Here is a 57,671-nt window from a genome sequence, read left to right as displayed (position 1 = left end):
CCCAGGTCCCCGGCCTGATGCACGTCGACTTCGGCGGCTACCACGTCCGGGACGTGACCTTCGTGGCCGCGTTCGACGTGGACGCGAAGAAGGTCGGGCACGACCTCGCCGACGCCATCGCGGCCAGCGAGAACAACACCGTGAAGATCGCCGACGTGCCGCCGCAGGGCGTCACCGTGCAGCGCGGGCCGACCCTCGACGGGCTGGGCCGCTTCTACCGCGAGACGATCACCGAGGCCGACGACGAGCCGGTCGACGTCGTGCAGGCGCTGAAGGACGCGCGCGCGGACGTCCTCGTGTCCTACCTGCCGGTGGGCAGCGAGGACGCCGACCGGTTCTACGCGCAGGCCGCGATCGACGCCGGCGTCGCCTTCGTCAACGCGTTGCCGGTGTTCATCGCCTCGGACCCGGAGTGGGCGGAGAAGTTCCGCGCCGCCGGGCTGCCGATCGTCGGCGACGACATCAAGTCCCAGGTCGGGGCCACCATCACGCACCGGGTGCTGGCGAAGCTGTTCGAGGACCGTGGCGTGCAGCTGGACCGCACGATGCAGCTCAACGTGGGCGGGAACATGGACTTCCTGAACATGAAGGAGCTGGAGCGGCTGGAGTCCAAGAAGGTCTCCAAGACCCAGGCCGTCACCTCGCAGGTGGACCGGGACATGGGCCGGGGCAACGTGCACATCGGCCCGTCGGACTACGTGGCCTGGCTCGACGACCGCAAGTGGGCCTACGTCCGCCTGGAGGGCCGCGCGTTCGGCGACGTCCCGCTGAACCTGGAGTACAAGCTCGAGGTCTGGGACTCCCCGAACTCCGCAGGGATCATCATCGACGCCGTGCGTGCGGCGAAGATCGCCAAGGACCGCGGGATCGGCGGCCCGATCCTCTCCGCGTCGAGCTACTTCATGAAGTCGCCGCCGGAGCAGTACCGCGACTCCGAGGCCCGGGACAAGGTCGAGGCGTTCATCCGCGGCGAGATCGACGAGTGAAGCGGCGTCGCCGAATACGGTGACGTTCCGTGCGGATATCCGCCCGGCCGGTGATCGATGCAGGTCAGCGGCCGGGCGGAGCCGTTTCCGAACCAGGACGTTCCCAGTGTGGAACAATCCCGAATATCGTCGTGAGCGCAGTCATGCACTGATTGTGCGCCACGTCATTCATTTCTTCGATACCTGTTCGTAATCTCCCCGGCGGCCTTGCGCGATCGACGCCCATCCGGGGTGCCGGGCGCAGGGTCTCCGCCGGGCGGCGACGCGGGCGGGTTGCACGGCCGGCGTGACGTCGTCCCCCACGACGCGCGCACTCCCCCCTTCACGGTCGTGCCGCCCCCTTCGACGGTCCCCCGGCGGTGCAACCCCGAGGGACTCTCCCCGTGCCCCAGCGACCCACCGCTCCGGCGCTCCGCGTCGCCGTCGTGGCCTCCACGGCCGCGGCCGCCGCAGCACTGTCCGTGCTCCCCGCCGCCACCGCGGCCCCCGCGCCGGACGCCACCGCAGCTCCCGCGGCCACCCCCGCCGTCGCGACCGCCGCCACCGTGGCCCGCGACGTCGCCCCGGCCGCCACCGTCCTCCCGCTCACCACCGGCGGGCCGGCCGTGCAGAACGTCGCCGCCGCGGCGCGCGCCGCCGATCCCGCGGCCCGCGCCGCCGGGAAGCGTTCGAGCGCGCTGTCCACCGCGATGGACCAGATCGGCAAGCCCTACCGGTGGGGCGCCACCGGCCCGAGCGCGTTCGACTGCTCCGGGCTGATCAGCTACGCCTACGCCCAGGCGGGCTCGGACGTGCCGCGCACCAGCCGGGCCCAGGCCGGCACCGGGCAGAAGGTCTCGAAGTCGGCGCTGAAGCCCGGCGACCTGGTCTTCTTCTACAGCCCGGTCAGCCACGTCGGCATCTACATCGGCGACGGCCAGATCGTGCACGCCTCCACCAGCGGCGAGCCGGTGAAGGTCTCGGACATGGACCGGATGCCGTTCAACTCGGCCCGCCGGATCTGACCCTCCTCCTCCTTCCACACCCCGCCCCCCTTTCTCCACTCATGGAGCTTCAGCCTCGCCAGGCCGGGCCGAAGCTCCATGAGTGCGACATCCCGGGCAGGTACTCATGGAGCTTCAGCCTCGTCACACGAGGCCGAAGCTCCATGAGTGGCACCGGGGGAGGGGCCGTAGGTTCGGGGCATGACCGTTGCTCCCCGCCGTCCCGTCGCGCTCGTCACCGGAGCCTCGCAGGGGATCGGTGCCGCCGTCGCGACGCTGCTCGCCCCGCGCTACGACCTCATCCTCGGCGGGCGGGACGAAGAGCGGCTGGCCGCCGTGGCCGACGGTCTCACCGAGGCCGGTCCGGTCACCGTGACCCCGCTGCCGGTCGACCTCACCGACGACGACGCGCTGGCCGCGGCCCTGTCCGGCATCGACCGGCTGGACGCGCTGGTGCACTCCGCGGGCACCGGCGAGCTGGGGACGGTCGAGCAGACCCCGGCCCGGGCCTGGCGCCGGCAGCTCGACGTCAACGTCGTCGCGGTCGCCGAGACGACCCGGCTGCTGCTGCCCGCGCTGCGGGCCGCGGGGGCCGACGGCGGCGCCGACGTCGTGCTGGTCAACTCCGGTGCGGGGTTCGCCGCCCGCCCCGGCTGGACCTCCTACGCGGCGAGCAAGTTCGCGCTGCGGGCCTTCGGCGACGCGCTGCGGGCGGAGGAGTCCGGCAACGGCATCCGGGTGACCTCGGTGCACCCCGGCCGGGTGGACACCGCGATGCAGCGCGCCGTCGTCGCGCACGAGGGCGGCGAGTACGACGGGTCGCGGTTCCTCCGCCCCGAGTCGGTCGCCGCCGCGGTCCTCGCCGCGCTGACCGCGACGCCGGACGCGCACCTCACCGAGATCGTGGTGCGGCCACAGGGCTAGCGACCGCCCGCAGCTCCTCGAGCGCGGCGCGGACCGGCGGGGTGTGGGCGACGGCGTCGCGCACCACGGCCAGGATCGACCGCACCGGCACCGGCCGGACCACCGGCACCGCGCACGTCCCGGCCGGGCGCCGGGCGGCACCGAGCTCGGGCAGCACGGTGATCCCGATCCCGGCCGCGACGAACGCCATCGCGGTCGAGTAGTCGTGCGCCTCCACGTGGAACGGCGGCCGGAACCCGGCGGCCGTGCACGCCTCGACGAGGTTGCGCCGGCACCAGCCGCGGGCGAAGTCGTTGTCCACCCACCGCTCGGCCGACAGCTCGGCCAGCTCGACCTCGTCCCGGCCGGCCAGCGGATGCCCCTGCGGCAGGACGACGACGTACGGGTCGTCCAGCAGGTGGTGCACGGTGAACCCCGGCCACGCCGCGAAGTCCGGCCGTTCGACGGCGATCTGCACGTCCGACCGGTCGGCCGGATCGTCGGGCAGCCACTCCCGCAACGCCAGGTCCAGCCGGACGCCCGGGAAGTCCGCGCCGATCCGGCGCACCACCCCGGGCAGCCAGGCCGCGCCGACCGAGGCGAAGTAGGACAGCGACAGCGCGCCCGTCCGCCCGGCGCGCAGGTCCGCGACCACCACCTCGGCCTCGCCGAGCCGGGAGAGGATGGCGTCGGTCTGCTCGGCGAGCACCAGCCCGGCCGCGGTGGCGCGCAGCCCCCGGCCGGCGCGCTCGAACAGCGCCAGCCCGGTCTCCCGCTGCAACGCGGTGACGTGCTGGCTCACCGCGGACGGGGTGTAGCCGAGGTTGGAGGCCGCGCCCTGGACCGAGCCACTGGCGACGACGGAGCGGAAGACGCGGAGCCGGTGGGTATCGAGCACCCGCCCAACGATACAGCCGTGCTGAATCCAGGAGAAGGAACAGTCGCTGGTACTGAATGGTCAGGTGCCGCAGGCTGGGGTCATGTCCTCCTCCCGGTCACTGCTCCCCGTCGCCGCCGCGGCGACCACCGTCGTGCTCTGGGCCTCGGCGTTCGTGGGTATCCGCGCCGTCGGCCACGACCTCTCGCCGGGAGCCCTGGCTCTCGGGCGGATGCTGGCCGGCTCGCTCACCCTCACCGTGATCGTGCTGGCGGTGCGGCTGCGCCGGGCCGGGCTGCGGTCGGTGGGTGCCGGGCTGCCGCGGGGCCGGTTGCTGGGCGCGGTCGTGCTGTGGGGCGCCGGATGGTTCGGGGTCTACAACGTCGCGCTGAACGCGGCCGAGCGGCACCTCGACGCGGGCACGACGTCATTGCTGGTCAACGTCGCGCCGGTGGTCGTCGCGGTACTGGCCGGGTTGCTGCTCGGCGAGGGCTTCCCCCGACGGCTGCTGGCCGGGATGGCGGTCGCGTTCGGCGGCGTCGTCCTCATCGCCGTCACCTCGTCGGCGGGCGGGACCGAGACCTCGGGGATCGTGCTGGGGCTGCTCGCCGCGCTCACCTACGCCGGGGCCGCCGTCGCCCAGAAGCGGCTGCTCGCCCGGATCGACGCGCTGACCCTCACCTGGCTGGGCGCGCTCGCCGGGACCGTCGGCCTCCTCCCGTTCTTCCCGGCCCTGCTCGGCGAGCTGGCCGTCGCCCCGGCCGCCGCGGTCGCCGGGACCGTCTACCTCGGCGTCTTCCCGACCGCGATCGCGTTCCTGACCTGGGGATACGCCCTGTCCCGGACGACCGCCGGGCGGCTCGCCGCGGCCACCTACGCGGTGCCGCCGATCGTCGTCGGACTCTCCTGGGTGCTGCTGGGCGAGGTCCCGGCGCTGCTCGCGCTGGCCGGCGGTGCGCTGTGCCTGGCCGGCGTCGCCGTCGCGACCCGGAACCGGCCGCGGGCGGCCGCACCGGTCCCGGCGGACACCGGATCGGTCGAACGACGGATCCCCACCCCCTGAACCGCCGATAGACTCGCCGCATGGGGGAGCAGCAGGCCGACGGGACCGACGGCGCAGCTCTGGTCCGGGTGTCCGACGCCGAGCGCGCCGAGACCGCCGAGCGGCTGAAGCTGGCGCACGACGAGGGCAGGCTCTCCCTCACCGAGTACGACGAGCGGCTGCAGCAGGCCTACGCCGCGACCGTCCGCGCCGACCTGGACCGGGTCGTCGCGGACCTCCCGGTCGTCGCCCGGACCGACCTGCCCGCGGTGCGCGCCGAGCGGGCCGAGACCGAGAAGGCTCAGGAGACGCGGGCCTACCTCGCGGAGTGGCGGTCCTGGGGCGGCGTCGCCGTGCTGCTCACCGGGATCTGGGGGATCCAGGCCCTGAGCTCCGACGGCCTCCCGTTCTACTGGCCGATCTGGCCGCTCGGCATCTGGGGCGTCATCCTGCTGGCCGGCCTGTTCTGGAGCGGCGACGACGACGGTGACAAGGGCTGACCGGGCACTAGGCTCGGGCCATGCTCGATCCCGGTCGCGTCGATCTGGCCGCACTGGCCGAGGCGCTCGACGACCGGACGCCGGGCACCGGCCGGTTCCTCGACCCGGCGACGGGTGAGGTGGTCGTCCACGCCCCCGGCGACGGGCCGGTGGCCGCGGGCCTGGTGGAGATCGAGTCGGTCACCAGCCGGGAGTCCTACCGGGACATGTCCGAGTTCACCTCCGCCGTCCAGCACCGGAGGGCGGCGGCCCTGCTCGACCAGGCGATCGAGGGCCGCGGCGCGTTCCGCAGGTTCAAGAACACGTTGTTCGAGTTCCCCGAGGTCCGCGACCAGTGGTACCGCTTCCGCGACGCCCGCTCCCGGCGCCGGGCGATCGACTGGCTGCTCGACGCGGGCCTGGTCTCGGCCGCGGACGCGGAACGGCTCCGCGCCCGCCATCCCGATCCCGACCCGTCCAACGACGACGTGCCGGCCGCCGTCGCCGACGACCTCGTGGCGCTCTACGGCCCGCGGCTGCGGCAGGTGCTGCTGTTCGGGTCCTGGGCCAGCGGCGGGGGATCGGTCGAGTCCGCGGTGGACCTGCTCGTCGTCCTCGACGACGCCGCCACCGCGGTCCTGCCGTGGGAGGAGCTGCGCACGATGGACGACGTGCTCTGGCAGCACACCGAGCGCAGCGGGCTGACGATCAGCGTCCTGCCGGTGGGGCAGCGGGAGCTCGTCTCCTCCGGCGATCCCACGGTGCTCCGGGCCCGCGCCGAGGCGGTGCGGGTGCGATGAGACCACCGCCCCGGTCCGGGATCGCCCGGGCCCGCGCCGAGCTGGCCGGGGCCCGGGTGCTCGCCGAGCACGGGTTCGCCGACGCCGCGGTGTCCCGCGCGTTCCACGCCGCCTTCCGCGCCGCCGAGGCCGCGCTGCTGGTGCTCGGGGAGACCCGGGCCGGGCACTCCGACGTCGTCAGCGCGTTCGTCCGGCGGGCGGTCCGGGAGCGGTCGCTGGATCCGCTGGCGGGACGGCTGCTCCGCTCGTTGTTCAACCGTCGCGCCCTCGCCGACCACTCCGACGCCCCGGCCCCGGACCGCGAGGCACTCGCCGCGCTCGACGACGCCGGCCGGGTGGTCGACGCCGTCGAGAACTGGCTGGCGGAGCCGGCACTGAGCGAACCACCGGACCCGACCGGCCGGGCGACCCGCCGGCCCGCCCGGCCGCCCCGCCGGCACCAGCGGGGCTGACCGGGATCAGCGCACGATGTTGACCAGGCGCCCCGGGACCACGATGACCTTCTTCGGCTCCGCGCCCGCCAGTGCCGCGACGACCTTCTCGTCGGCCAGCGCGACCGCTCGGATCTCGTCCTGCCCGGCGTCGGCCGCGACGGTCACCCGGGACCGGACCTTGCCGTTGACCTGGATCGGGTACTCGACGCTCTCGTCCACCAGGTACCGCTCGTCGGCCTGCGGGAACGGGGTGTGCGCCAGCGAGCCGTCGTGACCCAGCTTCTGCCACAGCTCCTCGGCGATGTGCGGGGCCAGCGGGGCCAGCATCAGCACCAGCGGCTCCGCGACGTCCCGCTCGACCGCGGTGCCGCGCTTGGTCAGCACGTTGTTCAGCTCGATCAGCTTCGCCGCGGCCGTGTTGTAGTGCAGCGCGGGCAGGTCCTCGCGGACACCCGCGATGGTCCGGTGCAGCGCCCGCAGCACGTCCTCGGACGGCTCGGTCCCGACGACGGTGCTCGCACCGGTGCCCTCGTCGACCAGGTTGCGCCACACCCGCTGCAGGAACCGCTGCGGCCCGACGACGTCGCGGGTCGACCAGGGCCGGCTCGCCTCCATCGGCCCGGTGTACATCTCGTACAGCCGGAACGTGTCCGCGCCGTAGCGGTCGCACATCTCGTCCGGCGTCACGACGTTCTTCAGCGACTTGCCCATCTTCCCGTACTCACGGGTGACGGGCTCCCCGTTCCACGTGAAACGGGGGGTGCCGTCCGGACCGGCGTCCTCGACGACCTCTTCGGCGGGCACGTACATGCCCCGGGAGTCGGTGTAGGCCCAGGCCTGGATGTAGCCCTGGTTGAACAGCTTGCGGAACGGCTCCTCGCTGCTCACGTGGCCCAGGTCGAACAGCACCTTGTGCCAGAAGCGCGAGTACAGCAGGTGCAGCACGGCGTGCTCGACACCGCCGACGTACAGGTCGACGCCGCCCGGGTCGTCGGCCGCGCGCTCCGGGTCCTTGCCCAGCCAGTAGCGCTCCGCCTCCGGCGACACGAAGCGCTCGGAGTTCTCCGGGTCCAGGTAGCGCAGGTAGTACCAGCACGAACCGGCCCACTGCGGCATCGTGTTCGTCTCGCGGCGGTAGGCCTTCGGCCCGTCGCCCAGGTCCAGCTCGACGTTCACCCACTCGCTCGCGCGCGACAGCGGCGGCTCCGGCTCGCTGTCGGCGTCGCCGGCGTCGTAGGTCTTCGGCGCGTAGTCGTCGACGTCGGGCAGCTCGACCGGCAACCGGTCCGCGGGCAGCGAGACCGGGCCGTGCTCGTCCCAGACGATCGGGAACGGCTCGCCCCAGTACCGCTGCCGGGAGAACAGCCAGTCCCGCAGCTTGTACTGGACGACGTCCTCGCCGGTGCCCTGGGCGACCAGCCAGTCGATGATCGTCCGCTTGGCGTCGACGACGCCCAGGCCGTTCAGGCTGACGTCGGCGTTGGCCGAGTTGATCGCCGGGCCCTCACCGGTGAACGCCTCGCCCGCCCAGTCCGCGCCCGGGTCGACGGTGCGCACGATCGGCAGCCCGAACGCGGTCGCGAAGTCCCAGTCGCGCTGGTCCTGGGCCGGGACGGCCATGATCGCGCCGGTGCCGTAGCCCATCAGCACGTAGTCGGCCACGAACACCGGGACGGACTCGCCGTTCACCGGGTTCACCGCGTACGCGCCGGTGAAGACGCCGGTCTTGTCCTTGTTCTCCTGGCGGTCCAGCTCGGACTTGCGCCCGGCCTCGGCCCGGTAGGACGACACGGCGTCGGCCGGGGTGGCCGCGCCGCCGGTCCAGCGGGGTTCGACCGCCGACGGCCAGGCCGCCGGGACGATCTTCTCCACCAGCGGGTGCTCCGGTGCCAGCACCATGTACGTGGCACCGAACAGCGTGTCCGGACGGGTGGTGAAGACCTCGATCGCGTCGGACCCGCCCGGCACCGCGAACCGCACCCTGGCGCCGGAGGACCGGCCGATCCAGTTCCGCTGCATCGCCTTGACCGACTCCGGCCAGTCGACCCGGTCCAGGTCGTCGGCCAGCCGGTCGGCGTAGGCGGTGATCCGCATCATCCACTGCTTCAGGTTGCGGCGGAAGACCGGGAAGTTGCCGCGCTCGGAACGCCCGTCGGCGGTGACCTCCTCGTTCGCCAGCACCGTGCCCAGCCCGGGGCACCAGTTGACCGGCGCCTCGGAGATGTAGGCCAGCCGGTGCCCGTCGACCAGCGCCCGGCGCTCACCCTCGGTCAGGTCGCCGTACGGGCGCCCGTCCGGCGTCGCCCGCTCGCCCGACTCGAACTCCGCCCGCAGCTCGGCGATCGGGCGGGCCCGGCCGATCGCGGCGTCGTACCAGGACTCGAAGATCTCCCGGAAGATCCACTGGGTCCAGCGGTAGAACGGGATGTCGGTGGTGGACAGCGAGCGGCGCGGGTCGTGGCCCAGGCCCAGCCGGCGCAGCTGCTCGCGGTAGCGGGCGATGTTCGCCTCGGTCGTCGTCCGCGGGTGCGTCCCGGTCTGCACGGCGTACTGCTCGGCGGGCAGCCCGAACGCGTCGAAGCCCATCGGGTGCAGCACGTTGTGCCCGGTCATCCGCAGGTAGCGGCCCAGGACGTCGGTGCCGATGAAGCCCAGCGGGTGCCCGACGTGCAGGCCCGCCCCGGACGGGTACGGGAACATGTCCATCAGGTAGTACTTCGGCTTCTCCGAGCCCGGTTCCCCGGGGTTCGGCGCCCGGAAGGTCTGCTCCGCCTCCCAGACGTCCTGCCACTTGCGCTCGATCCGCGCGGCCATCTCCGCGTCGTAGCGGTACGCGGGCCGGTCGGCGGAGCGCTCCGCGGGAGCCGTGCTGATCTCGGTGCTCATGTCCGTCTCACCTCGGGGGAACCTGTTGCGTCGGCCCGGTCCGGGCCGGAGAACACGCTGCGACCGCCCGTGCCGCGCGGGCACGAGGGATCCTCGCCGCGCCGATCGGTCCGCCCGGAGCGGAACGTGCTTACGACGCGGCGCCGGGAAGTCGGCGAGCCGTGCACATGTGACCAGGGTAGCCGGGGCGGGCGTCCGGGCTCAGCCGGGTTCTACCCTGGTCACGTGCCCACCACAGTGCGCCTGATCGTCGCCGCCCTGCTCCTGCTGGCCGGGGTGGTGCTCGTCGTGCTCGCCGCCCTCGGCGCGACCGGCCGGTTGCCGCGCAACCGGTTCGTCGGCGTCCGGACGCCGGCCAGCCTCCGCACCGCGGACGCGTTCCTGCTGGCCAACCGGATCGCGGCGGGTCCGCTCGGGGCCGCCGGGGTGATCGGGCTGGCCGGGGGAGCCGCGCTGCTGTTCGCCCCGGAGGGGGCGACGTCGTGGGTCCTCGGCGGGATCTCCGCGGTCGGCCTGGTGGTGCTCGCCGGGATCGGCGGGGCGCTCGGCGGGCGGGTCGCCGAGGCGGCGGTCGCCGCGCAGGCGCCGGCCCCGGTGTGCGGCGGCGTGTGCGGCGGCTGCGACCTGGTCGCCGGGTGCCGGGACGCGATCGAGTCGGGCTCCGCACCCGCCTCCACGGACGCTCCCACCAACTGACCGGGCCCCACCCGCGGCACGGCCTGCGCGCCGAGGTGCACGTCGGCGGGCCCGAGACGTCCACCGGGACCCGCCGAGCCACGTCTCGGCGCGCTGAGCGGCGGGGCTCGGTGGCCGCACCCCGCCGAGCGGCGCTCGCGCACCTGCCCGGCTCCGGACGGGGTGATCGCGACGCCGGTGGCGTCAGTTGTGCGCCGGGTCCAGCGGGAACGTCGCGAGCAGCGCGAGCGGGATGCCCTGGCGGCGCAGCACCCGCTCCCACAGCCGGTCGTGCGCCACCGTCAGCAGGTCGTCCGGCAGCCCCGGGACGACGAACCAGTCACCGCGGGCGATCTCGCCACCGAGCTGGCCGGCGTCCCATCCGGAGTAACCGGCGAAGATGCGCAGCCCCCGCAGCCGCGGTGCGAGCGAGGCCGGGTCCGAGTCGAGATCGACCAGCTGCACCGGCGGCCGGACCGGCATCAGCCCGGCGAGCCCGCGCCCGGTCTCCCCGGTGCGCAGCGTGGCGAGGCAGAGCGCGGTCTGCGCCTCGACCGGGCCGCCGACGAACATCGAACCGGGATCGCTGGTGAGGCCGGCCCAGCGGGGCAGTACCTCCCGCACCGCGGCCGGCCCGGGCCGGTTCAGCACGACGCCGAGGCTGCCGTGCGGCCGGTGCTCGATCATGTAGACGACGGTCCGCGCGAAGTTCGGGTCACCCAGTCCGGGGGCGGCGACGAGCAGACTGCCCGGTGTGACCGGGGGAAGGGCGGCGCCTCTCGTGGCGCGGTGTTCCCGCACGGACCCATGTTCGCACTGTCGGCCCCCGTGGAGTGCCGGCACCCGTACGGATCACGTCACCCGACCGAATGACGGCATCGCCCGCGCACCGCTCGCGGCTACCGGGCGTGACACGGGATCCACAGCGGGTCGACGACGACGCCATACGTCCGTCCTGGACGAACGTATGACCCGCCTCGGACACGCGCGCCCTGACTGCCGAACAGACATCCGTGTAATACAGATGTGTAGTACGGACGTGTGAACGATCAGAGGTTCTCGGCCGCCCAGGCGCGCAGCTCCGCCTCGGCCCGCTCCGGGTCCAGCGGCCCGTGCTCCATCCGCAGCGCGAGCAGGTGCTGGTAGGCCTTCCCGACCGCGGGGCCCGGCGGGATCCCGAGGAGCTCCATGATCCGGTTGCCGTCGAGGTCCGGCCGGATCGCGTCCAGCTCCTCCTGGTCACGCAACGCGGCGATCCGGTCCTCGAGCCCGTCGTAGTTGCGCTGCAGCCCGGCGGCCCGGCGGCGGTTACGGGTCGTGCAGTCCGACCGGACCAGCCGGTGCAGCCGCTCCAGCAGCGGCCCCGCGTCGGTCACGTACCGGCGGACCGCGGAGTCGGTCCACTCGCCCTTGCCGTAACCGTGGAAGCGCAGGTGCAGGTAGACGAGCTGGCAGACGTCGTCGATCAGCGCCTTGGGGTACTTGAGCGCACGCAGCCGCTTGCGGGTCATCTTCGCGCCGACCACCTCGTGGTGGTGGAACGAGACCCGGCCGTCGGGCTCCTTGCGCCGGGTGGCCGGCTTGCCGATGTCGTGCAGCAGCGCCGCCAGCCGCAGCGTGAGGTCCGGGCCGTCGGTCTCGCGGTCGATCGCCTGCTCCATGACGACCAGCGAGTGCGTGTAGACGTCCTTGTGCTGCATGTGCTCGTCGGTCTCCAGCTGCATCGCCGGGACCTCCGGGACGACGTGCCGGGCGAGGCCGGTGTCGCAGAGCAGCTCGATCCCGCGGCGCGGGTGGGCCCCGAGGAGCAGCTTGGAGAACTCGGCCTGGACCCGTTCCGCGGTGATCCGGGACAGCTCCCCGGCCATGCCGGTCATCGCCTCGGTCACCCGGCCGGCCGGGGTGAAACCGAGCTGGGAGACGAACCGGGCCGCGCGCAGCATCCGCAGCGGGTCGTCGGCGAACGACCGCTCCGGCAGGTCGGGGGTGTCGAGCAGGCCCTGGGCCAGCGCCGCGAACCCGCCGTGCGGGTCGACGAACCGCCGCTGCGGGCCGGTGAGCTCGACCGCCATGGCGTTCACCGTGAAGTCCCGGCGGACGAGATCGCCCTCCACGGTGTCGCCGAAGCGGACCTCGGGATTGCGGGACGCCCCGTCGTAGGTGTCGGCGCGGAACGTGGTGATCTCGCAGATCTCGTCGCCGCGACGCAGTCCCACGGTCCCGAACGCGATCCCGGTGTCCCAGACCGCGTCGGCCCAGCCGTGGGCGATCTCCAGGATCTGCTCCGGGCGGGCGTCGGTGGTGAAGTCCAGGTCCCCGGAGTCCCGGTCGGCGACACCGGTGCCGCGCAGCAACGCGTCCCGGACGCTGCCCCCGACCAGGTAGAGCAGGTGGCCGCGCTCGGCGAACCGGCTCGCTAGCCGATCGGCGACGGCGGGCACGTCGAGCATCTGGACCACGGCATTCTCCTGGGAGCGCTGCAGCTCGTCCGGGTCCGCCCCGCCGCCGGGCGGCCGGCTCGCGGTTCGGGTCGGTCGTGAGGTCGCGGAGGGCGAGGACACGACGGGCCAGTGTAGGCAACGCGCCCGGACGTCTCCCGGGGGATCCGGCCCCCGGACGTGCCGCGGACGCAGATCACGGCACCGCGGCCGGGTGACACACGCCGTCGAGTGCTCGTCCGGACCCCCGGGCGGCCACCTCCTCGTTACCATCGCCACATGTCCACCTCCCGCGGCCGCTCCGGGGGGCGCCGCGCGGGGCGTTCCGCAGACCGGCGCCGCCTGCGCACCGTGGACGAGACCTCCGCGGGTGGTCTCGTCGTGGATCCCGAGACCGGGGCGGCGGCGCTGATCGGGCGGCTCGACCGGCGGGGCCGGCTGCTGTGGTCGCTGCCCAAGGGGCACATCGAGACCGGTGAGACGGCCGAGCAGGCGGCGGTGCGCGAGGTCCAGGAGGAGACCGGCATCATCGGAGAGGTGCTGGCACCCCTGGGCACCATCGACTTCTGGTTCGTCGCCGAGGACCGGCGCGTGCACAAGACCGTGCACCACTACCTCATGCGCGCGCTCGGCGGCGAGCTCTCCGACGAGGACGTCGAGGTGTCCGAGGTCGCCTGGGTGCCACTGGGCGAGTTGGAGGGACGGCTCGCCTACGCCGACGAGCGCCGGCTGATCCGGCACGCGTCCGACCTGCTGGAGGAGACGGCGTGAACCGGATCGCGGCCCTGGTCGCGATCGTGCTCGTCGCACTGGCCGCCGTGGTGCTCCCGAGCGCGCCGGCGTGGGCCCAGGAGCCGGCGGCACCGGTCCGGCTGGACGTCGACGCGATGTCGCCACGGGTCGTCACCGCGACCGGGCCGCCCGAGCTCGTCGTGACGGGATCGATCACCAACACCGGGACCGGGCCCGTCGACGAGCTGTCGGTACGGGTCCAGCGCGGGGCCGCGGCGGCCGACGAGGCGGGCGTGCGCGCGACGTTCGCCGGGGAGCCCGCGGTCGACGACGCCGTGCCGCCGTTCACCACGATCGGCACGCTCGCACCGGGCGCGACGATCCCGTTCCGGTACGCGGTGCCGCTGACCGGTGCACCCGGCACCACGCTCGCCCTGCCCGAACCGGGCGCCTACCCGTTGCTGGTGAACCTCAACGGCACCGTCGACGGGCTCGCGTCCCGGCTCGCCGAGGTCCGGACGGTGCTCCCGGTCTCGTCGCTGCCGGGGGACCCGCAGCCCGGCGGGACCCCGCGCCCGCCGGCACGGCCGGTCACCATGCTCTACCCGATCACCGACGCGCCGCGCCGGCTGCCGCCGGTGCCCGGCCAGGTCCCGCTGCTCACCGACGACGACCTCGCGGTGTCGTTCGCCCCCGGCGGCCGGTTGTACGGGCTCGTCGAGGCGGTGTCCGGCGCCGCCCCGGCCGGATCCCCCGCCCGCGCGGCCCTGTGCCTCGCGGTGGACCCGGAGCTGGTGGCGACGGCCACGGCGATGCAGGGCGGCTACGAGGTCGTGACCGGTCCGGACGGCGCGACCGCACCCGGCCGGGGGGCCGAGGCCGCCGGGCGGTGGCTCGCCATGGTGCAGTCCGCGGCCCGGGGGACCTGCGTGGTCGCGCTGCCGCCCGCCGACGCCGATCTCGTCGGTCTCGTCCGCGGCGGCCGGGCCGATCTCGCCCGGACCGCGCTCGCCCGGGGCCGCGAGAACCTGACCGGGGCGCTGGACACGCCGGTCGTCGAGAACCTGGTCTGGCCCACCGACGGGGTGCTGGACGAACCGACCCTGGACGCGCTGGGCGGCGTCGCCCTCGTCCTCTCCACCGACGGGGTGAGCAGCCCGGACCGGTCCGGTGTCGTGCGGCTCGGCGACCCGGCGGCCCCGGCTACGGCCACGCTGTCCGACCCGCTGCTCACCGAGGCCGCGGCCGAGCCACCCGGCGTCGCGCTGCAGGTCGGTGACGGCGGCGGGCTCGCCGGCCAGGACCTCGCCGGAGCGCTCACCTTCCGCGTCGCGGACGACGACCCCGGGCCCGGCCCGGTCCTCGTCGCGCCGCCGCACCGCTGGGACGCCGACGGCGCGACGGCCATCGGGGCGCTCACCGCGCTGGCCACGCTGATCGACGACGGCCGGCTCGTCCCCGCCGGTGCGGGCGGCATCGCGACCGGTCCGGGCACCGCCGGTACCGACGCCCGGTTGTTCTACCCGCCGCAGGTCGGCGCGACCGAGATCCCCGGCCCGGTGATCGAGACGGTCGGCGAGCAGATCCGGACGATCGAGAGCCTGCGCAGCGCCGCCGAGCCGCGGACCGGTGTCGGCGCCACGATCACCGAGGTGTTCGACCCGCTGGTGCTCGGGACGCTGCGGGCCGCGTCGTCCTGGTGGCGCGGTGATCCGGACCGGGCCGAGCGGGAGGGCCGGGTGGTCGCCGAGCGGATCGAGCAGATCCGGGCCTCGGTGCGGGTGGTCCAGCCGCCCAGCCCCTACTCGCTGGGGACCAGTGACGCCCCGCTGCTGGTCACCGTCGCGAACGGGCTGCCGGTCACGATGAACGTCCGGGTGGTGCTGTCGAGCACCGCGGGGCTGCGGGTGAACCCGGTCCCGGTGCAGCCGGTCCCGCCGTCCGGACGGGTGCAGGTCCGGATCAGCGCGCAGGTCACGCGGTCCGGCCAGTTCAGCGTCGACGCCGGCCTGCGCACCCCGGACGGTGCCGTGCTCGGCCCGGACACCCGGCTCCGGGTGCGCTCCACGGTCTACGGGACGGTCACCGGCTGGCTCACCGCCGCGGCGGGCGCGGTGCTGGTCGTCCTGGTGGTACGGCGGGTGGTCCGGCGCATCCGGTCCGCGGGGCGCTCCGGCCGGCCGGGCGGTCCTCCCGGGCCCGGGGGGAACGGGGCCCCGGAGGCGCCCGGCGGGCCGGCCGGGCCGGTGCCCTCCGGCGGCGACGCGGCGCCGGTGCCCGAGCACCCGGACCCGTCCGGCGCCCCCGGCCCGGCCCGCCCGGGGACCGGCGACCGGACCGGGAACACCACCCGGCCGTGACACACGGCGACGCGTGTCGACCGCTCGTCGCACGATCCGGCTCGTCGGGCGCAATCAGTCGCCTACCGGGCAAACCCCCGGCGGTCGGGGACCGAAGTCACGGCATACGGGTCATGAGCACGGTCCGCACCTCGTCCGGACCCGACGGGGTGCCGTAAGCTGAGCGCCGGAACGAGAGCAGGCGCCGAGGGAGGGCGAAGCCGTTGAACGGGCAGACCGACCAGCGAGCTGCCCGAACCGACGCCCCGTCCGAATCCGGCCCCACCACGTCGTCCGATCCCGGTGCCGAGGGCACCGAGAGCGTCGGCACGACCGGCCGGAACCCGTCGCCCGAGCCCACCGCGGCCGTACCGGCCGTGCCCGCGGCTCCGGAGCCGGCCGCACCGGAGGGCTCCGGCACCGCCGAACCCCCGGCGGCCGAGCCGGATGCCCGGCCCCCGCTCGACCCGCCCACCGCCAGGGTCCCGGCGCAGGCCGGGCCCACCGAGCAGCTCACCGTGACCCACGCACCGGTCACGGCGGCCGGATCGAACCTCACCGACCGGTACGTCCTGCGGCAGCGGATCGGGTCCGATCCCGCGGCCGGGGCCGAGTTCTGGCGCGCCGAGGACACCGTGCTGCGCCGCTCGGTCGGCGTCACCCTGCTCCGCCGGATGCCCGCCGACGACCGCTCCGACGATCCGGAGGGCACCGCCCGGGCCGGGGAGATGATCGTGCGGGCGCTGCGGTCCGGCTGCTTCGAGCACCGCGGCACCGCGCGCCTGCTCGACGTGCTGGCCCCGGGGACGCACGGGCTCCCGCACGACGTGCTCGGCGCCGCCGTCGCCGAATGGGTCCCGGGCCGCTCGCTCGCCGAGACGGTGGCCGAGGGACCGGTCCGGGCCCAGCGCGCCGCCGCCGCCACCGAGGGCTTCGCCGCCGCGGCCACCGAGGCCCACCAGCAGGGCCTGGTGCTCGGCTGCGACCACCCGCAGCGGATCCGGATCACGCCGGACGGGCGGGCCATGCTCGCGTTCCTGCTCCCACGGCCGTCGGTGTCCGCGGCGGACGACGTCCGCGGCCTCGGCGGGCTGCTCTACTGCCTGCTGACCCGGCGCTGGCCGCTCTCGGTCGCCGACGCGGCCCGGGCCGGCCTGGTCGCCGCGGAGCGGTCCTCGGCCGGTCGGCTGCAGGCCCCCTCGGCGCTGCGCCCCGGTGTCCCGCTGGAGCTGGACACCGTCTGCATGGGCGCCCTCGGCCAGGCCGGGGACGGGCTCGGCCGGGTGCACACCGCGGCGGCGATGCAGCGGATGCTGGCCGACGTCGTCGCGGAGGACGCGGACCAGGCGTTCTTCCCCCCGGCGCACGACGGCGCCCCCTCCGACCCGGACGACGTCTGGCAGGACTCCGACCGGCTCCCGGACACCCGGCACGACCCGCAGCGCCGGCGCAACCTGCGGATCGGTCTCGCCGTGCTCGGTGTGGGCGTGCTGGTCGTCCTCGGCTACCTGTCGGTCCAGCTCGGTGCGCTCTTCGGGGGCTCGGGCGGCCCGCCCGTCGTCCTGCCACCCGCGGCGGAACAGCAGCAGGAGCAGGGCGTCGCCCCCGGTCCCGGCGGTGCGACGAGCGCCGTGGCGAACGTGTCGGTGCAGGTCTTCGACCCGGTCGGGGACGCCGACAACGCCGCGACGGTCGACCGGGTGGTCGACGGCGATCCCACGACGACCTGGACGACGAGCCGCTACTTCCAGCCGTTCCCCGCGCTCAAGCCGGGCATCGGGATCATGGCGTCGTTCGACGCGCCGGAGCCGGTCACCCGGCTCACGATCGACTCGGACAGCCCCGGCACGGTGGTCGAGGTGCGCACCGCGCCCTCGCCCGGCGCCGACCTCGACAGCACCCGGGTCGTGGCGACGGCCACCCTGCAGCAGGGGGAGACCGAGGTGCCGCTCGACGGCGCGATGCCGACCGAGAACGTGCTGCTGTGGATCACCACGCTCGGTCCCGGCAACCAGACCGAGATCGGCGAGTTCTCCTTCGAGCGCGCCGTCCAGTAGCCGCGTTCGCGAACGCGACCCGGCTCGCCGGAACGCCGGTGGTGATCCACCCGGGATCCCTACGGTGCCCCGGTGACCTCCGTCGACCGCGGCTCCCCGACGGCGGCGCCGCCGGACCTGGACGAGGTGTTCCGGCGGTACGCCGACCGGCTGTGGTCGGTGGCCCTGCGGATGCTCGGGGACCCCACGGAGGCGGAGGACGCGGTCCAGGAGGCGTTCCTCGCGGCGCTGCGCTCGCCCGGCTTCCGGGGTGACGCGTCGGCGGGTACCTGGCTGCACCGGATCCTGGTCAACGGGTGCATCGACCGGATGCGCGCGGCCCGGCGCCGGCGCCGGGCCGGGTTCACCGGGACGCCGGTGTCCGCCGACCCGTCCGGGCGTCTGCTGATCCGGCTGACCGTGGACGAGGCGCTGGCCCGGCTGCCCCTCGACCAGCGGGTCGCCGTGGTCCTCGTCGAGGCGCTCGGGTACCCGGTGGCGGAGGTGGCCGAGATCCTCGGGGTGCCGGTGGGGACCGTGAAGAGTCGCTGTGCGCGTGGCCGGGCCCGGCTGACCGGGATCCTCGCCCGGACCCGTGAGGAGGAGCGTTGAGCACATATCGTGACAACGACAAGAACTATCGCCCAGATTCTCATGGGATCGACGATTACCAGTCTTCAGCTGCCGCTCAGTATTACTGTCAGAAAGACGATGATCGGTCCGACCCGCTCCGGGACGTGCTCGTGGTCGCCGCCGGTCCGGTCCCGATGCCGAGCGACGTCGCGGCCCGGATCCGCACCCGGCTCGCCGCCGGGGCGGCACCGGGGCGCCCGGCGATCCCGCGTCGGACCCGCCGGACGACGGTGCTCCTCGCCGCGGCCGCCGTCGTCGGGCTCGTCGCGATCCCGGTTCTGAACGGTCCCGGCACCGGACCGGAACCGGTCACGGGGGCCGTGGACGGGGACCGCGCGGCGGCGGGAACCGGCCGGATCCGGGCCTGCCTCGCGTCCGCGGGGATCGACGATCCGGGAGCACCGGTGCTCGACACCCGGCCGCATCCCGGCCCGGACGGGCCGGATCTGCTCGTCGTCCTCGGCACCTCCGCTCCCGGCCGGGAGCGGACCGTCGTCGTGCCGCCGGGCTGCCGTCCGGGATCGGCCCGGGTACTCGGCGGGACCGGCACGGGCTGAGCCCCGGCGACCGGGGACCGCGCCGGGTTCGGCGCCGCCCGGACCGGGAATGCCCCTGACTAGGATCGCGTTCGAGCCATACGGCAGCAACGAGGCCGGATCCGACCGGACGGCCGGATCCACGGGCCCCGCCATCGCGCCCGGGGTCAACGGGCGCGCGGAGGAGGTATCGGTACCGGTGACCACCGACGACACGGTGCACGACCTGATCATCATCGGGTCCGGGCCGGCGGGCTACACCGCCGCGGTGTACGCCGCCCGCGCCCAGCTCGCGCCGGTCGTGTTCGAGGGCAGCCAGTTCGGCGGCGCCCTGATGACCACGACCGAGGTCGAGAACTACCCCGGCTTCACCGACGGGATCATGGGCCCCGAGCTCATGGAGCAGATGCGCGGGCAGGCGAAGCGCTTCGGCGCCGACCTGCGCCCGCAGGACGTCGACGCGGTGAAGCTCGACGGGGACGTCAAGGAGGTCCGGGTCGGGCAGGACACGTTCCGCGCCCGGGCCGTCATCCTCGCCATGGGTGCCGCGCCGCGCTACCTGCACGTCCCCGGTGAGCAGGAGCTGCTCGGCCGTGGCGTGAGCTCGTGCGCCACCTGCGACGGCTTCTTCTTCCGCGACCAGAACATCGCGGTGATCGGCGGCGGCGACTCGGCGATGGAGGAGGCCACGTTCCTCACCCGGTTCGCCGAGACCGTCACGGTGATCCACCGGCGCGACGAGTTCCGGGCGTCGCGGATCATGCTGGAACGGGCCCAGAACGACCCGAAGATGCGCTGGCGGACCAACTCCGAGGTCACCGAGGTGACCGGTGAGGGGTCGGTCAAGCAGCTGCAGCTGCGCGACACGACGACGGGGGAGACCGACGCCCTCGACGTGACCGGCATGTTCGTCGCGATCGGCCACGACCCCCGCAGCGCGCTGGTCGCCGGCCAGGTCGAGACCGACGACGAGGGCTACGTGAAGGTGGACGAACGTTCCACCTACACGAACGTCCCGGGCGTCTTCGCCTGCGGCGATCTCGTCGACCACACCTACCGGCAGGCCATCACCGCCGCCGGCAGCGGCTGCTCGGCCGCCATCGACGCCGAGCGCTGGCTCGCCGGGCACCCCGTCAGCCCCGAACTCGCCGGTGGCGGGTACGGCGCCGACAGCCCGGCGGTCGCCGAAGCCGTGCACTGACAGCTCCCCGACCAGGTCCGAACCGAAGGAGAAACCATGGCCAACACCGTCGACGTCACCAGCAGTTCGTTCGACCAGGACGTGCTGAAGAGCGAGAAGCCCGTCCTGGTCGACTTCTGGGCCACCTGGTGCGGCCCGTGCAAGATGGTCGCCCCGGTGCTCGACGAGATCGCCGGCGAGAACACCGAGAAGCTCACCGTCGCCAAGCTCGACATCGACGCGAACCCCGAGGTCGCCCGCGACTACCAGGTCATGTCGGTCCCCACCATGATCCTCTTCAGCGGCGGCAAGCCGGTGAAGCAGATCGTCGGGGCGAAGCCGAAGGCGGCCCTGCTGGCCGATCTCGCCGACCACATCTGATGCACCGCCCCGACCTCGGGGCCGCGCGCGTACTAGCGCAACGAGGTCACGCTGCGTGTCCCGGTTGATCACAACCGGGACACGCGCGTATGCGCCCCGCTGCACTCCTCGGTCGGTCCGGCAGGGCACAATGGTCCGCGGCCGACCGCCCGGGATCACCGAGCGGGGCCGACCGACCACAGGCAGCACGTGTGCCTGACGACAACGAGCGAGGGGTGCATGCAGCTGCTCCGGCGCGGGGACTCAGGTCCTGCCGTACGCGAGATCCGAGCGACGCTGCGGCAGCTCGGCCTGCTGCCCGATCTGCCCGCGGAGTCGCCCGAATCGACGGCGTTCGACCACGAGATCGACCACGCCGTCCGTGTCTTCCAGCAACGGCGCGGGCTCATCACCGACGGCGTCGTCGGCCCGGACACCGCGCGCGCCCTGCGCGAGGCCGGCTGGTCGCTCGGCGACCGGATGCTGTCGTTCACCCTCTCCACCCCCACCACGGGTGACGACGTCGCCATGCTCCAGGAACGCCTGCTGGAGCTGGGGTACGACCCGGGCCGCCCGAGCGGAGCGTTCGACCAGCGCACCGAGCAGGCGCTCATGCGCTTCCAGCGCGACTACGGCATGGTCCCGGACGGGATGTGCGGCCCGGAGACCCTGCGCGCGCTGCGCCAGCTGGGGCGCAAGGTCACCGGTGGCCGCCCGCACCTGCTGCGCGAGCAGGAGCTGCTGCGCCGGGCCGGGCCCCGGATGCGCGGCAAGCGGATCGTCATCGACCCCGGGCACGGCGGACCCGACCGCGGGGTCGAGGTCGGCGGGGTCACCGAGGCCGACCTGATGTGGGACCTCGCCCGGCGGCTGGTGGGGCGGATGTCCGCGACCGGCATGGAGGCGCTGCTGACCCGGCCGGAGACCGGCAACCCGCCGGAGGCCGAGCGGGCCCAGTTCGCGAACGACGTCGGCGCCGATCTCGTCGTGTCGCTGCACACCGACGCCAGTTTCAGCCCGCACGCCCAGGGCCTCGCGACCTACTTCTTCGGCAACGGATCGGGCACGACGTCCAACGTCGGTGGGGCGCTCGCCGGTCTGATCCAGCGCGAGCTGCTGACCCGCACGTCGATGGTCGACTGCCGCAGCCAGCCGTGCACCTGGGAGATGGTGCGCCGGACCCGGATGCCGACCGTGCGCATCGAGACCGGGTACCTCACGCACCTCGGAGACCGCCGCAAGCTGCTCGACCCCGGCTTCCGGGACGTGGTGGCCGAGGGCATCCTCGTCGCGGTGAAGCGGCTGTACCTGCTCGGGCAGGACGACCAGCCCACCGGGACCTTCACGTTCAACGACGTGCTCGCCCGCGAGCAGATCCGGGCTGTGTAGCCCGCTGCGGGCTGTTCCACCTTCGGCGTCCCGGTGACCCACCGGGGCGCCGAACGTCGTTCAGCGGCCCGTTCCGCAGGCCCTGAGATCGCCTCTGCCGTCTCGCTCGTCCCCTGCGGAGCCGTCGTCCGCGGAGGGCAGGAACGAGGTCTGGCACCGACCGGCCCGGGCCGGGGTGCGGGTCGGGGCGAGCGCCGGCGCCTGCATCGGGATCGTGACCGTGTTGAACAGCTGTTCGAGCGCGGCCTCGACGTCGGACTTCCACTCGATACCCGCGCGCAGCTCCATCCGCAGCCGCGGCCAGCGATGGTGCGGGCGGACCGTCTTGAAGCCCACCGAGCGCAGGAAGTCCGCCGGGACGACGCAGTCGGCCTCGGTGCCGGGCCGGGCGTCACCGAACGCCTCAACGGCCTTCACACCGCGCCGGACGAGCTCCTTCACCACGGCCTGGGCCAGTGCCCGGCCGAGCCCCTCGCCGGCGAACTCCGGGACGACCTGCATCGTGGTCAGCAGGACGGCGTCCGCGCTGACCGGCCCGGTCGGCATCGCGGTCGCCCGCGGGACCGAGGCCGGGGGAGCGAAGAGCACGTAGCCCGCCGGCGCGCCGCCGACGTACACGACCCGGCCGCACGATCCCCATTCCAGGAACAGTTCCGACAGCCAGGCTTCCTTCTCCAGGTCCGTGGTGCCGTAGCCGTCGGCCTGCTCGGCGAGCGACGGCGACAGCTCCCAGTAGACGCAGTTCCGGCAACGCTTGGGCAGATCACCCAGATTGTCCAGATTGAGCGCGGCCACATGCCAGGACAAGGAAGAACCTCCGGCCGTCGTAGTCGCGCGGGAACCGCGCCGTGTGCGGGGCCCGAGCCGTTCCCCGGTCCGGCACCGTGGCTCCGCCCGAACCCAGTACCCCGACGTCATCGAGCGTAAGCGGACTTCCGCCGCCGCGTCACCCCGGAGCGGTTCACCGGTACGTACGTCACGACGAAGGGCGGGGCGCTCACCCGTCGCGGTTACACTCGCTCCACCACTCGTTCCGTCGAAGGGGAGCACTCCGATGACCTCGCCCGACCGCCCGCAGCAGCCCGACGCCCGCCGCACCGCGGCCGAGGCGGCGGCCGCAGCGGCAGCGGCAGCGGAGGGTGGCACGGTCGAGCCCGCCCCGCGATCGTCGTCGGCGCTGCAGCCGCCGACCGAGCGTTTCGCCACCCGCACGGCGGGGATGACGGCGTCGGAGATCCGGGCGCTGTTCGCAGTCGCGAGCCGGCCGGAGGTCGTGTCGCTGGCCGGTGGGATGCCGAACCTGGCGGCGCTGCCCCTGCAGTCACTCGCGACCGAGGTCGCGGACCTCGTCGAGACCGACGGCATGTCCGCGCTGCAGTACGGCTCGGCGCAGGGCGTCCCGCAGCTGCGTGAGCAGATCTGCGAGGTCATGCGGGAGGAGGGCATCGAGGGGGACCCGAACGACGTCGTCGTGACAGTGGGCTCGCAGATGGCCCTCGACCTGATCACCCGGATCTTCGTCGACCCCGGTGACGTCGTGCTGGCCGAGGGCCCGTCCTACGTCGGGGCGCTGGGCAGCTTCGCCGCGTACCAGGCGCGCGTCGTGCACGTGGCGCTGGACGAGCACGGGCTGGTCCCGGAGCTGCTGCAGGAGGCACTGGAGTCGCTGGCCCGGCAGGGGATCACACCGAAGTTCCTCTACACGATCCCGAACTTCCACAACCCGGCCGGCGTGACGCTCACCCACGAGCGGCGCCCGCGGATCCTCGACCTCTGCCGCAGGTACGGCGTGATGGTCGTCGAGGACAACCCGTACGGCCTGCTCGGGTTCACCGGGGAGCACCACCCGGCGCTGCGGTCCTACGACGCCGACGTCATCTACCTCGGCTCGTTCTCCAAGACGTTCGCGTCGGGGCTGCGGGTCGGCTGGGCGCTGGTGCCGCCGCTGGTGCGGGACCGGCTGGTGCTCGCGGCCGAGTCGGCCACGCTCTGCCCGCCGTCGTTCACGCAGATGCTGGTCTCGCGCTACCTCTCGCACCACGACTGGCGCAGCCAGGTGAAGACGTTCAGCGAGAACTACCGGGAGCGCCGGGACGCGATGCTCGCGGCGCTGGACGCCTACCTCCCGGAGGGGTGCAGCTGGAACTCGCCGGACGGCGGGTTCTTCGTCTGGGTCACCGTGCCGGAGGGCATCGACACCAAGGCGATGCTCCCGCGGGCGGTGACGGCCCGGGTCGCGTACGCGTCGGGAACGGGCTTCTACGCCGACGGGTTCGGTAGCCGCCAGCTGCGGCTCTCGTTCTGCTACCCGACGCCCGAGCGGATCACCGAGGGCGTGCGGCGGCTGGCGGCCGTACTGGAGGCCGAGCTCGACGTGGTCCGGACGTTCGGGACGCCCACGCGACCGGAGCTGCGGCGGGGGCCGCAGAGTCCGTCCCCGGACACCAACTGAGCATGTTTCACGTGGAACGCCCCGGACCGATCGGTCCGGGGCGTTCTGCGTCGGGGCCATGGCGCAGAATGCCGGGGTGAGTGATCGAACGGTGGCCGTGCTGGCCGGAGGTCTGTCCCACGAGCGCGAGGTCTCGCTGCGATCCGGTCGCCGGCTCGCCGGGTCCCTGCGGGCGAACGGCGTCGACGTGCGGGAGTGGGACGTCGACGGCTCGCTGCTCGAACGCCTGCGCTCGGACCGTCCGGACGTGGTCGCCGTCGCGCTGCACGGGGGCGAGGGGGAGAACGGCGCGGTCCAGCAGGTGCTGGAACTGCTGCATCTCCCGTTCGTCGGGACGCCGTCCGGTGCGTGCCGCCGGGCGTGGGACAAGCCGAGCGTCAAGGCGGAACTGGTCCGTGCCGGGCTCAGCACCCCGGACTGGGTCGCGCTGCCGCACTCGACGTTCCGCGAGCTCGGCGCACAGGGCGTCCTGGAGGCGATCGTCGACCGGCTCGGGCTGCCCCTGGTCCTGAAGCCGGACCAGGGCGGCTCCGCTCTCGGTGTGCAGGTCGTCCAGAGCGCGGCGGACCTCCCGGCCGCCATGGTGAGCAGCTTCGCCTACGCCGACACCGTGCTGGTCGAACGATTCGTCGCGGGCACCGAGGTCGCCGTCTCCGTCGTGCACGACGGCGCCGACGCCCGCGCGCTGCCCCCGGTGGAGGTGGAGGTGTCGTCCGGCTTCTACGACTACACCTCCCGCTACACGCCGGGCGCCGCCACCTTCCACTGCCCGGCGCGGCTCCCGGAAACGGTGCTGGACCTCCTGGCCGAGACGGCACTCGCCGCACATCGGCTGCTCGGGCTGCGCGACGTCTCCCGGATGGACGCCATCGTCGACGGGGACGGGCGCGTCCAGATCCTGGAGTTGAACGTGTCCCCGGGCCTGACCGACACGTCGCTGCTGCCGACCGCCGTCGACGCCGACGGCTCGGATCTGGCGACCGTCTACCAGGCACTGGTGGAGCGGGCGGCGACGCGCTCGGAGTGAGCGTTTCACGTGAAACACCGGCGGACCCGGGCGCACGATCGCGGCACAGCCGGGCTCGATGACCGGCCCACCCGCTGTCCGGACCGGCGCTGATCGGTGCTCCTGCCGATTCGTGCCGACCGCGCCGCTTCATGGCGGCTCGATGACCGGTGACGTGGCACGGCCCCGTCCACGCACGCCGACGGGCGGCACCGAGACCGGCCGAGCGGACGCGGGTATCAGGTCCCACCGCCGCCGCGGTGTCGCTCCCAGCGGAGAGAAGCCGGACTCCCGCTCGCTCCTGCGTCGAGCCGGTTCCGGACCACGCTTCCCTGCCCCCTGAGCCAGGCGAACCTCCCGCGCCGGCGACCGGCAGGGGAGCGGGCCGCCGAGCACAGGACTCCGGCGCGCACGTTCCACGTGAAACACGGCGCCCCAGAACGACACCCGTCCGCTCGGCATGATCCCGGGGGAGCATCGACTCGGCCGACCAGCGATCGACCGTGCCGGATGGCGGCGTCGGTCGGTCGAGCGCCCAGGCCGCTCGAGGCACCCAGGCCGCTCGAGGCACCCAGGTCGCTCGAAGCGCCCGAGTGGTTCGAAGTGCCCGGGTGCCTCGAGCTGCCCCGGGACGTCCCAGGTGCTCCGGAGCAGACCAACGACACCACCGTTCCAGCATCAGCCGGTGCCCGGCACCGCGACACCGGCCGGCGCCATGACGCGGAAGAAGCAGCTCTCCACCCCACCTGTGGGCCCTCACCGCGTGCCGCAGCAGCTGGCCTACGCGGCCGGGACCGGTCCCGACTCCCGGTCCGGCAGCGGCACGCAGACACCGGATCCGGGTTGGGTCACCACGCATCCCGACACGACATCCGGAACCTCGCCCGGCCACGACCAGCTCCACCGGTCATCGGCGCGGACGGGCGCGGGGCGACCGGTGCTACGCGTGCACGTCGCGGCTCGATCGCCGGCGGCAGACCGGCCCGCCGCGCGGTCGGGACATCGCCGGAGAGGGCAGCGACCACTCAACGCGGGTCACGCGCTGCCCCAGGAGTCGCGCGCCGGACACCCCGGCGCTCCGCGCCCTTCGCGCCGGTCGGATACCGCCCGGAGCGCCGACGCTCCAGCCGCCGTCCCGCCGGAGAACAGCTCCCTGGACGAGGCCGAGCCGGAAGCACTCGGCCGGACAGCACGATCCTCCGGTGGCACGCTCCTCCGGACGCGTTCTGACACACGTCCGTACGTCGATCCGGTCCATCGGCCGACCGGTGCCTGCGCACCACGGCACTGAATCGGTACACCACCGAGTTCCGGCCCTGAGATCCACGTCCGAACGACGGATCGCGCTCGACGGCTTCCTCACCCACGGACACCACGGACAGGCCGTAGAGACGATCTCAGGGCGCCCTGAGATCTCGTCTGTCGACCGTCCCGATCGGCCCACCGACGACAACGGCCGCCGTCCGGATCGGACAGCGGCCGTCGGGTACCGGCGATGGAGCTACTCGCGGATGCCCATCATCCCGGTGATCCGGTCGAGGTCCTCGACCGAACCGAACTCGACGACGATGCGACCCTTCCGCTGGCCCATCTCGACCTTCACCCGGGTGTCGAACATGTCCGACAACCGGTCGGCCCGTTCGGTGAACTCCGGGCGCTGGTCGCCACGCCTGCGGGCCCGGCGTTCCCGGGGCGGCCCGTCCTGCCGCGCGAGGACCACGGCCTCCTCGGTCGCCCGTACGGACAGACCCTCCGCCACGATCTTCGTCGCGAGGTCCTCCTGCTGGCCCGCGTCCTCCAGCCCGAGCAGCGCCCGCGCGTGCCCGGCGGACAGCACACCCGCGGCGACCCGCCGCTGCACCGTCACCGGCAGCCGTAGCAATCGGATCATGTTCGTGACGACCGGACGGCTGCGGCCCAGCCGGTCGGCCAGCTCCGAGTGCGTCACCCCGAACTCCGCCAGCAGCTGCTCGTAGGCAGCGGCCTCCTCCAGCGGGTTGAGCTGCACGCGGTGGATGTTCTCCAGCAACGCGTCGCGGAGCATCACGTCGTCGGCGGTGTGCCGGACGATCGCGGGCAACACCTCCAGGCCGGCGCGCTGGGCCGCCCGCCAGCGCCGCTCGCCCATGATGAGCTCGTAGTCGCGCCCGGCCCGCCGGACGACGATCGGCTGCAGCAGCCCGAACTCACGGATCGAGTGCTCGAGCTCCGCGAGCTGCTCGTCGTCGAACTGCGTCCGCGGCTGCTTGGGGTTCGGGACGATCCGCTTGAGCGGGATCTCGCGGTACTCCGCGCCCCCGTCCACGACCGGGGTCTCCGAGCCGGCGTCCTCGTGCTGCACGGCCGGAGCCGGACGGTGCAACGGCGCACCGGCTCCGCCCCCGGACGGGCCGCCCGTCTCCGGGGGTGCGGTGGGGATCAGCGCCGCCAGCCCGCGCCCGAGACCACCCTTGCGTTCGGCCATGTCAGCGCCCGCCCGGACGGTAGGCACCGCTGGCCCCGTGCTCGGCGATCTCGCGGGCCGCGTCGACGTAACTCGTCGCGCCGCGCGATCCCGGGTCGTAGGCGAGCACCGTCTGGCTGTACCCGGGAGCCTCGGAGACCTTCACGCTGCGCGGGATCACGGTGCGCAGGACGGTCGGTCCGAAGTGCTGGCGGACCTCGGAGGTCACCTGGTCGGCGAGCTTGGTACGGCCGTCGTACATGGTCAGCAGGATCGTCGACACGTGCAGCGACGTGTTCAGGTGCGACCGGACCAGATCGATGTTGGAGAGCAGCTGCCCGAGCCCCTCCAGCGCGTAGTACTCGCACTGGATCGGGATCAGCACCTCGGAGGCCGCGACGAGCGCGTTGACGGTCAGCAGCCCGAGCGAGGGCGGGCAGTCGATGAGGACGTAGTCGACGTCCAGCTGCGCGAGCGCGTCGTCGTTGATCGCCTGGGACAGCCGGGACTCCCGGGCCACCATGCTGACCAGCTCGATCTCGGCGCCGGCGAGGTCGATCGTGGCGGGCACGCAGAGCAGGTTCGGCGACGCCGAACTCTCCACGGCGGCCTCGGCGAGCGAGATCTCGCCGAGCATGACCTCGTAGACCGACGGCGTCCCGGTGCGGTGCTCGACCCCCAGCGCCGTGCTGGCGTTGCCCTGCGGGTCGAGATCGATCACCAGGACGCGCAGCCCGTGCATCGCCAGCGCGGCGGCCACGTTCACCGTGCTCGTGGTCTTCCCGACGCCGCCCTTCTGGTTTGCGACCGACAGGACCCGGCGGCCCTCCGGCCGCGGCATCGCATGGCTGTCGGGATGCAGGACACGGGCCGCCCGCTCGGCCTCGTCAGCGATGGGCGTCCATCCGAGACTCACGCGCGGCCCCTTCTCGGTCGGTTCCCCGGCCGGTGTTTCACGTGGAACAGCCGAGGACGGTGTCCTGCTCCTCATCATCGCCGTTCCTTCCTCCGAGTGGGTCGGGGCGCGCCGATACGGGGGATCTCGACCACCCTGGTCAGCGGTTCCACGACGCCGGCACCGACCTCGTGGATCGTCGGGGTACCGCCGCCCAGGGCACGCACCGCCGCGGCGTCGCGGACGATCTCCTCCGGGGCCGAGGCCCCCTTCAGTACGAGCATCACGCCACCGGGACGCAGGAGCGGCAGCGACAGGCCCGCGAGCCGGGCCAGCGGCCCGACGGCACGTGCGGTGACCACGTCGGCGCCCTCCCATCGTCGCAGAACGGACGGCTCCTCGGCACGCCCGCGCTCGACGGCGAGGTCGAGCCCCAGGTCCGCGAGCACCTCGTCGAGCCAGTCGACCCGCCGGGCCAGCGGTTCGACGAGGACGATCTGCAGATCCGGCCGAGCGAGTGCCAACGGTATCCCGGGAAGACCGGCACCCGAGCCGACATCGACGACCTTCGCGTCGGGCGGTACCACCTCGGCGAGCACCGCGCAGTTCAGCACGTGCCGGTCCCACAGACGGTCACGTTCCCGCGGCCCGATCAGACCCCGTTCGATCCCCGAGGTGGCGAGGTGCCCGACGTAGCGGGCGGCCGCGGCCGCCCGTTCCCCGAAGACCTTCTCGACGGTCTCCGGGGTGGGGATCGGAAGCTGGTCGCTCACTTCTTGTGCACGACGACCTGGCGACGCGGCTCCTCGCCCTCGCTCTCGCTGACGACGCCCTTCACACCGGCGACGGCGTCGTGGACGACCTTGCGCTCGAACGGCGTCATCGGCCGGAGCCGGACCGACTCACCGGACTCCTTGACCTCCCGGGCCGTGTCCAGACCCAGCTCGGTCAGCTCGTCCCGGCGGCGCTTGCGCCAGCCGGCGACGTCGAGCATCAGGCGGCTGCGGCTGCCGAGCTGCTGCTGCACGGCGAGCCGGGCCAGCTCCTGCAGGCTCTCGAGCACCGATCCCTTGTCCCCGACCAGCTTGCGGAGCTCGTCGTCGTCATCGGCGCCCTCGATGCTGACGATCGCGCGGCCGCCGTCGACGTCGAGGTCGATGTCGCCGTCGTAGTCCAGGATGTCCAGCAGGCGTTCCAGGTAGTCACCCGCGACGTCGCCCTCCTGGATCAGCAGGCCTTGCCCGGAGGGCTTGTCCTTGTCCTGCACGTCCGATCCCTCGGCGTGGTCCTTCGCGGTGTCGGGCACGGGTTCTCCTCTTGTCGGAACGCGGGTTCGCGATGCCGGGCCCGCACGGCGGTGGGGGACCGCCGGGGCCGTGCGACTCGCGGGTCTGGTGGTGGGTGGCGCGGGATCAGCGGCGCTTGCCGCGGCGGGACTTCGCACCCGAACGACGCTGCACCGGCTTGGCCCCGGGCTTCTTCGTGCCGTTCCCGTTCCCGTTCGTGCCGTTGCCGTTCGCCGGACGGGCGCCCGCGGAACCGTTGGATCCCTGGCCGGTCACACCGCCGGTGCCGGCCGAGGCCCCGTCGGAGCCCTTCGGCGCCGCGGCCTCCTCCTCGGCCGTGATCGGCTCGTCGGCGATCTCGCGGATCTCCTTCGCCGTGCCCTTGTCGTTCTTGCGGACCGGCTTCTGACCCGGACGGGGAGCGAGCGTCTTGGCCGACTCGACGGCCTTCTCCCGCTTCTCCTCCTCCTCGGAGTCGATCCGCTTGTAGACGTGGTGCTGCTGCCACAGCGTCCACAGGTTGTTGGAGACCCAGTAGAAGAGGACCGCGAGCGGCAGGAACGGCGCACCGACGACGACGCCGATCGGGAACACGTAGAGCATCAGCTTCTGCATGATCTCGGCCTGCGGGTTCGCGGCGGCGGTGCCGGCCGCGATCTGGGCCTGCTGGCGGGCCACCGAGTGGCGCGCGGTGATGTGGGTGAAGATGCCGGCCGCGATCATCAGCGGGACCATCACGACCCACTGCGCGACGTAGTTGCCGCCGAGGTCGGTGACCGACGCGGTGTTCTGCAGCGGGAAGATCGCCGAACCGAGCTTCGACCCGAAGAGGTCGGAGTCGACGAACGAGGCGTTCTCCTGGGCGTTGAAGAAGTAGTTCTCGGTCTTGCCCGGCTTGAACTCGCGCAGCACGTGGAACAGACCGATGAACACCGGGATCTGCACCAGCATCGGCAGGCAGCCCATGATCGGGTTGGCGCCGTTCTGCTGCTGGAGCTTCTGCATCTCCGTGGCGAGCTTCTGCCGGTCGTTGGCGTACTTCTTCCGGAGCTTCTGCATCTCCGGGGCCATCTCCTGCATCTTGCGCATGGAGCGGACCTGGCTGACGAACGGCTTGTAGAGGATCAGCCGCAGGGTGAAGACCAGGAAGACCACCGACAGTGCCCAGGCGAAGCCACTGTCATCGCCCAGCACGAAGCCGAACACCTTGTGCCAGACCCACATGATGAAGCTGACGGGGTAGTAGATGAAGTCCAGCACGGGTCGATTGCTCCTCGGGGTCTCGGGCCGGCACCGCCGGTCAGCGGTCCGTACCGCCTGTGAGGCCTTCGGTTCGGGACGGGTCGGTGGACGTCGGGTCCGGCTGTGTGCCGCCGGCCGGCCGTCCTGGCCGCATGGGTGGCCTCGGTGGTGGTACGGGGTCCCACCCGCCAGGGTGCCACGGTCCGCAGCGCAACAGGCGCCATGCGGTGAGCGCGAGCCCCCGGACCAGACCGTGGACGCTCAGCGCCTCCACGGCGTAGGCACTGCAGCTCGGGTGGAAGCGGCAGCTCGGCAGCAGGTTCGGGGAGATCCACACCTGGTACCAGCGCACGGCCCCGACCGCGGCCCTGGCACCGAGCGAACGGGGACGGGCCGGATCACCGGCGCCCTCCGGCGCAGTGCCCTCCGGCGCAGTGCCCTCCGGCACGGTGCCGCCCTCCGGCACGTCGTCCGCCCCGGCCCGGTCGGTCATCGCGCACCGTCCGGCTGCTTGGGCCGGCGCGGGCGGCGGGCCGCCCGCAGTGCCGAGTCCAGGTCCGCACCGAGTTCCGCCGAGGACGCCGCCGCCGACGGTGGCAACGCCCGCACGACGAGTGCGGCACCGGGCGGCAGTGTGTCCAGCCGCTCGGCGACCAGGTGCCGGAGCCGCCGGCTGACCCGGTGCCGTACCACCGAGTTGCCGACGGCCTTGCTCACGACGAAACCCGCCCTCGGCGGGACGTGCCCATCGGGCACGCCGCCGGGGCGGGTCAGGTCGAGGTGCACCACCAGCCGGGACCGGCCGGCTCGCCGTCCACGACGGATCGTCGAGGCGAACTCGGGCCGGCGGGTCAGCCGGACAGGTGCCGGCAGCACGGCGCGGGCCGGTGGGTGCGCCGGCCGGTCAGGCCGAGACGGCGTTGCGCCCCTTGCGGCGGCGCGCGGCGAGAATCGCGCGGCCGGCGCGGGTGCGCATGCGCAGCCGGAAGCCGTGCGTCTTGGCCCGGCGGCGGTTGTTCGGCTGGAAAGTACGCTTGCTCACGGTCGGCTCTCCTGGTCGGCGGGTCACAGCACGTCACAGCACGCTGCGCCGCCGGTGATCTCATCGGTCGCTGGCTCGGTTCGAGGGTCACCGGCCGTCGATCCGGCCGCCACAGAAGAGTGGTGACCGTGCGGACGGGCGCGACACGCCCCTCCCGACCAGTGTCCGGTTCTCAAGGGTACGCAGCGCGTTTCGGACGGGTCAAACCACCCCCGGCCCGTTCCGGGCGCCTGCCCGCGGACACGGCCGCCGCCGGCTGCTACGGTCGCCGACCCGCCCGGGTGCGACCGGGCCGGATCCACCGTTCCCACCCGGACCAACCACACACGCGACGCGCCGACCGGCCGCCCCGCTGCGGGCCGGGCACGACGCGCTGCGTACCTTTACGCACAAGTGTGGACAACTCTGGGGATACATCACCTCAGGGTGAGCAGCGGATGCATCCGGACGGGGACCATCGCCGTACCACCGGGGGACGGGAGCGTTCCCCGGGCAGCGGGGGCGAACAGCGCGAGCAGGAGGGGGAACCGCGGATGACCGACCAGCCGGGCGATCTCGGCGCGGTCTGGAACCGGGTCATCGCCGACCTGTCGGGTTCGTCCGCGGAGTCGGGCGCCCCCTCGCTCTCCCCCCAGCAACGCGCGTTCCTCCGTCTCACCCGTCCGCTCGGCCTGCTGGACGGCACCGCGCTGCTGGCCGCGCCGAGCGAGTTCGCCAAGGACGCCATCGAGCGCATCCTCCGCAAGCCGATCAGCGACGCGCTCGGCCGGCACCTGGGTGTCTCGGTCAACCTCGCCGTCGTCGTCGACGCCTCCGCCGCCTCCGGCGGTACCGAGGTCCCCGACCCGCCCGGGTTCGGGATGGCCCGCGGCATCTCCGCCGGGGACAGCGCCCGGGACACCGGGACCACCGAGATCCCGGTCGTCGCCGCACCCCCGGTCCCGGCGCCGGGCGCCGGGGGCAGCACCGGTCGCGGTGAGAGCGACGCCCGCGCGAACGGCGACGAGGTTCCGGACACCGCTCCGGACCCCTCCGCCGGGCCGGAGCGCGGATACCCGGCCGAGCCGGTCCCGTCGGCAGGGGGGTGGGCCCCGATCCCGCCCGCCGAGCCCGCCCCGGCACGCGATCCCGGTGGCACCGCCTGGCCCGCCTACACCGCCCCGCAGGCCGGCGACCCGGTCGCACCGCGGTCGCAGACCCGGCTCAACGAGCGCTACACCTTCGACACCTTCGTCATCGGGGCGTCGAACCGGTTCAGCCACGCGGCGGCCGTCGCGGTCTCCGAGGCGCCGGCGCGGGCGTACAACCCGCTGTTCATCTGGGGCGAGTCCGGGCTGGGCAAGACCCACCTCCTGCACGCCGTGGGGCACTACGCGCAGCGGCTCTTCCCCGGGATGCGGGTGCGGTACGTCAGTACCGAGGAGTTCACGAACGACTTCATCAACTCCCTGCGCGACGACCGCAAGGTCGCCTTCCAGCGGCGCTACCGCGACGTCGACGTCCTGCTGGTCGACGACATCCAGTTCCTGGAGGGGAAGGAGGGGACCCAGGAGGAGTTCTTCCACACCTTCAACACCCTCCACAACGCGAACAAGCAGATCGTCGTCTCCTCCGACCGGCCGCCGAAGCGCCTGGAGACCCTCGAGGACCGGATGCGCACCCGGTTCGAGTGGGGACTGATCACCGACATCCAGCCGCCCGAGCTGGAGACCCGGATCGCGATCCTCCGGAAGAAGGCCGCCCAGGACCGGCTCGCGGTCCCCGGTGAGGTCCTGGAGTTCATCGCGGAACGGATCGAGCGCAACATCCGCGAGCTCGAGGGCGCGCTGATCCGGGTGACGGCGTTCGCCTCGCTGAACCGGCAGGCCGTCGACACCCAGCTCGCCGAGATCGTGCTGCGCGACCTCATCCCCGACTCGGCGGCCTCGGAGATCACCGCGCCGACGATCATGGCGGTCACCGCGGAGTTCTTCTCCGTGACGCTGGACGACCTGTCCGGCCCGGGGAAGACGAAGGCGCTCGCGCAGGCCCGGCAGATCGCGATGTACCTGTGCCGCGAGCTGACCGACCTCTCGCTGCCGCGGATCGGCCAGACGTTCGGCGGTCGTGACCATACGACCGTCATGCACGCCGACAAGAAGATCCGCAACGAGATCTCGCTCCGGCGCAAGACCTTCGAGCAGGTCCAGGAGCTCACCGCGCGGATCAAGCTGCGCGCCCGGCACTGACCCGGTCCCGCGCCCCGCTCCCTTCTCACGCACCCCCTCCCCGCTGCACTCATGGAGCTTCGGCCTCGTGACACCGGGCCGGAGCTCCATGAGTGGAGCCGGGCCGGGGGGTGAGGAGTACGGCCGGGGCGGGGCGGGTACGTGCTGGTCGGCGGCGGTACGGGGTGGTTCCGGGCGGACACGGCTCGTACCCGAACCGATCCCGACGCACCCACACGTACAACGGCGCTCAGATCGTCTCTGCGGGGCCGGCGGGATCCGCCCGGGGTGATCGGGTCCCCGGCGGCCGGGTGTCCACGGGCCCCGCGGTCGTCGGAGCCGGTCGCGATCCGGTCTCGATCCGGTCCGGCGTGGCGCCCACCGCGTGTCGCTCCCGGGGATCCCGTTCGTCGTCGGGTAGTGGGCACTCGGCGCTTCGTCACGCCGACAGATGATCGACATCGAGTACCCGGACGTCACTCTGCGTCGAACAGAGCGTGACGGATGAGGCGTGAGTGGGTTCCGTACGCAACGCCGCTTGCATCCCGGCGTGCCGGACCCATCACCCTGGGTCCACGATCCACCACACTTCCACCCACATCTGGGGACAAGTCTGTGGATAGCCGCCGCGCAGCCCGTGGACGGATGGCCCCGGATCCGTGGACAACTCTGTGGTGAACCCGGGATGAACCGGGGACGGATGGGGGGAACCCGCCCCGGTCCACCGCCGGCCGAAGCTGTCAACCGATGCCCCCACGGCCAGATCCCCAGTCGACGCGGCCTGCTGACCAGCACCGATGGCGTCCATCCACACCATGCACAGGACTTACTACTACGACGGGTTTTCTCTCTCTTAGTTCTTCCCCAAGAACAAGCGTGTGGAGGGGACACGAGGGGGCCCACGATCCGGGTACACGGCGTCGTGACCGGAGATCGGAGACCGCACCGGGCGAGCGCCGGGGCGGCGTGGAAACTGTCGGGGCGAGGCTCTACCGTGAGCCTCCCGGCGAATCGAGATCCCGACCCAGCACCGGCCGAACGGCCACCGCCTCAGGCGGACGGGTGGGGCCACGGCTCGCCGCAGCACCACCACCGCACCGCCGTCCCGTCGACGGCTGCGACCCACCGGTCGCGGTCCTGGCGCCACCGGGGAAGGTCCTTGATGAAGTTCCGGGTCGAACGCGACGTCCTCGCGGACGCAGCAGCCTGGGTGGCTCGCAGCCTCCCGGCCCGTCCTCCCGTGCCCGTGCTCGGCGGGGTCCTCATCCAGTCCGACGGCGAGTCTGGCGAGAAGCTGACCGTCTCCGGGTTCGACTACGAGACCTCGGCCCGGGTCGAGCTCGACGCGACGGTCGGGGAGCCGGGGCGGATGCTCGTCTCCGGCCGGCTGCTCGCCGACATCACCCGGGCCCTGCCCTCGAAGCCGGTCGATCTCGTCGTCGACGGTGCGCGCGCCACGATCAACTGCGGCAACAGCCGGTTCAGCCTCCCGACGATGCCGGTCGAGGACTACCCGCAGCTGCCGGAGATGCCGCAGAAGGCGGGTTCGGTCGCGGCCGACGCGCTGGCCGCCGCGGTCGCCCAGGTCGCCGTCGCCTCCGGGCGGGACGACACGCTGCCGATGCTCACCGGCATCCGGCTGGAGATCGAGGGCTCCCAGCTCACCCTCGCCGCGACCGACCGGTTCCGGCTGGCCGTGCGCGAGCTCGAGTGGGTGCCGGAGGACTCCTCGATCTCGACCGCGGTCCTCATCCCGGCCCGCACCCTCGCCGAGGTCGCGAAGACGCTGGCCGGCTCGGGCACCGTCGAGATCGCGCTGTCCGCAGGGGACGGCATGCTCGGCCTGACCGGCGGTGGCCGTCGCTCCACGAGCCGGCTGCTCGACGCGGAGTTCCCGCGGTTCCGCCAGCTCATCCCGGCCGAGCACACCACGGCGGTCGAGCTCGACGTCGCGACGCTCGTCGAGGCGATCAAGCGCGTGTCCCTGGTCGCGGACCGGGTGGCCCAGATCCGGATGGAGTTCGGCGAGGACGGCCTGCGCCTGGCCGCCGGCGGCGACGACGTCGGGTCCGCGGAGGAGGAGCTCCCCTGCGCACTCGACGGCAACCCGCTGACCATCGCGTTCAACCCCGGGTACCTGCTCGACGGTCTCGGCGCCCTGCACACCGACCGGGCCCAGCTGACGTTCACCACGCCGAACCGGCCGGCCCTGGTCCGCCCGGTGCCCAAGCCCGCCACCGACGACACCGGTGAGGCGCCGTCCCCGGAGAAGTCCGGCTACCTGCACCTGCTGATGCCGGTCCGGCTCCCGGGCTGATCCGCTCCGGCGGGGCCGCGGTGGCGTGGCCACGGCGGGACCGGAAGACTCGATCCCCGGCGTGATCGACGAGGATCGCCGTGCCCCGCAACGCGGTGCGCGGCGCGTGAGGACAGAGGGGGCATCGCAGTGCAGATCGGTCTGATCGGCCTGGGCCGTATGGGCGGCAACATGCGGGAGCGGCTGCGGGCCGCCGAGCACGAGGTCGTCGGCTACGACCCGCGGCCGGAGGTCAGTGACGTCGGCTCCCTGCAGGAGCTGGCCGGCGCGCTGTCCGCGCCGCGCGTCGTGTGGGTCATGGTCCCCTCGGGGGAGCCGACCCGGAACACCGTCGCGACGCTCGCCACCGTGCTGGAACCCGGCGACCTGGTCATCGACGGCGGCAACTCGCGCTACACCGACGACAAGCCGAACGCCGAGCTGCTCTCCGCGCACGGGATCGGCTACGTCGACTGCGGCGTCTCCGGCGGGATCTGGGGCAAGGACAACGGCTACGGCCTGATGGCCGGTGGCGAGCCGGAGCACATCGAGCTCGCCATGCCGATCTTCGACGCGCTCCGGCCGGAGGGGCTGCGCGCGGAGGGCTTCGCCCACGCCGGTCCGGTCGGCGCGGGCCACTTCGCCAAGATGGTCCACAACGGCATCGAGTACGGCCTGATGCAGGCCTACGCCGAGGGCTTCGAGCTGATGCAGGCCAGCGAGCTCGTGACCGACGTGCCTGGTGTGATCCAGGCGTGGTCGCGCGGCACGGTGGTCCGCTCCTGGCTGCTCGACCTGCTGGTCGACGCGCTGAAGGACGACCCGGAGCTGGCCGAGCTGGAGGGCTGGGTCGACGACTCCGGTGAGGGCCGCTGGACGATCGAGGAGGCCATCGCGCACGCCGTCCCGCTGCCGGTGATCTCCGCGGCGCTGTTCGCCCGGTTCTCCTCCCGGCAGGACGAGTCCCCGGCGATGAAGGCGGTCGCCGCGCTGCGCCAGCAGTTCGGCGGGCACGCGGTCAAGAAGGTCGGCCCGGCCGGCGCTCCCGGCGAGAAGGCCGGCCCGGCGCAGGGAGGCTGACCGGTCGGTGTACCTCAGGCGGTTCTCGGTCACCGACTTCCGGTCGTGGCCGGAGGCGGAGCTCGAGCTCGATCCCGGCGTCACGGTCCTGGTCGGATCGAACGGCGCCGGCAAGACGAACCTCGTCGAGGGGATCGGTTACCTCGCCAGCCTCGGCTCGCACCGGGTCTCCTCGGACGTGCCGCTGATCCGCCGGGGTACCGAGCAGGCCGTGCTGCGCGGCGAGGTGCACCACCACGGCCGCAGGCTCGGCGTGGAGCTGGAGATCAACGCGCAGCGGCAGAACCGGGCCCGGGTGAACCGGTCACCGGTGTCGCGGCCGCGGGACGTCCTGGGGATCCTCCGCAGCGTGCTGTTCGCACCGGAGGACCTCGCGCTGGTCCGCGGCGACCCGACGGAGCGCCGCCGCTTCCTCGACGAGCTGCTGGTCGCCCGGTTCCCGCGCTACGCGGGGGTCCGCTCGGACTACGACAAGGTGCTCCGGCAACGGTCGGCCCTGCTGAAGTCCGCGAAGCCCGCGCTGCGGGGGTCGCGGGGGCGGCAGCGCCCGGCCCCGCCGGCGGCGGGTGACGAGCTCCCCGAGGACGCCTCGGCGCTCACCACCCTGGAGGTGTGGGACGGCCACCTGGCCCGCACCGGCGCCGCGCTGCTCGCCGGTCGTCGCGAGCTGGTCGTGTCGCTGGCCCCGTACGCCCGGGACGCGTTCGCCGAGATCGCGCCGTCGTCGGACCCGATCGGGCTGGACTACCGGTCCAGCCTGGGGACCCCGGGCGTCGCGGAGCTCCCGGAGTCGACCGGTGACCTGGAGGAGCTGCTCCTGCGCCGGCTGGCGGAGGTGCGGGCCCAGGAGATCGAGCGGGGCGTGTGCCTCGTCGGCCCGCACCGCGACGAGCTGGAGCTCGCGCTCGGCGAGGGGCCGGCGAAGGGGTACGCCAGCCACGGCGAGTCGTGGGCGTTCGCGCTCGCGCTGCGCCTGGCGTCCTACCGGCTGCTGCAGGCCGACGACGTCGAGCCGGTCCTGGTGCTCGACGACGTCTTCGCCGAGCTCGACGCCACCCGCCGGCGCGCGCTGGCCGGTCTCGTCGCCGGGGCCGAGCAGGTCCTGGTGACGGCCGCCGTCGGTGAGGACGTGCCGGCGGAGCTGGACGGGGCCCGGTTCGAGGTCCGTGACCGGACGGTGGCCCGCCGGGAACCGGCAGGAGAACCGGCGGCGGAGCCGCGGTGACCGGCCCGGTGACACGGCGCGGATCAGGTCTCGACCGCATCACGGCGATCTGGGGACAAGCCTGTGGATAATGTGGATAACTCCCGCGGAGCCGGGGACGGACGCCGTCGTGGATCGGGGAACCGCCGGACAGACGGTCGCGGCGCGGGCCGTCCCGGTCGGCGGCCTGGGGATGGAGCCGCGGAGGCCCCCGGTCACGGGCCGGTCACGGGCGGCGGTGCGCCGGGGGAGCAGGGCGACCTGCTCGGCGGGGAGCGGGCCGGGCTGCGCGGCGCGGATCTCGCCCGGGACGCGCTGCGGGCCGCCCGCGAGGCGTCCGCCCGCAAGGTCGAGGAGCGGGCCGAGCAGGCACTGCCGAAACTGCGGGTGGTGTCCGGGAAGGGCCGGCGGCGCCGGTGGTCGGGTTCCGGCCCGGACGACCGGGACCCGCAGCCGTTCGGCCGGATCGCCTCCCGGGTGTCGATGGACCGTGGCTGGTCGTCCCGGCTGACCGACGCGACGGTGCTGGGCCGCTGGCCCCAGCTCGTCGGGCCGGACGTCGCGGACCACTGCATCCCGGTGTCGCTGCGCGACGGCGAGCTGACCCTGCAGGCCGAGTCGACCGCGTGGGCCACCCAGCTGCGCACGCTGCAGCGGCAGCTGCTGACCCGGCTGGCGGCCGCGGTCGGACCGGACATCGTGCGCCGGATCCGGGTGGTCGGCCCGAGCGGACCGAGCTGGCGGCACGGCCCCCGGCACGTCCGCGGCCGCGGCCCCCGTGACACCTACGGGTGACGACGACCGGCCCTCGGCGACCCGGAGGTGTCCGGACGGGCGACGGGAACGTTGCGAGCGCGTCACGGCGCCGTACCCGTCCGGAATGCCCGACCCGGGTGGGGAGCCGGGTTCGGGACGGCGCCGGCCGTACGTCGGCGGTGAGCGCGAGATGACACGGCCATCGGACCGCCCGTCCCCGTCCGGGCACATTTGATCCCGCACCGGACGCCGTTCGCCCGTCTGTGGCGGTTCTGGGCGGGTCCTGAGCGCCTTTCCGTCGGTCCCTGCGGGTAGACTGTGACGGTGTTCCCGGGCGCCTCCCCCTGACATGACCTGAGCGCCCGGTAGGTGGAACCGTTCCACGGTCGCCCGCGTCGAGAGACGCGGTGCCCGCGTGGCCGGTTCACGTGGCGAGGAGAACCAGCTACTCGTGGCTCAGGACAAGGCAGCGAAGAACGCCTACGGCGCGTCGTCCATCACGGTCCTCAAGGGGCTGGAGGCGGTCCGCAAGCGGCCCGGCATGTACATCGGCTCCACCGGTGAGCGGGGCCTGCACCACCTCATCTGGGAGGTGGTGGACAACTCGGTCGACGAGGCGATGGCCGGCCACGCCACCAAGGTCGTCGTGACCCTGCAGGCCGACGGCGGCGTCCGGGTGGAGGACGACGGGCGTGGCATCCCGGTCGAGATGCACCCGACGGAGAAGAAGCCGACCCTCGAGGTCGTCCTCACCAGCCTGCACGCCGGCGGCAAGTTCGACGACAAGTCCTACGCCGTCTCCGGCGGTCTGCACGGCGTCGGTGTGTCGGTCGTGAACGCGCTGTCCACCGCGCTCGAGGTCGAGGTCCGCAAGGACGGCGTGATCTGGAAGCAGCGCTACGACCACGCCAAGCCCGGCGAGCTCATCGAGGCCGGCACCACGAAGAAGTCCGACAGCGGCACCACGATCACCTACTGGGCCGACCCGACGATCTTCGAGACGACCGCCTACACGCTGGAGACGATCCGCCGCCGGCTGCAGGAGCAGACGTTCCTCAACAAGGGCCTCACCATGGTCCTGCGCGACGAGCGGCGCCCCGAGCCGGCCGCCGGTGTCCCGTCGTCGGACGCGGTCGACGCCGACGGGAACCCGATCGAGGCGGCCCCGGTGGTCGACGCCGACACGGAGCCGGACGCCGAGGGCTACGTCGCGAAGCCGAAGGAGTACGTCTTCCACTACCCGAACGGGCTGGAGGACTTCGTCGCGCACCTGAACAAGTCCAAGGACCCGATCCACCGCAAGATCGTCGCCTACACCGGCGAGGGCCCCGGCCACCAGGTCGAGGTCGCGATGCAGTGGAACTCGGGTTACTCCGAGTCGGTCTACACGTTCGCGAACACGATCAACACGCACGAGGGCGGCACCCACGAGGAGGGCTTCCGGCACGCGCTGACCGCGACCGTGAACCGGTACGCCCGCGACAAGAAGCTGATCAAGGAGAAGGATCCGGCGCTGTCCGGGGACGACATCCGCGAGGGGCTCGCCGCGATCGTCTCGGTGAAGATCTCCGAGCCGCAGTTCGAGGGCCAGACGAAGACCAAGCTCGGCAACACCGAGGTCAAGTCGTTCGTCCAGCGGGTGTCGAACGAGTGGCTCGCCGACTGGTTCGAGCGCAACCCCACCGAGGCCAAGACGATCGTCAACAAGGCGGTCTCCTCGGCCCAGGCGCGGCTCGCCGCGCGCCGGGCCCGCGAGCTGGTGCGCCGCAAGAGCGCCGGTGACATCGGCGGCCTGCCCGGCAAGCTGTCGGACTGCCGGTCCCGGGACCCGGAGAGCTGCGAGCTCTACATCGTGGAGGGCGACTCCGCCGGCGGCTCGGCGAAGGCCGGCCGCGACTCGATGCACCAGGCGATCCTGCCGATCCGCGGCAAGATCATCAACGTCGAGAAGGCCCGGATCGACCGCGTCCTCAAGAACACCGAGGTCCAGTCGATCATCACCGCGATGGGCACCGGCATCCACGACGACTTCGACCTCGCCAAGCTGCGGTACCACAAGCTGGTGCTGATGGCCGACGCCGACGTCGACGGCCAGCACATCCGCACGCTGCTGCTCACGTTGCTGTTCCGGTTCATGCGCCCGCTGATCGAGAACGGGCACGTGTTCCTGGCCCAGCCGCCGCTGTACAAGCTGAAGTGGGGCGGCCGCGGCGCCGAGCCGGAGTACGCCTACTCCGACCGCGAGCGCGACGGGCTGATCGAGGCCGGCCGTGCGGCCGGCAAGAAGCTCCCCAAGGACCAGGGCGTGCAGCGCTACAAGGGTCTCGGCGAGATGGACGCCAAGGAGCTGTGGGAGACCACGATGGACCCGACGAACCGGCTGCTGCTGCAGGTGAGCCTGGACGACGCGGCGACCGCGGACGAGCTGTTCTCGGTGCTCATGGGCGAGGACGTCGAGTCCCGCCGGTCGTTCATCACCCGCAACGCCAAGGACGTGCGCTTCCTGGACGTCTGATCCACACACCTGATCCAGACGAACGTACGAACTCGCACGAGGAGACTTCGTGACGGACACGATCGACCCCGCCGCCCCCGCGGCAGGCGGCGGAGAGGGTGGCGGCCGGGTCGAACCGGTCGACATCCAGCAGGAGATGCAGCGGTCCTACATCGACTACGCGATGAGCGTGATCGTCGGGCGCGCGCTGCCACTGGTGGAGGACGGACTCAAGCCGGTGCACCGCCGCGTCCTCTACTCGATGGGGGAGAACGGCTTCCGGCCGGACCGCGCACCGGTCAAGTGCGCCCGCGTCGTCGGTGACGTGATGGGTAACTACCACCCGCACGGTGACTCGGCGATCTACGACGCCCTGGTGCGGCTGGCCCAGTCGTGGTCGATGCGCTACCCGCTCATCCAGGGGCAGGGCAACTTCGGTTCCCGCGGCAACGACCCGGCGGCCGCCATGCGGTACACCGAGTGCCGGCTGTCCCCGCTCGCCATGGCGATGCTGCAGGACATCGAGGAAGAGACCGTCGACTTCCTCGACAACTACGACGGCAAGACCCAGGAACCCACCGTCCTGCCGTCCCGGGTGCCGAACCTGCTGATCAACGGCAGCTCCGGCATCGCGGTCGGGATGGCGACCAACATCCCGCCGCACAACCTGCGTGAGGTCGGCGCCGGGGTCACCTGGTGCCTGGAGAACCCGGACGCGACCGACGAGGAGCTCCTCGATGCGCTCATGGAGCGCATCAAGGGCCCGGACTTCCCGACCCACGGCCTGATCGTCGGCCGGGACGGGATCGAGTCGGCGTACCGGACCGGCCGCGGCTCGATCCGGATGCGTGCGGTCGTCGAGGTCGAGGAGGACGCCAAGGGCCGGACGACGCTGGTCGTCACCGAGCTGCCCTACATGGTGAACCCGGACAACCTCATCGAGTCGATCGCGACGATGGTGCGCGACGGCAAGATCGCCGGGATCGCCGAGATCGTCGACGAGTCCAGCGACCGCATCGGCATGCGGATCGTGATCACGCTGAAGCGCGACGCCGTCGCCAAGGTCGTGCTGAACAACCTGTACAAGCACACCCAGCTGCAGCACAGCTTCGGCGCGAACATGCTGTCGATCGTCGACGGCGTGCCGCGCACGCTGCGCCTGGACCAGATCGTGCGGCACTACGTGCGGCACCAGATCGAGGTCATCGTCCGGCGGACCCGCTACCGGCTGCGCAAGGCCGAGGAGCGGGCCCACATCCTGCGCGGTCTGGTCAAGGCGCTCGACGCGCTCGACGAGGTCATCGCACTGATCCGGGCGTCGGCCACGGTCGACGTCGCCAGGGCCGGCCTGATCGACCTGCTGACGGTCGACGAGATCCAGGCCCAGGCGATCCTGGACATGCAGCTGCGCCGGCTCGCCGCGCTGGAGCGCCAGAAGATCGTCGACGAGCTCGCCGAGATCGAGCGCGAGATCGCCGACTACGAGGACATCCTGGCCCGCCCCGAGCGGCAGCGGGAGATCGTCCGCGACGAGCTCGCCGAGATCGTCGAGCAGCACGGCGACGACCGGCGCACCCGGATCGTCGGCTACGACGGCGACGTGACCGACGAGGACCTCATCGCGGTCGAGGACGTCGTCGTCACGATCACCCGCACCGGCTACGCGAAGCGCACGAAGACCGACCTGTACCGGGCGCAGAAGCGCGGCGGGAAGGGTGTGCAGGGCGCGCAGCTGAAGCAGGACGACATCGTCAACCACTTCTTCGTGTGCTCCACGCACGACTGGATGCTGTTCTTCACCAACCGCGGGCGGGTCTACCGGCTCAAGGCCTACGAGCTGCCCGAGGCGAACCGGACGGCCCGCGGACAGCACCTGGCGAACCTCCTGGCCCTGCAGCCGGAGGAGGAGATCGCCCAGGTCATGCAGATCAAGGACTACTCGGCGCGGCCGTATCTCGTCCTCGCGACGCGAAACGGTCTGGTGAAGAAGTCGCGGCTCACCGACTTCGACTCCAACCGCTCCGGCGGCCTGATCGGCATCAACCTGCGTGACGACGACGAGCTGGTCGGCGCCGTCCTCTGCTCGGGTGACGACGACCTGCTGCTCGTCTCCGCCGAGGGCCAGTCGATCCGGTTCACCGCGACCGACGACGCGCTGCGGCCGATGGGCCGGGCCACGTCCGGTGTGCTCGGGATGCGGTTCAACAGCGGTGACCAGCTGCTCGCCCTCGGGGTGATCCGGCCGGACACCTTCCTGCTCGTCGCCACGACCGGTGGCTACGCGAAGCGCACCCCGATCGAGGACTACCCGGTGCAGGGTCGCGGCGGCAAGGGAGTGTTGACCCTCCAGTACGACCGTCGGCGTGGCACGCTGGTCGGTGCACTCATCGTCGGTATCGACGACGAGCTGTACGCGATCACCTCCACCGGCGGGGTGATCCGGACCTCCGCCCGCGAGGTGCGCAAGGCCGGCCGGCAGACGAAGGGGGTCCGCCTGATGAACCTGGGCGAGAGCTCCACGCTGCTGGCGGTCGCCCGCAACGCGGAGGAGACCGAGGAGGACCCGGGCCAGCAGGCGTAGGTCGTCCGGGCGGCCGGTCGCAGCGACCGGCCGCCCGCGGCGCCTGGGAACCGGAGACCGCACGACCGCAGCGACGACCAGCGAGGAGAGCTCCATCTCGTGAGCACCGACGACCGCACCCCGCCGGAGGGCGAGGGCCGCACCGTCGCCACCGATGCGGACCAGGCACCGAAGCCCACGGCGGCGTCCCCGGACGTCCCGCCGAGTCCCACTCCCCGCCCCGCGGAACCGGCGCAGGCTCCGCCCGCCGCACCGGCCGTGCCCGCACCGCCGGCGACCGCACCGCCGGCGCCGGGACCGGCTCCTGCGGCCGCGGAGGAGCCGGCGGCCGAGTCCGCGGTGTCCGCGCCGCCGCCCTGGCGCCGGGTTCCGGACGCGCACGAGGGTGCGAACGGCGACCAGCCCACGGTGGCGGACTCGCTGCTGAGCGAGGCACCGACCGCGTTCCTCACGGCGCCGGACACGGCTGCCGGTCCGTCGTCCGGCGGCGGGACGGCGACCGCGACCCGGGACCCGGAGAACCGCGCCGCCGGCGCGGACGTCCCGCGGGCCTCGGTGCGCAACCGCCCGCCGCGGCAGGCACTCCTGCAGCTGAAGCGGCTCGACCCCTGGTCGGTGCTGAAGATGGCGCTGGCGCTGGCGGTCGTCCTGTGGCTGGTGTGGATGGTGGCGGCGGGAGTCCTGTACGGCGTGCTGGGCGGCATGGGGGTGTGGGACCGGCTCAACGGCACCTACGCCGACCTGGTGACCGGCCAGGAGGAGACCGGCGGTTCGCTGATCAGCGCCGGCCGGGTCTTCGGCCTCGCCGCCATCATCGGCGCGGTCAACAGCTTGCTGTTCGCGGTCGCGGTGACGATCGTGGCCTTCGTCTACAACGTCGCCGCCGACCTGGTCGGCGGCATCGAGGTCACGCTCTCCGAGCGCGACTGACGCCCGTCGGACCGTACGGGACCGAGGACCCCCGCAGCGGGGTGCTCGGACCCGTACGGTAGGGTTTCACCCGTTGCACGGGCCTATAGCTCAGTTGGTTAGAGCGCATCGCTGATAACGATGAGGTCGCTGGTTCAAATCCAGCTAGGCCCACACCTTTCCCCTCCGAAGACATCGTGAGGAGCTCTCGTGAAGAAGCTGTTCGCCCTGGCCGTGGTCGCCGGCGCCGCGTACTTCGGCTGGTCCCGCCTGCGGGGCGTCGGCTCCGACGATCTCTGGCACGAGGCCACCACCCGCTGAACCCGTTCCGCGCGGGTACCGTGACCGGTGCCCACCCGGGGACGTAGCTCAATTGGCAGAGCACCGCCTTTGCAAGGCGGGGGTTAGGGGTTCGATTCCCCTCGTCTCCACCACATCTGACCAGCAGTTTTAGCTACTGCAACGGCGTCTGACCAAACGCCTGGCATCCGCTGTGGCATCCATTAGCCTCGGAGGCATGCCCAAGGACCCGCCGAAGCGCCGTCAGCAGGGGATGATCCGGCGCCGCGGGAACTCCTACCAGGTGGTCCTGTTCTCGGGCCGAGATCCGGTCAGCGGGCGCAAGATCTACCTCCGTGGCTCCCGGCCCAGCCGGACCGAGGCCGAGCAGCTCCTTAAGAAGTTCGTCGGCCAGGTCGCCGCGCAGCGCCACGCCACCACCCGCGCATCGTTGCGGACGACGATCGAGGCGTGGCTCGGCACGCACGAGTTGGAGGAGTCGACGCGTGCCACGTACGTCGGCTATGCGGCCAAGCACATCTACCCGGTGGTGGGTGACCATCCGCTCGGGAAGATCACGACGCACGGTCTGGAGCGCTTCTACGCCGAGCTGCGTCGGTGCGGCGCCCGGTGTGACGGTCGGCCGTACGTCGAGCATCGGATCGACGGGCCGCACGAGTGCCGAGAGGTCCGGCACAAACGCCCGCCCGGCCGCCCGCCGGCCAGCGGATACCCGGAGCACGACTGCGCCGAACGAGGTTGCGCGGTCTCCGAGTGCCGCGAACATGTCTGCCGTCCGCTCGCGGCCGCGACCGTCCGGAAGATTCACTTCATCATCCGGGCCGCGCTGACGGCCGCCGAGCGATGGGAGTGGATCAGCTCGAACCTGGCCGAGCTGGCGCGCATCCCTCGGGCTCCCGTCCCCGACCCGGATCCGCCGACTTCGGCGGAGGCGGCCGTTCTCGTCGCCGCGGCACGGGAGGAGGGCGCGGACTGGGGAGTCCTCGTCTGGGTCGTGATGGTGACTGGTCTGCGCCGGGCCGAGCTGCTGGCGCTGCGCTGGTCGGACGTCGATCTGGACTCGAGCGTTCTGTACGTACGTCGTAACCACGTTCGCGTGGTCGGCAAGAGCATCGAGAAGGACACGAAGACACATCGCGCTCGGCGACTCGCCGTCGACAGCGAGACCGTGGAGCTGCTCCGCGAGCACTGGGCTCGCTACGAGGAGCGCTGCAGGCAGGTCGGAGTGAAGCCGACGAGCGCCGCCTACCTGTTCTCCTACTCCCCGACGAACGAGAAGCCGTGCGATCCCAGCGGCGTGACTCACCGATACGGACGTATGTGCGAGCGAGTCGGTATCGACAGCCACCTGCACGCACTCCGGCACTATTCAGCAACCGAGCTGTTGACGGCCGGCGTCGATCTGAGGACCGTCGCAGGTCGTCTCGGGCACGGCGGTGGCGGAGCAACCACCCTTCGCGTTTACGCGGCGTGGGTCGCCAACGAGGACCGGCGGGCCGCTGAGATCGTGGCGCGCCGGGTCCGTCCCCAACCGCCCGAAGTGTGAGCAGGCGAGCTGATCAGACGAGCGCGCGGTTGCCCAGAACGTCCGGGATCTCGGCCGTGGTGATCGTCTGTCGCCGCCCGATCATCTTCTGGCCGACGAGTACGCCGGCGTCGTGCGGTGCCGGTCCCGAGTGGCTGGCCGAGGCGTCCACGAGCAGCCACGCACGGATGCCGAGCTCGAACGCGTCGACGGCTGTCTTGAGTACGCACACCTCCGTGTCGATCCCGCACACGAACATGTCCGTCCAACCGCGCTCGCTCGCGAGCGCGATGCCGTCCTCGTTGAACAAGGTGTAGATCTTCTTGTCGACCACGGCGACGGCTCGGCTGCTGTGTTCTTGCAGCTCGTCGACGATGTCGATCTCAGGTGAGTCCTTCAGCTTCGACCAGCCCATGATCTTCTCGAACGGGCTGTCGTCGTAGTTCAGGTAGCGGGTGAAAACCACATCCCGGCCTGCCTCCAGCCACTCACGCGCCAGGCGCTCGACAACCGGCACGACGTGCTGCGAGTGCTCGGTGACGAACCCGTTCTGGACGTCGACGACGACGAGGACCGGATTGATCTCTGCCACTGCTACCGCCTGTCGGAGTCGCGAAGGGTGTCGATGGCCTGATCGAGCCGTCGGAGCAGACCGCTCGTGTTGATGATGGCTTCGCGCATCGCGCGGTGCTGTGCCGATTCCTGCGGTCGCTCCGTGGTGAGCCGTGACCGGACACCACGAAGGTAGCGCCAGCCGTACTCGGCCGGGACCTCTGGATCCTGGCCGGACTCGACGACCTTCCGCAGGTAGTCCGTGTACGCCCAGGTTGCCTGCACGGACAGTTCGCATGCGATCAGCTCGCGCTCGGACAGGCACTGCTCCGCTGCGTGAGGTCGGTAGACGACCCCCGACCAGGATGCGTATCCGGTCGCGATCGCCTGCACGCCGAAGTCCTGGATATCGGGATGGTCGAAGCCGTCGCGCAGGAACGCCTGCTCGACGACGGAGGCGCGAGCGAGCTTCTCGGCAGGCGTTCCGGTCCCCTGTCGGCCGACCAGCACTCGAGGTACGCACAGCAGCCGGAGCGCGCTGTCCAGCGCCGGACCGCCGAGCGGAACTTCCTCGACCCAGTAGGTGCTCAGGACGTACGGGTCCCCGAGAACGCTGAAACCGTGATCGGCGACGACCTGGAGGGCGTGCGTCATGTTCTCGTCGTACGTGCGGCGTCGCCAGACGGCGAGCCAGGCGACGGAGTCGGGCTCCAGGTCCTCGACGAGATGGAACATCACCACCCCGAATGGCCAGCCGAACGCGCGGGCGCCGGCGAGTTCGAGCTGCTCGATGCGCTGACCGGTCAGCCAGTCGTTCGCCACGTCGTCCGCTGGAACGGACCCGAGATCCGCCATCGCCTCGGCGCCGACGTAGAGCGGAATGAACTTGTGGCTGCGGATCCGATACGTGGCCCCCGTCGCGGACGTCTCGGAGGGGCCGAACAGGTCGATCGGCGGTCGTTCGAAGAACTCGGCGATGAGCCGGGCGTAGAACGGGTCCGGTCGCCGCACCCGGCCCGTCTCCAAGCGGTAGATCTGCTTCTCGATGTTGGACTCCCCGGGCGAAGTCCATCCTCGGGCGGCGCAGTAGCGATGTAGCTCTTTCGCCAGACGAGGCCGACCCCAGGACCGACCACCGCGCAGCTCCAGCAGGGCGCGGTTCGGCACGAGGGTGGTCGACGTCCCTGTGTCCATCCCCGGTGTCCCCCGTGTCCATGTGACAGCGGTCCTGTCCACCGCTGTCCTCGTTGTCGTCTGTTGATGTTGCCTGCTAGGGTGTGTCTCCCATATGGGTGTCCGGACTGCCGGCAGGATGAGCCGGTGAGTTCGTCGAGGTTCGCGCTGCTCTCGGATGCTCAGTGGCAGTTGATCGGGCCGCTGCTGCCCTCCAACGCCGGGCGGCGTGGGCACCCGTTCGGCGAGGATCGCCGCGTGGTGGAGGGGATCATCTTCCGATACCGAACCGGGATCTGCGGTTCCCCCGAGATCGTGGAGGGTTCTTATGCCGCGTCTCGGGTGAGGGCGGCGTTCTCGTAGTTGATCGGTGAGAGCCCGGCGGCGGCACTGTGTCGCCGCCGGTGGTTGTAGAAGCCGTAACACCAGTCGATGACCGCCGCCCGCGCCCTACTGATGGTGTCGAAGTCGTTGCGGGACAGCACTTCCCACTCCAGGCTGGAGAAGAACGCCTCCGCCGCGGCATTGTCGAAACACGACCCGACCCGGCCCATCGACTGACGGATGTCGAGCCGCCGACACAGAGCGGTGAACGCGCCCGCGGTGTAGGTCGACCCGCGGTCGGTGTGGAAGATCACCCCGGCGATTCGGTCCGCCCCGCCGCGGGCCGCCACCGCCATCCGGATCGCCGCACACGCCAGCTCGGCGTTCGGGTGCAGCCCCGTGGCCGCGCCGAGCAGCCGCCGCGAGTACAGGTCGATCACCGTGGCCAGATACAACTTCCCGGCCGCGGTGGGGATCTCGGTCATGTCCCCGACCCATCTGCGGTTCGGCTCGGCCGCAGTGAAACCCCGACGAAGCAGGTCCGGGAACTTCGGCGCCGTGCGGTCCTGGCGGGTCAGCCCGTTGTGCCGCTTGATCCGGCGGGCGACCAGGCCCTGGCGGCGCATCGAGTCCGCCACGGTCTTCTCCGACACCCGCCATCCGGCCTCACACAGGTCGGCGTGCAGACGGGGTGAGCCGTGTAGCCGCTGGGCGTCGTCGAACGCCACGGCCACGGCGGCGTCCAACGCGCAGCGGCGCTTCTCGGTCGCGGTGGCACCACCGTCGGAACGCGCGGCGCGGTCGAGCCACTTGTACAACCAGGAGATCGACACCCCCAACAGGGCGCAGGCCAGCGTGTGCGGCACCCGGTGGAAGGTCCTCTGGTCGGCGATGAAACGGGCCACGCTCACTTCGTCGCCTCCTTGACCCACAGGACCACGGATCGCTTGAGGACATCACGCTCCATCCGCAGCTCGGCGTTCTCCGCGCGCAGCCGCTTGAGCTCCTCGACGCCGCCGCGAGACAGGCCCTCGGTGTCCTCGCGGGCCTCTCGTGCACGGGCCACCCAGTTGCCCAGCGTGCCCTCGTTGACCCCCAGGTCACGGGCGACCTGGGCGATCGGCTTGCCCGTCTCCTCCACGACCCGGACCGCTCCGTCACGGAACTCCCGGTCGTAGCGCTTCCGTACCTCTGGCATCGCTACCCCTTATAGCTGATGCCTCCCCGATCATGGGGGAACCGCAGATCGCTGCGCGAGGCCGTTCGGAACGCGGTCGAGGACGCCCGGAGCGAGGGCCGGTCGCTGGTGCTGGGTGAGGGTTCGGCCGAGCGGGTGGGTGGGGCCTCACCCGGGGGTCGGGGGCAGGCCCGTCAGGCTCTGGCGCAGGTGCGTGACGCGGCGGACGGGGCGTTCGAGCGGGCCGGATCCGGGGCCGGGCGCCACGGTGGTCCCGTGGTGGGTGCGGTGCTGGAGGTGGCTCGGGGCGCGGTCGATGCGGGGTTGCGGCTGGCCGAGCAGCTCCTGGCCGCGGCCGGCGACGGTGTTCCGCAGCACGCTCGGGAGTTCCCGGGCGAGCGCAGCCCGGAGGGTGTGCTCGTGCCGCGCTCGGGTGAGCGCGATCGGCTCTCCGCGGGATCGGCGGACGAGGACCGCGGTGGTGCCGGCCTGGACGGCCCGGCGACCGATCTGCTGGGCGAGACTCCGCAGGCCCGTCTCGGCCGTGGCTGCGACGGCCATGGCTGCTCCGACGGTGTCCGCGACGGTCGCGACGAGCTGACCGTCGAGGGCCGCGGCCCCCCGAGCGACGACGGTTATTGGTACTCCGACTCCTCTGACCCGAATCCGCGAGTTGCGCTGGTGGCCGGACTGGGGAGATGGCGATAGGTGCCCGCTGACCTGCGATGATCGTGTTTGCGACGACACGACATTGCGGGTTGAGAGGACACCTATCAGGTGCGAACAGTACGCAAGCGACGCCCGCGGTGTGCGCGGGTGCGTCTCGGCGCGCCGGACGCGGCGCTGACCAGGTTCTCCGGGCTGGCCGCGGTGACCGAGCTGATCGACCGGCTCGGGATCATCGACAAGCTCGACGCCGCGGTCGGGCCCATCAAGGACCGCGACCGCGGGTGCAGCGCCGGGCAGATGCTGGTCGGCATGTCGGCGGCGCAGCTGTGCGGGGAGGACTTCCTGGTCGGGCTGGACCGGCACCGCGCCGACACCGCCGGGCAGGCACTCACGCCGGTGCCGGGGTTGGCGTCCACGACCGCCGCCGGGCTCGCGCGCAAGTTCATCGAGGGGCAGTGGGCGGCGGTGGAGACCGGGCTCGGTGACGTGCACACCACCGCGCTGGACCTGCTCGCCCAGGTCGACCCGGACCGGGCCGAGCAGCTGACGGCGGACGTGACGATCGATCTGGACACCACCGATGTCGAGGTTTACGGCCGGCTCAAGCAGGGCGTGGCGTTCAACCACCAAGGCCAGCGGGTCGCCCGCCCGCACGTCGCGACCTGGGCCGACACCGCGGTGGTGCTGGCCGCTGACCTCGGTTCGGGCCGGGATGACCCCCGCGCCACCAGCGCCGAGCTGTTCCACCGGGCGCTGGCCGCGCTCCCCGCGCAGGCGCGGGCGGGGCGAGTCCGCGTGCGTGCGGACGCGGGCTACTTCGCCGGGCAGCTCGCCCGCGCAGCCCTGTTCGTCGGCGTGGAGTTCGCCATCGGCGCCCGACGCATCGCGCCGCTGTGGCGCATCCTCGACGGCGTCGCGGCCGACGGGTGGACCGACGCGATCGACATGACCGGCGCGCAGGTCGCGGTGGCCGACTATTGCCCGAACTGGTGGCCCGCAGCGACCCAGCTGCTGATCCGTCGGGTCCGGCTCGACCTGGACCACGGCCAGGTCTCCGGTGACCCGCGAGCGCGGCGCCGACGCACCCTGCACCCCGCCCAGCGGGCGCTCCCGCTCGACGACCTCGCTACGGTGGCCAAGGTCGACGGGGTGTTCGCCTACTCGTTCATCGTGACCAACCTCGACGTCTCCACACCTGCCGCAGCCGCGCAGGCCGAGTACTGGTACCGCCACCGCACGAAGGTGGAGAACCTGTTCCGCGACACCAAGCACGGCGCCGCGCTGCGCCACCTCCCCTCCGGACACCTCGCGGTGAACCGAGCCTGGATGTGGGGCGCACTCCTGGCCGCCACCACCAGCGGGTGGCTGCACCACCTCACCGCCCGCACCCGCGACGGGCGCCTGGTCGGGCACGGCGTCCGCGGCGGCCAGGCCATGATCGCCACCCTGCGCCGGCGGCTGATCACCATCCCCGCCCGCCTCGTGCGCCACGCCCGCGGCCTCACCCTGCGCCTACCACCCGGCGAGCACCTACTCGCCGAGGTCCTCGCCCGCGTCCGCGCCCTGCCCGCTCCGTCCTGACCCGGCCGCACCGGCCCCGACCAGCACAGGAACCCGCCACCCGAGGCGACACTCGGGCCGCCCGCTTGCCCACCACCCCACTCCCGACCCAAGCAACATCAACTTTGGCCGACCAAGATCAGCTCATAGCCTACTCGCGGATTCGGGTCAGAGCGGAGGCGGGGCGTGCGCGCGCCGGCCGCCGGACCGGAGGCAGGAGGCGGGCGGCAGCGACGCCGCCCGTCCGGCCCGGCTTGAAGGCGTAGGGAAAGTTGTCACCGCTAGGGCGTGTCTCCCAGATAGGCGGAGCGGGGTGCGCGATGCTTGATCGGTGCCGCGTACCGCTGTCCTGACTGATGCCCAGTGGGCCCGTCTGGCGCCGCTGTTGCCCTCCTCCGAGGGTCGTCGCGGGTGCCCGTTCCGCGATGACCGCCGGGTGATCGAGGGGATCATCTACCGGTATCGGTGCGGGCTTCCCTGGCGCGACGTCCCAGCCGAGTTCGGGCCGTGGCAGACGTTGTGGAAGCGGCACCGCCGCTACAGCGGCGACGGCACCTGGGACCACATCCTGGCTGCTCTTCTGGTCGAGGCCGACGCCGCCGAGGTGCTCGGGTGGGCGGTCAGCGTGGACTCCACGATCATCCGTGCCCACCAGCACGCCGCGACCCTCAAGCGCGACACAGGGGGCCGGATCGAACTACACGAATCTGCTCGCCGAACCAGCAGATCACGCGCTGGGACGGTCCCGCGGAGGGCTGTCGACGAAGATCCACCAGCTCGTTGACGGGCACGGCCGCCCGCTGGTGGTCCTCCTCGGCCCCGGCCAGGGCGGCGACTCGCCAATGTTTCCGCACCTGATGGCGCGCCTGAGCATCGCCCGACCGGGCCCGGGACGACCCCGGACCCGGCCCGAACGCGTGCGCGCGGACAAGGCCTACTCCTCACGCGCGATCCGCCGGCACCTGCGCGAGCGCCGGATCATCGCTGTCATTCCGGAGCCCTCTGACCAGCAGGGACACCGCAAACGACGGGGCTCACGCGGCGGCCGACCGCCCGCATTCGATCCGGTCGACTACCGAAACCGCAACGTCGTCGAGTGCGGGTTCTGCCACGTCAAGCAGTGGCGCGGGCTGGCCACCCGTTACGACAAGCTCGCCCTGACCTTCCGCGGCGGCGCCGTCCTGAAGGCGATCGTCACCTGGCTCCGCGCATTGGGAGACACACCCTAGGTGGATCACGTCTCCGCTGCGTGCTACTCGAACTCTGGGCAGTCCCAGAGCATTGCGCGGCTGCTATGGCCGATCCCGGCTACACAGCCGAGGTTTGTGCCGTAGATCAGGTTCGGGACGCCCACGAGCAGCGACTGTGCCACGCAGTGTCGAGCGCCGCGACGGCCAGCCTGGTGGTCGAAGCGGCTGGCGCTCGTTATCGCGGTCCGGCTGTCGTGACACCCCGCGTGACCCGTTCGTCCTGCGCATCGTGGGTCCAGGTGCGCATGGGGGACGCTCCGCGTGGATGGTTTGGCAGGTCGGAGCACGATGTAACCGCCGTGGACAGCCTTGCAGGTAGTAGGTCGGGGGGTAGACGCCCTACGCTCGTGTAGATGCGTTGGCATCCACTTCGGCATCCAACGGCACACATCGGATGCCAGAGAAGCCAACGTGTGAAGACTCGACGAGCCCCTGAGCTGCCGGATGCAACGCAGCTCACACGAGCCCGTTCCTTTGCAAGGCGGGGGTTAGGGGTTCGATTCCCCTCGTCTCCACCAGGATAATGACCCCGTCGGGATCTCTCGGCGGGGTCTTTCTCGTGCACGGGGGCATCCGCCCCGCTCCTCACCACCGTGGCGGTCTCCGCCGACGGACCGGCGACGGAGACCGCGCCGGGCCCGGGTTCCTGAGCAGCCGGTCGCGGCTCGTGTCCAGGTCACGGGCGAGCGCGACGAGCCGGGCCGCCGCGGGCGACGTGATCGGCTCGACGTGGGCGAGGGCCAGCTCGATCGTCGGGCCGGCCGTCAGCTCGACCCGTCCGACGCCGTCGGGACATCCGCTCGCGCTGGACCGCGGTACGACCGCGACGCCGTAACCGGCGGCGACGAGCCCCAACACGGTCTGCATGTCGGTGGCCTCCTGCACGGTGCGGGGCAGGAATCCGGCCGCCCGGCACAGCGACGTGATGGTCTCGTGCAGGCCGGGACCGAGCCGCCGCGGATTGCGGACGAACGGGTCGTCGGCCAGTGCGGCGATCGGGATCCGGGTGCGTGCGGCGAGCCGGTGTCCCGGCGGGAGCACCGAGACCAGGGGCTCCCGCAGGACCGTCAGGAGCGTCAGCTCGTCCGCGGCGGGTGCGGGCAGCGGGGGCCGGAGGAAGCCGACGTCGAGGGTCCCGGCCCGCAGGCGCTCCACCTGCTCGGTCGTCGTCAGCTCGGCGATCGAGCAGGTGACGGCCGGGCAGCGCTCGCGGAAGGTCCGCAGGAGCCGGGGCAAGGGTGGGGTGAGGGCGGACCCGACCGTGCCGACGGTCACCGCCCCGGCGTCACCGCGGCCGACGGCCCTGGCCCGCTCGGCGGCGGCATCCAACCGAACGAGTGCCGGGCCGGCCTCGTCGACGTAGGCGGTCCCGGCCGCGGTGAGGACGACGGTGCGGGTGTCACGCTCGAACAGGGCCACACCGAGCTCGTCCTCGGCCTCGCGAACGAGCCGGCTGATCCGCGGCTGACCGACCCCGAGCGCCGTCGCCGCGCGGCCGAAGTGGCCGTGCTCGGCGACCGCCAGCACCGCGCGCAGTCGACGGGTCTCCACTCATCTGATTCTGGCATCAATACGGCAGATCCTCCTACGAATCCGGATGACACCCGTCCGGCGCGGAAGTCTCGCTCCTGTACCGGACACCACCACGGGAGGACAGTCATGCGGAACGTCGTCGTCACGGGAGCGGGTACGGGGATCGGCCGGGCGACCGCGCGACGGTTGCACGGGGGTGGCGCGCACGTCACGCTCATCGGCCGCCGGCCCGGGCCGCTGCACGACCTGGCCGGGGAGCTGGGCGACCGTGCCGTCGCGGTGCCCGTCGATCTCACCGACCCGGAGGCGGTCGGCCGGGCCGTGTTGCCCGACGTCGTCGACGTGCTGGTCAACAACGCCGGTGGCAACACCGACCTCTCCGGCGGCGGACCGGGGGACGATCTCGCCGGTGTCGCGCGGAGCTGGCGGGCGAACCTCGACGCGAACCTGCTCTCCGCGGTCCTGGCCACGACGGCCGTGCGGGACCGGTTGCGGCCGGGCGGGACGGTCGTCAACGTCGGGTCGATCGCCGCGGACAAGGGCGCCGGCTCCTACGGGGCGGCGAAGGCCGCGCTGGCCTGCTGGACCGTCGATCTCGCCGGACAGCTCGGCCCGGCGGACGTCACGGTCAACACGCTGGCCCCCGGCTACGTCGCCGGTACGGAGTTCTTCGGTGACCACCTCGACGACGACCGTCGTGCCGCCCTCGTCGCCGCGGCCGCGACCCGCCGGGCGAGCCTGCCCGACGACGTCGCCGCGGCCGCGGAGTTCCTCGCCTCGCCGGGCGCCCGGCAGATCACCGGCCAGGTACTGGCGGTCAACGGTGGTGAGCACCGCCGGCGGTGATGCTCCCTCCCCGGGTCACCGGTTCCGGCGCAGGCCGTCCAGCAGCAGGGTCACGACGCCGTCGGCCTCCGCCCGCCACCCGGGACGAGCATGGGCGGCACCGATGCCGTGCAGCGCCATCATCACGGCCCCGGTGCCGACGTCGTCACGCAGGGAGCCCTCCGCCACGCCCGCGGCCACCAGCTCGGCCACGGCGTTTTCGAGTTCGTGCCCGCTCGCGGTGATGTCGCCGGTACCCGCCGACATGAGGGTCGCCAGTGTCCGGGCGAGGCCCTGGTGCGCGTCGATGTGGTCGATCATGTCCCGCAGGAAGACCGTCAGTGCCTCGCTCGCGGTGCGGGTCGCCCGGAGGTGCCGTGCGCGGTCGCTCAGAGTGGTGATCTCCGAGTGGTAGACCGCCTCGGCCAGTGCCTCGCGGGTGGGGAAGTTCCGGTAGAGCGTGCCGGTGCCCACTCCGGCCAGACCGGCCAGGTCGTCGAATCGCACGTCGAAGAACCGGCCGGCGTCGAAGACCTCCCGGGCTGCGGCGACGATCGCCTCGCGGTTGCGCCGGGCGTCGGCACGCAGCGGCCTGTCGGTGGTCACGCGGCACCTCACGTCGAGGGTGGAGATCGTCCGCTCATCGTGCCCCAGTTCCCCGGCCGTGGGGACAGCGCCGTCACCAGGTCACCGGGAGCCGGTGCAGCCCGAAGATGGTCGCGTCGTCCTTGAAGGGCAGGTCGTCGACGCCGGTGGCGAGGGCGAGCGTGGGGATGCGGCGGAACAGCGTGTCGAACACGGTGCGGCCCGAACCCGAACGCGACGTGATGGCGGCCGCCGCGCCCGATGTCCAGCTCGTCGGGCTCGTCGAACACCCGCGGGTCGCGGTTCGCCGAGTACGTCAGCGCCAGGACCCCCTCACCCGCGCGGATCAGCTGCCCGCCGATCTCGGCGTCCTCGACGCACAGTCGTGCCGTCGCCGCGTCGACGATCGTGAAGTACCGCAGCATCTCCTCGACCGCGGCGAGGGTCCGCCCCGGATCGGCCCGGATCGACGCGAGTTGCCCGGGGTCACGCAGGAACGCCACCGTCGAGAGCGAGATCATGTTCGCCGTCGTCTCGTGCCCGGCCACCAGCAGCAGGAGCGCCATTTCCACGAGAGCGGCCCGCCGGTAGGCGCCC

At 72.5% G+C, this 57,671-nt stretch carries 52 protein-coding genes, 2 tRNA genes and 2 pseudogenes (2 of these 56 running past the window's edge); 35 read left to right on the top strand and 21 right to left on the bottom strand.

Features of this window, described 5'->3' with window-relative positions; translation table 11 throughout:
* The 3 genes from AFB00_RS11305 to AFB00_RS11295 form a co-directional block, all read left to right on the top strand.
* Window positions 1–986: the 3' portion of an inositol-3-phosphate synthase gene (locus tag AFB00_RS11305; protein ID WP_068797189.1), read on the top strand. 94 nt of this gene lie to the left of the window's left edge; only the last 986 of its 1,080 coding nucleotides appear in the window; its start codon lies beyond the left edge, outside the window; the stop codon is at window positions 984–986.
* A gap of 383 nt (window positions 987–1,369) precedes the next feature.
* Window positions 1,370–1,990 carry a C40 family peptidase gene (locus AFB00_RS34760; RefSeq protein ID WP_231974327.1) on the top strand — a complete coding sequence of 207 codons (621 nt, stop codon included), beginning with the start codon at window positions 1,370–1,372 and terminating at the stop codon, window positions 1,988–1,990.
* A 180-nt stretch (window positions 1,991–2,170) separates the two neighbouring features.
* Entirely contained in the window at window positions 2,171–2,893 is a 723-nt protein-coding gene (locus AFB00_RS11295) for an SDR family oxidoreductase (RefSeq protein ID WP_068797188.1), read from the top strand.
* Here the strand turns inward: AFB00_RS11295 and AFB00_RS11290 are convergent.
* Window positions 2,862–3,770, bottom strand: a complete 909-nt coding sequence (locus AFB00_RS11290; protein ID WP_068797187.1) for a LysR family transcriptional regulator — start codon at window positions 3,768–3,770, stop codon at window positions 2,862–2,864. The genes AFB00_RS11295 and AFB00_RS11290 overlap by 32 nt on opposite strands.
* A gap of 82 nt (window positions 3,771–3,852) precedes the next feature.
* Here AFB00_RS11290 and AFB00_RS11285 point away from each other — a divergent pair, with 82 nt between their 5' ends.
* The 4 genes from AFB00_RS11285 to AFB00_RS11270 are packed head-to-tail and all read left to right on the top strand — an operon-like array spanning window position 3,853 to window position 6,522.
* Window positions 3,853–4,812, top strand: a complete 960-nt coding sequence (locus AFB00_RS11285; protein ID WP_068797186.1) for a DMT family transporter — start codon at window positions 3,853–3,855, stop codon at window positions 4,810–4,812.
* A 20-nt stretch (window positions 4,813–4,832) separates the two neighbouring features.
* Window positions 4,833–5,291, top strand: coding sequence for a DUF1707 SHOCT-like domain-containing protein (locus tag AFB00_RS11280; RefSeq protein ID WP_068797185.1), 459 nt, complete (start codon window positions 4,833–4,835; stop codon window positions 5,289–5,291).
* A gap of 20 nt (window positions 5,292–5,311) precedes the next feature.
* On the top strand, window positions 5,312–6,070 hold the full coding sequence (locus AFB00_RS11275; RefSeq protein ID WP_068797184.1) for a UPF0158 family protein: 759 nt from the start codon (window positions 5,312–5,314) through the stop codon (window positions 6,068–6,070).
* Entirely contained in the window at window positions 6,067–6,522 is a 456-nt protein-coding gene (locus AFB00_RS11270) for a HEPN domain-containing protein (protein ID WP_068797183.1), read from the top strand. Before AFB00_RS11275 ends, AFB00_RS11270 begins: the two co-directional genes overlap by 4 nt.
* Window positions 6,523–6,528: 6 nt before the next feature.
* On the opposite strand, the gene leuS is transcribed toward AFB00_RS11270, so the two are convergent.
* Window positions 6,529–9,390 carry a leucine--tRNA ligase gene (gene leuS / locus AFB00_RS11265; protein ID WP_068797182.1) on the bottom strand — a complete coding sequence of 954 codons (2,862 nt, stop codon included), beginning with the start codon at window positions 9,388–9,390 and terminating at the stop codon, window positions 6,529–6,531.
* 225 nt (window positions 9,391–9,615) lie between these two features.
* Here leuS and AFB00_RS33960 point away from each other — a divergent pair, with 225 nt between their 5' ends.
* Window positions 9,616–10,086: an SdpI family protein gene (locus AFB00_RS33960; protein WP_068797181.1), complete on the top strand. Its 471-nt coding sequence runs from the start codon at window positions 9,616–9,618 to the stop codon at window positions 10,084–10,086.
* Window positions 10,087–10,269: 183 nt separating this feature from the next.
* Here the strand turns inward: AFB00_RS33960 and AFB00_RS11255 are convergent, their stop codons facing one another.
* Entirely contained in the window at window positions 10,270–10,866 is a 597-nt protein-coding gene (locus AFB00_RS11255; protein ID WP_068797180.1) for a YqgE/AlgH family protein, read from the bottom strand.
* Window positions 10,867–11,114: 248 nt separating this feature from the next.
* The gene (locus AFB00_RS11250; protein ID WP_231974427.1) at window positions 11,115–12,515 is read right to left on the bottom strand and encodes a CCA tRNA nucleotidyltransferase; all 1,401 of its coding nucleotides are present in this window, start codon (window positions 12,513–12,515) and stop codon (window positions 11,115–11,117) included.
* A gap of 267 nt (window positions 12,516–12,782) precedes the next feature.
* Between AFB00_RS11250 and AFB00_RS11245 the strand changes: the two genes are divergently transcribed.
* The 8 genes from AFB00_RS11245 to AFB00_RS11210 all read left to right on the top strand — a co-directional run bounded on the left by AFB00_RS11245 (window position 12,783) and on the right by AFB00_RS11210 (window position 21,708).
* Window positions 12,783–13,274 carry an NUDIX hydrolase gene (locus AFB00_RS11245; RefSeq protein ID WP_068797179.1) on the top strand — a complete coding sequence of 164 codons (492 nt, stop codon included), beginning with the start codon at window positions 12,783–12,785 and terminating at the stop codon, window positions 13,272–13,274.
* Window positions 13,271–15,595 (top strand): DUF6049 family protein, encoded by a 2,325-nt coding sequence (locus tag AFB00_RS11240; protein ID WP_068797178.1) that lies wholly within the window; start codon window positions 13,271–13,273, stop codon window positions 15,593–15,595. Before AFB00_RS11245 ends, AFB00_RS11240 begins: the two co-directional genes overlap by 4 nt.
* Before the next feature lie 203 nt (window positions 15,596–15,798).
* The gene (locus tag AFB00_RS11235; protein WP_068797177.1) at window positions 15,799–17,631 is read left to right on the top strand and encodes a protein kinase family protein; all 1,833 of its coding nucleotides are present in this window, start codon (window positions 15,799–15,801) and stop codon (window positions 17,629–17,631) included.
* 72 nt (window positions 17,632–17,703) lie between these two features.
* Window positions 17,704–18,222 (top strand): sigma-70 family RNA polymerase sigma factor, encoded by a 519-nt coding sequence (locus tag AFB00_RS11230; protein ID WP_068797176.1) that lies wholly within the window; start codon window positions 17,704–17,706, stop codon window positions 18,220–18,222.
* A gap of 125 nt (window positions 18,223–18,347) precedes the next feature.
* Window positions 18,348–18,800: a hypothetical protein gene (locus AFB00_RS11225; RefSeq protein WP_068797175.1), complete on the top strand. Its 453-nt coding sequence runs from the start codon at window positions 18,348–18,350 to the stop codon at window positions 18,798–18,800.
* 178 nt (window positions 18,801–18,978) lie between these two features.
* Entirely contained in the window at window positions 18,979–19,980 is a 1,002-nt protein-coding gene (gene trxB / locus AFB00_RS11220; protein WP_068800215.1) for a thioredoxin-disulfide reductase, read from the top strand.
* Window positions 19,981–20,016: 36 nt separating this feature from the next.
* Window positions 20,017–20,340, top strand: coding sequence for a thioredoxin (gene trxA, locus AFB00_RS11215; protein WP_068797174.1), 324 nt, complete (start codon window positions 20,017–20,019; stop codon window positions 20,338–20,340).
* A 219-nt stretch (window positions 20,341–20,559) separates the two neighbouring features.
* Window positions 20,560–21,708: an N-acetylmuramoyl-L-alanine amidase gene (locus tag AFB00_RS11210; RefSeq protein WP_068797173.1), complete on the top strand. Its 1,149-nt coding sequence runs from the start codon at window positions 20,560–20,562 to the stop codon at window positions 21,706–21,708.
* A 189-nt stretch (window positions 21,709–21,897) separates the two neighbouring features.
* Here the strand turns inward: AFB00_RS11210 and AFB00_RS11205 are convergent.
* A pseudogene (locus tag AFB00_RS11205) lies at window positions 21,898–22,515 on the bottom strand (GNAT family N-acetyltransferase); the annotation flags it as partial.
* A 247-nt stretch (window positions 22,516–22,762) separates the two neighbouring features.
* Here AFB00_RS11205 and AFB00_RS11200 point away from each other — a divergent pair.
* Together AFB00_RS11200 and AFB00_RS11195 are read left to right on the top strand one after the other, a co-directional pair.
* Window positions 22,763–24,160, top strand: coding sequence for an aminotransferase-like domain-containing protein (locus AFB00_RS11200; RefSeq protein WP_156819487.1), 1,398 nt, complete (start codon window positions 22,763–22,765; stop codon window positions 24,158–24,160).
* A 76-nt stretch (window positions 24,161–24,236) separates the two neighbouring features.
* Window positions 24,237–25,187 (top strand): D-alanine--D-alanine ligase family protein, encoded by a 951-nt coding sequence (locus tag AFB00_RS11195; RefSeq protein WP_068800213.1) that lies wholly within the window; start codon window positions 24,237–24,239, stop codon window positions 25,185–25,187.
* A 1,480-nt stretch (window positions 25,188–26,667) separates the two neighbouring features.
* Here the strand turns inward: AFB00_RS11195 and AFB00_RS11190 are convergent.
* The 8 genes from AFB00_RS11190 to rpmH form a co-directional block, all read right to left on the bottom strand.
* Window positions 26,668–27,630, bottom strand: coding sequence for a ParB/RepB/Spo0J family partition protein (locus AFB00_RS11190; protein ID WP_068797171.1), 963 nt, complete (start codon window positions 27,628–27,630; stop codon window positions 26,668–26,670).
* A gap of 1 nt (window position 27,631) precedes the next feature.
* Window positions 27,632–28,525 (bottom strand): ParA family protein, encoded by an 894-nt coding sequence (locus AFB00_RS11185; RefSeq protein WP_068797170.1) that lies wholly within the window; start codon window positions 28,523–28,525, stop codon window positions 27,632–27,634.
* 74 nt (window positions 28,526–28,599) lie between these two features.
* Window positions 28,600–29,277 carry a 16S rRNA (guanine(527)-N(7))-methyltransferase RsmG gene (gene rsmG, locus AFB00_RS11180; RefSeq protein ID WP_068797169.1) on the bottom strand — a complete coding sequence of 226 codons (678 nt, stop codon included), beginning with the start codon at window positions 29,275–29,277 and terminating at the stop codon, window positions 28,600–28,602.
* Window positions 29,274–29,771 (bottom strand): Jag family protein, encoded by a 498-nt coding sequence (locus tag AFB00_RS11175; protein ID WP_068800212.1) that lies wholly within the window; start codon window positions 29,769–29,771, stop codon window positions 29,274–29,276. The genes rsmG and AFB00_RS11175 overlap by 4 nt, the downstream gene beginning before the upstream one ends.
* Window positions 29,772–29,916: 145 nt before the next feature.
* A complete protein-coding gene (gene yidC / locus AFB00_RS11170; protein ID WP_068797168.1) occupies window positions 29,917–31,050 on the bottom strand; it encodes a membrane protein insertase YidC in 1,134 nt (377 codons plus the stop codon).
* A 40-nt stretch (window positions 31,051–31,090) separates the two neighbouring features.
* A complete protein-coding gene (gene yidD / locus AFB00_RS31695) occupies window positions 31,091–31,525 on the bottom strand; it encodes a membrane protein insertion efficiency factor YidD (RefSeq protein ID WP_083275438.1) in 435 nt (144 codons plus the stop codon).
* Window positions 31,522–31,908, bottom strand: coding sequence for a ribonuclease P protein component (rnpA, locus tag AFB00_RS11165; protein ID WP_068797167.1), 387 nt, complete (start codon window positions 31,906–31,908; stop codon window positions 31,522–31,524). Before rnpA ends, yidD begins: the two co-directional genes overlap by 4 nt.
* A 28-nt stretch (window positions 31,909–31,936) precedes the next feature.
* Window positions 31,937–32,074 (bottom strand): 50S ribosomal protein L34, encoded by a 138-nt coding sequence (gene rpmH / locus AFB00_RS31690; RefSeq protein ID WP_029239552.1) that lies wholly within the window; start codon window positions 32,072–32,074, stop codon window positions 31,937–31,939.
* A 533-nt stretch (window positions 32,075–32,607) separates the two neighbouring features.
* Here rpmH and dnaA point away from each other — a divergent pair.
* The 12 genes from dnaA (at window position 32,608) to AFB00_RS11110 (ending at window position 47,447) form a co-directional block, all read left to right on the top strand.
* The gene (gene dnaA / locus AFB00_RS11160) at window positions 32,608–34,302 is read left to right on the top strand and encodes a chromosomal replication initiator protein DnaA (protein ID WP_068797166.1); all 1,695 of its coding nucleotides are present in this window, start codon (window positions 32,608–32,610) and stop codon (window positions 34,300–34,302) included.
* A gap of 1,141 nt (window positions 34,303–35,443) precedes the next feature.
* On the top strand, window positions 35,444–36,598 hold the full coding sequence (gene dnaN, locus AFB00_RS11155) for a DNA polymerase III subunit beta (protein WP_068797165.1): 1,155 nt from the start codon (window positions 35,444–35,446) through the stop codon (window positions 36,596–36,598).
* 159 nt (window positions 36,599–36,757) lie between these two features.
* Window positions 36,758–37,657, top strand: a complete 900-nt coding sequence (gnd, locus tag AFB00_RS11150; protein WP_068800211.1) for a phosphogluconate dehydrogenase (NAD(+)-dependent, decarboxylating) — start codon at window positions 36,758–36,760, stop codon at window positions 37,655–37,657.
* A gap of 7 nt (window positions 37,658–37,664) precedes the next feature.
* On the top strand, window positions 37,665–38,882 hold the full coding sequence (recF, locus tag AFB00_RS11145) for a DNA replication/repair protein RecF (RefSeq protein ID WP_068797164.1): 1,218 nt from the start codon (window positions 37,665–37,667) through the stop codon (window positions 38,880–38,882).
* Between the two features lie 63 nt (window positions 38,883–38,945).
* Window positions 38,946–39,656: a DciA family protein gene (locus AFB00_RS11140; RefSeq protein ID WP_231974325.1), complete on the top strand. Its 711-nt coding sequence runs from the start codon at window positions 38,946–38,948 to the stop codon at window positions 39,654–39,656.
* Window positions 39,657–40,032: 376 nt separating this feature from the next.
* Entirely contained in the window at window positions 40,033–42,132 is a 2,100-nt protein-coding gene (gene gyrB / locus AFB00_RS11135; RefSeq protein WP_442965853.1) for a DNA topoisomerase (ATP-hydrolyzing) subunit B, read from the top strand.
* A 136-nt stretch (window positions 42,133–42,268) separates the two neighbouring features.
* The gene (gene gyrA / locus AFB00_RS11130; RefSeq protein ID WP_068800209.1) at window positions 42,269–44,692 is read left to right on the top strand and encodes a DNA gyrase subunit A; all 2,424 of its coding nucleotides are present in this window, start codon (window positions 42,269–42,271) and stop codon (window positions 44,690–44,692) included.
* Window positions 44,693–44,791: 99 nt separating this feature from the next.
* Window positions 44,792–45,622 carry a DUF3566 domain-containing protein gene (locus AFB00_RS11125; RefSeq protein WP_231974323.1) on the top strand — a complete coding sequence of 277 codons (831 nt, stop codon included), beginning with the start codon at window positions 44,792–44,794 and terminating at the stop codon, window positions 45,620–45,622.
* Between the two features lie 79 nt (window positions 45,623–45,701).
* A tRNA-Ile gene (locus AFB00_RS11120) sits at window positions 45,702–45,775 on the top strand.
* A 36-nt stretch (window positions 45,776–45,811) separates the two neighbouring features.
* The gene (locus AFB00_RS34755; protein ID WP_231974321.1) at window positions 45,812–45,922 is read left to right on the top strand and encodes a DLW-39 family protein; all 111 of its coding nucleotides are present in this window, start codon (window positions 45,812–45,814) and stop codon (window positions 45,920–45,922) included.
* Window positions 45,923–45,959: 37 nt separating this feature from the next.
* A tRNA-Ala gene (locus AFB00_RS11115) sits at window positions 45,960–46,035 on the top strand.
* An 83-nt stretch (window positions 46,036–46,118) separates the two neighbouring features.
* The gene (locus AFB00_RS11110) at window positions 46,119–47,447 is read left to right on the top strand and encodes a site-specific integrase (protein WP_068797162.1); all 1,329 of its coding nucleotides are present in this window, start codon (window positions 46,119–46,121) and stop codon (window positions 47,445–47,447) included.
* Window positions 47,448–47,460: 13 nt separating this feature from the next.
* Here AFB00_RS11110 and AFB00_RS11105 read toward each other — a convergent pair whose 3' ends face one another.
* Window positions 47,461–48,018, bottom strand: a complete 558-nt coding sequence (locus AFB00_RS11105) for an isochorismatase family cysteine hydrolase (protein WP_068797161.1) — start codon at window positions 48,016–48,018, stop codon at window positions 47,461–47,463.
* Between the two features lie 2 nt (window positions 48,019–48,020).
* Window positions 48,021–49,172, bottom strand: coding sequence for a hypothetical protein (locus tag AFB00_RS11100; protein WP_068797160.1), 1,152 nt, complete (start codon window positions 49,170–49,172; stop codon window positions 48,021–48,023).
* Between the two features lie 66 nt (window positions 49,173–49,238).
* Between AFB00_RS11100 and AFB00_RS36165 the strand changes: the two genes are divergently transcribed.
* Window positions 49,239–49,514, top strand: coding sequence for a transposase (locus AFB00_RS36165; RefSeq protein ID WP_083275434.1), 276 nt, complete (start codon window positions 49,239–49,241; stop codon window positions 49,512–49,514).
* On the opposite strand, the gene AFB00_RS11095 is transcribed toward AFB00_RS36165, so the two are convergent.
* The 3 genes from AFB00_RS11095 to AFB00_RS11085 form a co-directional block, all read right to left on the bottom strand.
* Complete coding sequence (locus AFB00_RS11095; RefSeq protein WP_060710839.1) at window positions 49,478–50,386, bottom strand: IS3 family transposase; 909 nt, start codon at window positions 50,384–50,386, stop codon at window positions 49,478–49,480. The two genes, AFB00_RS36165 and AFB00_RS11095, sit on opposite strands and share 37 nt — an antisense overlap.
* Window positions 50,383–50,673, bottom strand: a complete 291-nt coding sequence (locus AFB00_RS11090) for a transposase (RefSeq protein WP_060710840.1) — start codon at window positions 50,671–50,673, stop codon at window positions 50,383–50,385. Before AFB00_RS11090 ends, AFB00_RS11095 begins: the two co-directional genes overlap by 4 nt.
* Before the next feature lie 147 nt (window positions 50,674–50,820).
* Window positions 50,821–51,213, bottom strand: a complete 393-nt coding sequence (locus AFB00_RS11085; RefSeq protein ID WP_068796313.1) for a hypothetical protein — start codon at window positions 51,211–51,213, stop codon at window positions 50,821–50,823.
* Window positions 51,214–51,468: 255 nt separating this feature from the next.
* On the opposite strand from AFB00_RS11085, the gene AFB00_RS11080 reads away from it, so the two are divergent.
* The 3 genes from AFB00_RS11080 (at window position 51,469) to AFB00_RS36155 (ending at window position 54,110) form a co-directional block, all read left to right on the top strand.
* Window positions 51,469–52,902 (top strand): IS1380 family transposase, encoded by a 1,434-nt coding sequence (locus AFB00_RS11080; protein ID WP_068796312.1) that lies wholly within the window; start codon window positions 51,469–51,471, stop codon window positions 52,900–52,902.
* A gap of 310 nt (window positions 52,903–53,212) precedes the next feature.
* The gene (locus tag AFB00_RS36160) at window positions 53,213–53,665 is read left to right on the top strand and encodes an IS5 family transposase (protein WP_442965819.1); all 453 of its coding nucleotides are present in this window, start codon (window positions 53,213–53,215) and stop codon (window positions 53,663–53,665) included.
* Window positions 53,589–54,110 carry an IS5 family transposase gene (locus AFB00_RS36155; RefSeq protein ID WP_442965863.1) on the top strand — a complete coding sequence of 174 codons (522 nt, stop codon included), beginning with the start codon at window positions 53,589–53,591 and terminating at the stop codon, window positions 54,108–54,110. Before AFB00_RS36160 ends, AFB00_RS36155 begins: the two co-directional genes overlap by 77 nt.
* 606 nt (window positions 54,111–54,716) lie before the next feature.
* Here the strand turns inward: AFB00_RS36155 and AFB00_RS11065 are convergent.
* Window positions 54,717–55,682, bottom strand: coding sequence for a LysR family transcriptional regulator (locus tag AFB00_RS11065; RefSeq protein WP_068797159.1), 966 nt, complete (start codon window positions 55,680–55,682; stop codon window positions 54,717–54,719).
* A gap of 108 nt (window positions 55,683–55,790) precedes the next feature.
* Here AFB00_RS11065 and AFB00_RS11060 point away from each other — a divergent pair, with 108 nt between their 5' ends.
* Window positions 55,791–56,510 (top strand): SDR family NAD(P)-dependent oxidoreductase, encoded by a 720-nt coding sequence (locus tag AFB00_RS11060; protein ID WP_068797158.1) that lies wholly within the window; start codon window positions 55,791–55,793, stop codon window positions 56,508–56,510.
* Window positions 56,511–56,525: 15 nt separating this feature from the next.
* Here AFB00_RS11060 and AFB00_RS11055 read toward each other — a convergent pair whose 3' ends face one another.
* A complete protein-coding gene (locus tag AFB00_RS11055; RefSeq protein WP_068797157.1) occupies window positions 56,526–57,095 on the bottom strand; it encodes a TetR/AcrR family transcriptional regulator in 570 nt (189 codons plus the stop codon).
* A 73-nt stretch (window positions 57,096–57,168) separates the two neighbouring features.
* Window positions 57,169–57,671: pseudogene (locus AFB00_RS11050) on the bottom strand (cytochrome P450) (it continues 656 nt past the right edge of the window).

This window comes from Pseudonocardia sp. HH130630-07 (genome assembly GCF_001698125.1).
Lineage (GTDB): Bacteria > Actinomycetota > Actinomycetes > Mycobacteriales > Pseudonocardiaceae > Pseudonocardia.
The sequence above is the reverse complement of the archived record's forward strand: the minus strand, read 5'-3'. Positions and strand labels throughout refer to the sequence as shown.

Bases quoted from the DNA above. Each gene is read 5' to 3' on its own strand.
- AFB00_RS11250 (WP_231974427.1), bottom strand. From the start codon at position 12,515: ATGCTCGACGTGCCCGCCGTCGCCGATCGGCTAGCGAGCCGGTTCGCC.
- dnaA (WP_068797166.1), top strand. From the start codon at position 32,608: ATGACCGACCAGCCGGGCGATCTCGGCGCGGTCTGGAACCGGGTCATC.
- AFB00_RS11190 (WP_068797171.1), bottom strand. From the start codon at position 27,630: ATGGCCGAACGCAAGGGTGGTCTCGGGCGCGGGCTGGCGGCGCTGATC.
- gyrA (WP_068800209.1), top strand. From the start codon at position 42,269: ATGCAGCGGTCCTACATCGACTACGCGATGAGCGTGATCGTCGGGCGC.
- AFB00_RS11295 (WP_068797188.1), top strand. From the start codon at position 2,171: ATGACCGTTGCTCCCCGCCGTCCCGTCGCGCTCGTCACCGGAGCCTCG.
- AFB00_RS11085 (WP_068796313.1), bottom strand. From the start codon at position 51,213: ATGGCCGTCGCAGCCACGGCCGAGACGGGCCTGCGGAGTCTCGCCCAG.
- AFB00_RS11275 (WP_068797184.1), top strand. From the start codon at position 5,312: ATGCTCGATCCCGGTCGCGTCGATCTGGCCGCACTGGCCGAGGCGCTC.
- AFB00_RS11210 (WP_068797173.1), top strand. From the start codon at position 20,560: ATGCAGCTGCTCCGGCGCGGGGACTCAGGTCCTGCCGTACGCGAGATC.
- yidD (WP_083275438.1), bottom strand. From the start codon at position 31,525: ATGACCGACCGGGCCGGGGCGGACGACGTGCCGGAGGGCGGCACCGTG.
- AFB00_RS11090 (WP_060710840.1), bottom strand. From the start codon at position 50,673: ATGCCAGAGGTACGGAAGCGCTACGACCGGGAGTTCCGTGACGGAGCG.
- leuS (WP_068797182.1), bottom strand. From the start codon at position 9,390: ATGAGCACCGAGATCAGCACGGCTCCCGCGGAGCGCTCCGCCGACCGG.
- gnd (WP_068800211.1), top strand. From the start codon at position 36,758: ATGGGCGGCAACATGCGGGAGCGGCTGCGGGCCGCCGAGCACGAGGTC.
- AFB00_RS36165 (WP_083275434.1), top strand. From the start codon at position 49,239: ATGTTGCCTGCTAGGGTGTGTCTCCCATATGGGTGTCCGGACTGCCGG.
- AFB00_RS11285 (WP_068797186.1), top strand. From the start codon at position 3,853: ATGTCCTCCTCCCGGTCACTGCTCCCCGTCGCCGCCGCGGCGACCACC.
- AFB00_RS11100 (WP_068797160.1), bottom strand. From the start codon at position 49,172: ATGGACACAGGGACGTCGACCACCCTCGTGCCGAACCGCGCCCTGCTG.
- AFB00_RS11110 (WP_068797162.1), top strand. From the start codon at position 46,119: ATGCCCAAGGACCCGCCGAAGCGCCGTCAGCAGGGGATGATCCGGCGC.
- AFB00_RS11245 (WP_068797179.1), top strand. From the start codon at position 12,783: ATGTCCACCTCCCGCGGCCGCTCCGGGGGGCGCCGCGCGGGGCGTTCC.
- AFB00_RS11280 (WP_068797185.1), top strand. From the start codon at position 4,833: ATGGGGGAGCAGCAGGCCGACGGGACCGACGGCGCAGCTCTGGTCCGG.
- AFB00_RS11060 (WP_068797158.1), top strand. From the start codon at position 55,791: ATGCGGAACGTCGTCGTCACGGGAGCGGGTACGGGGATCGGCCGGGCG.
- trxA (WP_068797174.1), top strand. From the start codon at position 20,017: ATGGCCAACACCGTCGACGTCACCAGCAGTTCGTTCGACCAGGACGTG.
- AFB00_RS11270 (WP_068797183.1), top strand. From the start codon at position 6,067: ATGAGACCACCGCCCCGGTCCGGGATCGCCCGGGCCCGCGCCGAGCTG.
- AFB00_RS11200 (WP_156819487.1), top strand. From the start codon at position 22,763: ATGACCTCGCCCGACCGCCCGCAGCAGCCCGACGCCCGCCGCACCGCG.
- dnaN (WP_068797165.1), top strand. From the start codon at position 35,444: ATGAAGTTCCGGGTCGAACGCGACGTCCTCGCGGACGCAGCAGCCTGG.